At 45.4% G+C, this 57,671-nt stretch carries 52 protein-coding genes, 1 pseudogene and 1 riboswitch (1 of these 54 running past the window's edge); of the genes and pseudogenes, 30 read left to right on the top strand and 23 right to left on the bottom strand.

The window, feature by feature from the left end; genetic code table 11:
• Both pabA and trpE read right to left on the bottom strand, forming a co-directional pair.
• A protein-coding gene (gene pabA / locus VNM22_18465; protein ID HWP49145.1) for an aminodeoxychorismate/anthranilate synthase component II crosses the window boundary here: on the bottom strand, positions 1-105 show its 5' end (the start). It extends 459 nt beyond the left edge of the window; the window shows 105 of its 564 coding nt (coding positions 1-105); the start codon lies at positions 103-105; its stop codon lies beyond the left edge, outside the window.
• A gap of 83 nt (positions 106-188) precedes the next feature.
• Positions 189-1,748, bottom strand: coding sequence for an anthranilate synthase component I (trpE, locus tag VNM22_18460; protein ID HWP49144.1), 1,560 nt, complete (start codon positions 1,746-1,748; stop codon positions 189-191).
• A gap of 426 nt (positions 1,749-2,174) precedes the next feature.
• Here trpE and VNM22_18455 point away from each other — a divergent pair, with 426 nt between their 5' ends.
• From VNM22_18455 to eno, 5 genes are all read left to right on the top strand, one after another.
• Entirely contained in the window at positions 2,175-2,372 is a 198-nt protein-coding gene (locus VNM22_18455; GenBank protein HWP49143.1) for a hypothetical protein, read from the top strand.
• 35 nt (positions 2,373-2,407) lie between these two features.
• A complete protein-coding gene (locus VNM22_18450) occupies positions 2,408-3,364 on the top strand; it encodes an isoaspartyl peptidase/L-asparaginase family protein (protein HWP49142.1) in 957 nt (318 codons plus the stop codon).
• A 197-nt stretch (positions 3,365-3,561) separates the two neighbouring features.
• Positions 3,562-3,780 carry a hypothetical protein gene (locus tag VNM22_18445; protein HWP49141.1) on the top strand — a complete coding sequence of 73 codons (219 nt, stop codon included), beginning with the start codon at positions 3,562-3,564 and terminating at the stop codon, positions 3,778-3,780.
• Positions 3,781-3,787: 7 nt separating this feature from the next.
• Positions 3,788-4,186: a hypothetical protein gene (locus VNM22_18440; GenBank protein ID HWP49140.1), complete on the top strand. Its 399-nt coding sequence runs from the start codon at positions 3,788-3,790 to the stop codon at positions 4,184-4,186.
• A gap of 226 nt (positions 4,187-4,412) precedes the next feature.
• Positions 4,413-5,702 carry a phosphopyruvate hydratase gene (gene eno / locus VNM22_18435; GenBank protein HWP49139.1) on the top strand — a complete coding sequence of 430 codons (1,290 nt, stop codon included), beginning with the start codon at positions 4,413-4,415 and terminating at the stop codon, positions 5,700-5,702.
• Between the two features lie 30 nt (positions 5,703-5,732).
• On the opposite strand, the gene VNM22_18430 is transcribed toward eno, so the two are convergent.
• Both VNM22_18430 and VNM22_18425 read right to left on the bottom strand, forming a co-directional pair.
• Positions 5,733-6,530 carry a zf-HC2 domain-containing protein gene (locus VNM22_18430; GenBank protein HWP49138.1) on the bottom strand — a complete coding sequence of 266 codons (798 nt, stop codon included), beginning with the start codon at positions 6,528-6,530 and terminating at the stop codon, positions 5,733-5,735.
• A 9-nt stretch (positions 6,531-6,539) separates the two neighbouring features.
• Positions 6,540-7,112 carry a sigma-70 family RNA polymerase sigma factor gene (locus VNM22_18425; protein ID HWP49137.1) on the bottom strand — a complete coding sequence of 191 codons (573 nt, stop codon included), beginning with the start codon at positions 7,110-7,112 and terminating at the stop codon, positions 6,540-6,542.
• Positions 7,113-7,376: 264 nt separating this feature from the next.
• On the opposite strand from VNM22_18425, the gene VNM22_18420 reads away from it, so the two are divergent.
• A complete protein-coding gene (locus tag VNM22_18420) occupies positions 7,377-8,762 on the top strand; it encodes a hypothetical protein (GenBank protein ID HWP49136.1) in 1,386 nt (461 codons plus the stop codon).
• A gap of 46 nt (positions 8,763-8,808) precedes the next feature.
• A complete protein-coding gene (locus VNM22_18415; protein ID HWP49135.1) occupies positions 8,809-9,447 on the top strand; it encodes a hypothetical protein in 639 nt (212 codons plus the stop codon).
• Positions 9,448-9,711: 264 nt separating this feature from the next.
• Here the strand turns inward: VNM22_18415 and cobA are convergent, their stop codons facing one another.
• The 18 genes from cobA to hrcA form a co-directional block, all read right to left on the bottom strand.
• Positions 9,712-10,479 (bottom strand): uroporphyrinogen-III C-methyltransferase, encoded by a 768-nt coding sequence (gene cobA, locus VNM22_18410; GenBank protein ID HWP49134.1) that lies wholly within the window; start codon positions 10,477-10,479, stop codon positions 9,712-9,714.
• Positions 10,476-11,285 (bottom strand): precorrin-3B C(17)-methyltransferase, encoded by an 810-nt coding sequence (gene cobJ, locus VNM22_18405; GenBank protein HWP49133.1) that lies wholly within the window; start codon positions 11,283-11,285, stop codon positions 10,476-10,478. Before cobJ ends, cobA begins: the two co-directional genes overlap by 4 nt.
• 25 nt (positions 11,286-11,310) lie before the next feature.
• The gene (cobM, locus tag VNM22_18400; GenBank protein HWP49132.1) at positions 11,311-13,293 is read right to left on the bottom strand and encodes a precorrin-4 C(11)-methyltransferase; all 1,983 of its coding nucleotides are present in this window, start codon (positions 13,291-13,293) and stop codon (positions 11,311-11,313) included.
• 116 nt (positions 13,294-13,409) lie between these two features.
• Positions 13,410-14,159, bottom strand: a complete 750-nt coding sequence (gene cobI / locus VNM22_18395) for a precorrin-2 C(20)-methyltransferase (protein HWP49131.1) — start codon at positions 14,157-14,159, stop codon at positions 13,410-13,412.
• A gap of 41 nt (positions 14,160-14,200) precedes the next feature.
• Positions 14,201-15,517, bottom strand: a complete 1,317-nt coding sequence (cbiE, locus tag VNM22_18390; GenBank protein ID HWP49130.1) for a precorrin-6y C5,15-methyltransferase (decarboxylating) subunit CbiE — start codon at positions 15,515-15,517, stop codon at positions 14,201-14,203.
• A gap of 58 nt (positions 15,518-15,575) precedes the next feature.
• Positions 15,576-16,661, bottom strand: coding sequence for a cobalt-precorrin-5B (C(1))-methyltransferase (locus VNM22_18385; GenBank protein HWP49129.1), 1,086 nt, complete (start codon positions 16,659-16,661; stop codon positions 15,576-15,578).
• A gap of 58 nt (positions 16,662-16,719) precedes the next feature.
• Entirely contained in the window at positions 16,720-17,394 is a 675-nt protein-coding gene (locus VNM22_18380; GenBank protein ID HWP49128.1) for a precorrin-8X methylmutase, read from the bottom strand.
• Positions 17,351-18,313 carry a sirohydrochlorin chelatase gene (locus VNM22_18375; GenBank protein HWP49127.1) on the bottom strand — a complete coding sequence of 321 codons (963 nt, stop codon included), beginning with the start codon at positions 18,311-18,313 and terminating at the stop codon, positions 17,351-17,353. Before VNM22_18375 ends, VNM22_18380 begins: the two co-directional genes overlap by 44 nt.
• A gap of 31 nt (positions 18,314-18,344) precedes the next feature.
• Positions 18,345-20,399 carry a putative cobaltochelatase gene (locus tag VNM22_18370; protein ID HWP49126.1) on the bottom strand — a complete coding sequence of 685 codons (2,055 nt, stop codon included), beginning with the start codon at positions 20,397-20,399 and terminating at the stop codon, positions 18,345-18,347.
• 33 nt (positions 20,400-20,432) lie between these two features.
• Positions 20,433-24,365, bottom strand: coding sequence for a cobaltochelatase subunit CobN (gene cobN, locus VNM22_18365; protein HWP49125.1), 3,933 nt, complete (start codon positions 24,363-24,365; stop codon positions 20,433-20,435).
• Between the two features lie 21 nt (positions 24,366-24,386).
• Positions 24,387-24,935 (bottom strand): cob(I)yrinic acid a,c-diamide adenosyltransferase, encoded by a 549-nt coding sequence (gene cobO, locus VNM22_18360; protein HWP49124.1) that lies wholly within the window; start codon positions 24,933-24,935, stop codon positions 24,387-24,389.
• A gap of 84 nt (positions 24,936-25,019) precedes the next feature.
• Complete coding sequence (locus tag VNM22_18355; GenBank protein ID HWP49123.1) at positions 25,020-26,249, bottom strand: cytochrome D1 domain-containing protein; 1,230 nt, start codon at positions 26,247-26,249, stop codon at positions 25,020-25,022.
• 43 nt (positions 26,250-26,292) lie between these two features.
• On the bottom strand, positions 26,293-27,687 hold the full coding sequence (locus VNM22_18350) for a cobyrinate a,c-diamide synthase (GenBank protein HWP49122.1): 1,395 nt from the start codon (positions 27,685-27,687) through the stop codon (positions 26,293-26,295).
• 138 nt (positions 27,688-27,825) lie between these two features.
• Positions 27,826-29,352: a cobyric acid synthase gene (locus tag VNM22_18345; protein HWP49121.1), complete on the bottom strand. Its 1,527-nt coding sequence runs from the start codon at positions 29,350-29,352 to the stop codon at positions 27,826-27,828.
• A gap of 115 nt (positions 29,353-29,467) precedes the next feature.
• Positions 29,468-29,652: riboswitch (cobalamin riboswitch) on the bottom strand.
• 50 nt (positions 29,653-29,702) lie between these two features.
• Positions 29,703-30,824: a transglycosylase SLT domain-containing protein gene (locus VNM22_18340; protein HWP49120.1), complete on the bottom strand. Its 1,122-nt coding sequence runs from the start codon at positions 30,822-30,824 to the stop codon at positions 29,703-29,705.
• Positions 30,825-30,891: 67 nt separating this feature from the next.
• Positions 30,892-31,992, bottom strand: a complete 1,101-nt coding sequence (gene dnaJ, locus VNM22_18335; protein HWP49119.1) for a molecular chaperone DnaJ — start codon at positions 31,990-31,992, stop codon at positions 30,892-30,894.
• 7 nt (positions 31,993-31,999) lie between these two features.
• Positions 32,000-32,722 (bottom strand): nucleotide exchange factor GrpE, encoded by a 723-nt coding sequence (gene grpE, locus VNM22_18330; protein HWP49118.1) that lies wholly within the window; start codon positions 32,720-32,722, stop codon positions 32,000-32,002.
• Between the two features lie 191 nt (positions 32,723-32,913).
• Entirely contained in the window at positions 32,914-33,960 is a 1,047-nt protein-coding gene (gene hrcA / locus VNM22_18325) for a heat-inducible transcriptional repressor HrcA (GenBank protein HWP49117.1), read from the bottom strand.
• Positions 33,961-34,340: 380 nt separating this feature from the next.
• On the opposite strand from hrcA, the gene ffh reads away from it, so the two are divergent.
• The 12 genes and pseudogenes from ffh (at position 34,341) to VNM22_18265 (ending at position 43,770) form a co-directional block, all read left to right on the top strand.
• Entirely contained in the window at positions 34,341-35,669 is a 1,329-nt protein-coding gene (ffh, locus tag VNM22_18320) for a signal recognition particle protein (GenBank protein ID HWP49116.1), read from the top strand.
• Positions 35,670-35,764: 95 nt separating this feature from the next.
• Positions 35,765-36,070, top strand: a complete 306-nt coding sequence (gene rpsP, locus VNM22_18315) for a 30S ribosomal protein S16 (GenBank protein HWP49115.1) — start codon at positions 35,765-35,767, stop codon at positions 36,068-36,070.
• 75 nt (positions 36,071-36,145) lie between these two features.
• On the top strand, positions 36,146-36,376 hold the full coding sequence (locus VNM22_18310) for a KH domain-containing protein (protein HWP49114.1): 231 nt from the start codon (positions 36,146-36,148) through the stop codon (positions 36,374-36,376).
• Between the two features lie 47 nt (positions 36,377-36,423).
• Positions 36,424-36,954, top strand: coding sequence for a ribosome maturation factor RimM (gene rimM / locus VNM22_18305; GenBank protein ID HWP49113.1), 531 nt, complete (start codon positions 36,424-36,426; stop codon positions 36,952-36,954).
• On the top strand, positions 36,955-37,662 hold the full coding sequence (trmD, locus tag VNM22_18300) for a tRNA (guanosine(37)-N1)-methyltransferase TrmD (protein ID HWP49112.1): 708 nt from the start codon (positions 36,955-36,957) through the stop codon (positions 37,660-37,662).
• 74 nt (positions 37,663-37,736) lie between these two features.
• A complete protein-coding gene (locus tag VNM22_18295; protein ID HWP49111.1) occupies positions 37,737-38,324 on the top strand; it encodes an RNA methyltransferase in 588 nt (195 codons plus the stop codon).
• Between the two features lie 105 nt (positions 38,325-38,429).
• Positions 38,430-38,768, top strand: a pseudogene (gene rplS / locus VNM22_18290) (50S ribosomal protein L19).
• 240 nt (positions 38,769-39,008) lie between these two features.
• Positions 39,009-39,638 carry a ribonuclease HII gene (locus VNM22_18285; protein ID HWP49110.1) on the top strand — a complete coding sequence of 210 codons (630 nt, stop codon included), beginning with the start codon at positions 39,009-39,011 and terminating at the stop codon, positions 39,636-39,638.
• Positions 39,639-39,742: 104 nt separating this feature from the next.
• The gene (gene plsY / locus VNM22_18280; protein HWP49109.1) at positions 39,743-40,378 is read left to right on the top strand and encodes a glycerol-3-phosphate 1-O-acyltransferase PlsY; all 636 of its coding nucleotides are present in this window, start codon (positions 39,743-39,745) and stop codon (positions 40,376-40,378) included.
• Positions 40,379-40,388: 10 nt separating this feature from the next.
• Complete coding sequence (locus tag VNM22_18275; GenBank protein ID HWP49108.1) at positions 40,389-40,676, top strand: hypothetical protein; 288 nt, start codon at positions 40,389-40,391, stop codon at positions 40,674-40,676.
• 9 nt (positions 40,677-40,685) lie between these two features.
• On the top strand, positions 40,686-41,594 hold the full coding sequence (gene era / locus VNM22_18270) for a GTPase Era (protein HWP49107.1): 909 nt from the start codon (positions 40,686-40,688) through the stop codon (positions 41,592-41,594).
• 25 nt (positions 41,595-41,619) lie between these two features.
• Positions 41,620-43,770: an adenylate/guanylate cyclase domain-containing protein gene (locus VNM22_18265; GenBank protein HWP49106.1), complete on the top strand. Its 2,151-nt coding sequence runs from the start codon at positions 41,620-41,622 to the stop codon at positions 43,768-43,770.
• Positions 43,771-43,874: 104 nt separating this feature from the next.
• Here the strand turns inward: VNM22_18265 and glgA are convergent, their stop codons facing one another.
• The gene (gene glgA / locus VNM22_18260) at positions 43,875-45,329 is read right to left on the bottom strand and encodes a glycogen synthase GlgA (protein ID HWP49105.1); all 1,455 of its coding nucleotides are present in this window, start codon (positions 45,327-45,329) and stop codon (positions 43,875-43,877) included.
• A gap of 227 nt (positions 45,330-45,556) precedes the next feature.
• On the opposite strand from glgA, the gene VNM22_18255 reads away from it, so the two are divergent.
• The 11 genes from VNM22_18255 to VNM22_18205 form a co-directional block, all read left to right on the top strand.
• The gene (locus tag VNM22_18255) at positions 45,557-45,904 is read left to right on the top strand and encodes a molybdopterin dinucleotide binding domain-containing protein (protein HWP49104.1); all 348 of its coding nucleotides are present in this window, start codon (positions 45,557-45,559) and stop codon (positions 45,902-45,904) included.
• Positions 45,888-47,174 (top strand): formylmethanofuran dehydrogenase subunit B, encoded by a 1,287-nt coding sequence (locus VNM22_18250; protein ID HWP49103.1) that lies wholly within the window; start codon positions 45,888-45,890, stop codon positions 47,172-47,174. The genes VNM22_18255 and VNM22_18250 overlap by 17 nt, the downstream gene beginning before the upstream one ends.
• Before the next feature lie 68 nt (positions 47,175-47,242).
• Positions 47,243-47,701, top strand: a complete 459-nt coding sequence (locus tag VNM22_18245; GenBank protein HWP49102.1) for a DUF1097 domain-containing protein — start codon at positions 47,243-47,245, stop codon at positions 47,699-47,701.
• Between the two features lie 13 nt (positions 47,702-47,714).
• Complete coding sequence (locus tag VNM22_18240; GenBank protein ID HWP49101.1) at positions 47,715-49,340, top strand: formylmethanofuran dehydrogenase subunit A; 1,626 nt, start codon at positions 47,715-47,717, stop codon at positions 49,338-49,340.
• Positions 49,341-49,484: 144 nt separating this feature from the next.
• Positions 49,485-50,387: a formylmethanofuran--tetrahydromethanopterin N-formyltransferase gene (fhcD, locus tag VNM22_18235; GenBank protein HWP49100.1), complete on the top strand. Its 903-nt coding sequence runs from the start codon at positions 49,485-49,487 to the stop codon at positions 50,385-50,387.
• A gap of 8 nt (positions 50,388-50,395) precedes the next feature.
• A complete protein-coding gene (locus VNM22_18230) occupies positions 50,396-51,202 on the top strand; it encodes a formylmethanofuran dehydrogenase subunit C (GenBank protein ID HWP49099.1) in 807 nt (268 codons plus the stop codon).
• Positions 51,199-52,179 (top strand): methenyltetrahydromethanopterin cyclohydrolase, encoded by a 981-nt coding sequence (gene mch / locus VNM22_18225; protein HWP49098.1) that lies wholly within the window; start codon positions 51,199-51,201, stop codon positions 52,177-52,179. The genes VNM22_18230 and mch overlap by 4 nt, the downstream gene beginning before the upstream one ends.
• 123 nt (positions 52,180-52,302) lie before the next feature.
• Positions 52,303-54,498 carry an ATP-binding protein gene (locus tag VNM22_18220; protein HWP49097.1) on the top strand — a complete coding sequence of 732 codons (2,196 nt, stop codon included), beginning with the start codon at positions 52,303-52,305 and terminating at the stop codon, positions 54,496-54,498.
• Positions 54,495-55,400, top strand: a complete 906-nt coding sequence (locus VNM22_18215) for a RimK family alpha-L-glutamate ligase (protein HWP49096.1) — start codon at positions 54,495-54,497, stop codon at positions 55,398-55,400. The genes VNM22_18220 and VNM22_18215 overlap by 4 nt, the downstream gene beginning before the upstream one ends.
• A 24-nt stretch (positions 55,401-55,424) precedes the next feature.
• Entirely contained in the window at positions 55,425-56,339 is a 915-nt protein-coding gene (locus tag VNM22_18210; protein ID HWP49095.1) for a metal ABC transporter ATP-binding protein, read from the top strand.
• The coding region (locus VNM22_18205) for a metal ABC transporter permease (protein ID HWP49094.1) at positions 56,336-57,671 on the top strand (1,336 nt) is incomplete at its 3' end. The genes VNM22_18210 and VNM22_18205, both read left to right, overlap by 4 nt.

The following is a 57,671-nucleotide window of genomic DNA, read 5'->3' as shown; positions in this document are numbered from 1 at the left end:
GGTTATTTGATCGTTACGATAGGTTTGAACCTCAGCGCCCAATTCGCTGAGATACTGGACTAAATTATAAGTAAACGAATCGTAATTATCAATCATCAGAATCATAGGTTTAATTTACCCCCAGAACCCCAAAGTTTTCTAGACTTTTGGAAGTTCTTTGGGGCCCTTTGGGGAGAATACTTTTCTTTTCAATCCAGTCCTCTCTCCGCCATTTCAATAGCCTTCATCATAGCCCTGGCTTTATTCATGGTTTCTTCATATTCCTTTTCGGGAATAGAGTCGGCCACAATGCCGGCCCCGGCTTGAATGTAGGCCATATGGTCTTTCATTACAATGGTACGGATGGTGATGCAGGTATCCATATTCCCAGAGAAACTAAAATAACCTACAGCTCCGGCATAAGGACCACGGCGGGTATGCTCCAGTTCTTCAATAATCTCCATGGCCCGGATTTTGGGAGCACCGGATACCGTTCCGGCCGGAAAACAAGAACGAAAGACGTCAAAGGCATCACAACCTTTCTTCAAGATGCCCCGGACGTTGGAAACTATATGCATCACATGGGAATATTTCTCGATAACCATCAACTCATTGACTTCTACGGTTCCCGGTTCGGAAACCCTTCCTACATCGTTTCGCCCCAAGTCTACCAACATGACGTGTTCAGCTCGCTCCTTAGGATCGGCCAACAAATCCGCCATGAGTTTTTTATCCTCTTCATCATCACGCCCCCGACGGCGGGTACCGGCTATGGGACGAACCTCGATCCTCTCATTTTCCAAACGGACTAAAACCTCCGGTGAGGAACCCGCAAGCCACAAATCTTTTAATTTTAAGTAAAACATGTAAGGAGAAGGATTGATCGTCCGTAAAGCTCTGTAGACGTCAAACGGGTCTGCCGAAAGGGAGGTCTGCAACCTTTGGGATAAAACAACCTGAATAATGTCTCCGGCTTCTACATACTCAATAGCCTTTTTGACCGCATTCTCGAATTCTTCTTTTCGGAAATTTGAGGAAAGGGTCAAGGAGGTTACAGACCTTAATGGCTTCTTCTGCTGTAAGGGATCCCGGTAATGCCTGGGTAAATACGCTCTGAGAAGTTCTTCTACTTTAGTGGTTCCGTTCTGAAGTTCCTTGAGTTTCAAAAGCAAGATCTGAAAATCCACCATATCTATGGCATGGCGATAAATTTGCTCCAGTTCTGCTTCAGAGGCGTTTTCGTTAACATAGGCATTATAGACCACCTTGATGGTATGGGCCACATTATCGAAAATGAGAAGTTGATCTGTAAAGATGAAAATAGAGTCCGGAAGATTTAGATCGTCTACGTTCAGATCGGGCAGCTTTTCAAAGAACCGAACCATGTCATAGGTAATGTACCCTACGGCCCCTCCAAAAAAACGAGGTAACCCTTCTACCTGTACCGGTTTATATCGTGCCATCAGGTCTTTAAGAATGTCTAAAGGATCCGTTTTAACGGTTACCGTTTCCGATTTACCTTCTTTAATAATTTCAACGGCCTTCCCTTTAGAACGGAAGATCATAGAAGGCCGACTTCCCAGAAAACTATAACGAGCCCATTTTTCTCCCCCCTCCACACTTTCTAAGAGGAACGCGTAATCACCACCATCAATTTTTTTAAAGGCCGATACCGGGGTTTCCATATCTGCCAGAACCTCCCGATATACCGGAATCAAGTTCCCCTCTCGAGCCTTCTTCTTGAACTCTTCCAATGTTGGATGATACATAAGGCAAAAAATAAAAAAGCCATAGATAACTTTTTCAGCTACCTATGGCTTGTTTAACGGGTGATAAGCAGTTAACCGATCTATATGGGAATCCGCAGCGAGCTAGCCCACACCACAGGTAAGCATTGGCGCCACCACCAACGCCAAGCTTGAATTAAAAATTCATTTGGGCTAACCGCTCGTAAAAAATTCATACGTGACCCCATAAGATAAAGGGACCAGGTCTGGATTAGATTGAGAAAAACTTATCTTAAAGTTTAGAAAGATACCTGGTTCCTGTCAAGCTTTTTTTGTTAAGATTTTCTGGCAAGGTTTTTGAAGTAAAAACTGGCAGAGCAAATATATCTTGCTTTCTTTTAAAAAAAGGGATTAGTTTAGCTAAGATAAAGTACTATCACCGATTCTCCAGGTGAAGAGGAGGGAGAGATGAAGAGTTTTATTTCTATCCTGGTTATATTAATGCTTTTAGCAGGGGGTATTTATTTCTTTATGAAAGCAGGTCGTACAACCCAACAAAGTGGACAGGAAGTTCAAAAGGCTATGGAACGGGTTCATGCTACGACCCAAAAGGTTGAGCAGAAGGCCCAGGAACGAGGTAAACAGATGGAGGAAGTTACCAAATAGGGATGGGCATGTCGAAATCTCGCAGGAATAACTCTTTGAACTCGATCAAGGAAAATTCTGTATATTTACCCGCCCTCATTGTGCATGGAGGTGCGGGAAGGATAAATGATGGACGGTTACAGGAGCGGGAGATTGGATGCCGTCAGGCTGTCCTGGAGGGATGGCGAATACTTCAGGCAGGAGGAACGGCCCTGGATGCGGTGGAGAGAGCTGTGGTCGTTCTTGAGGATAACCCTCTATTCAACGCGGGTAAAGGGTCTGTTTTGAATCGAGATGGCGAAATAGAAATGGATGCCGGGATTATGGAAGGGGCCGGACTCAGGGCGGGGGCTGTAGCAGCAGTTAGAAATGTAAAAAATCCCATCCGACTGGCCAGACAGGTCATGGAAAAAAGTGAGCACGTGCTTCTGGTCGGTGAAGGGGCTTTTCGATTTGCCCAGGAAGTAGAGCCCGGTCTGGCTCAACCCTTGTTGTGTCAAAAAGAGGATCTGATAACGGAAAACCGACTGAAAGAGAAGTTGTCATCCCATAACCCCCAACGGCCTATAATAAAAAACCTGGAATCCCAAATCATCCACGGAGAAAAGGATACAGTAGGCGCGGTTGCCATAGACAGGAACGGATGTATTGCAGCCGCCACTTCTACCGGAGGTATTTCGGGTAAATATCCGGGTCGTGTAGGGGATTCTCCCCTGATAGGATGTGGGATCTATGCAGATAATCAATCGGGGGGGATTTCCTGTACGGGTCATGGTGAATTTATTATTCGAGTTGTATGGGCAAAGAGTGTAGCCGATTTTATTCTAACCAGGAATTGCTCTGCACAAGAAGCCGCTAATCTGGCCATTGACCTTCTTTATACCCGAGTTCAAGGCTTTGGAGGACTCGTTTTAATCGATCGATGGGGACAAATCGGCTTTGCCTATAATACCCCGCATATGACCTACGCCTTTATAAAGGAAGGAATGGAAAATATCGTATCCGGAATCTGAAAAGTGAGAATATAACAAAAAATGTTGAATTGGTTCCTTTCCATAGCATAAAATTCGTTTTAATGAAAATAAAAGTCTGTTTAAAATGTAAAAAAGAACTTTCAAAGAATACTTTTTCTCCTTGGGATGCCCGTGCTGGATATAGAACCTTTGATTTTTATTGTGAAAATTGTATGCATCTCCGGGAGATAATCGATGTGAAACTTCCCTGTTCCACCAAAGGATGTGGATATAGTTTATTCTTATCCCACCTGAATCTGGTAGACCTGGATGATAAATTGTCTGCACTGGAAATGGAAATTCTGCTGGAACATTTAAAAATCTCTCAGCCATGTCCCAAGTGTCATCATCCGGGAACCATTGGAGGATATTATATTCCGCTGTTAGAAACATCTGAGGCGGGGGAAGGCAGGTAATAGCTTTATGGACAGAAAACTTCCTGTTATTTTAACCGTCATTTTCCTTTTGCTGCTAGTCACCATGTCCATCAATCCCTATTTTTACCTCGTCGTGTGGGTAATTATCTTCTTTACGGCCATCATCACCCTTTTTTCTGTAGACCTTTATTTTTCTCGAAGATCCCCACGAAAAAGACCCGAAGAAGAACTGAACTGGGACGAGACCCTGTGGGTCAAGGAAGTATGGCCCAAGAAGAGATCCCAGAAAAAAGTTGAGGAATTAGTATGGGATGAAAGTTTCTGGGATAAGAATGTCTGGAAGGAATTAGAAAAGTATGAAAGATCACGAAAGTGGTATAATCGAATTGGACTGGGATTAGTTTGGGAAAAGGTAAAGCGGTTAACGAAGGACGACGAGCCGTAGGTAGTGGACCGTGGACAGTAAAGATCACGAAGAAGGTAAGAGTATGGGCATATGGAAGTAAAGTCTTCCACACGTCCCTACCCCCATACCTTTATGCTCCCATACTTTAAGAAGCAGACGAATCTCTTCCTCCTTTGTCTTGAACTCTTCGACCTGACGTAGGACAGGCCTGGAAGCGAGTGGAAGATTGCCGGGTCCACCACCCACGGCTTAATGGTTTAAATCTATGAGTGAGATCATGGATCTTCATGCCAGAGAAATTTTGGATTCTCGAGGAAACCCTACCATTGAAGTAGACGTTTATCTAGACAGTGGAGCGATGGGACGAGCTGCCGTTCCTTCCGGAGCGTCGACGGGAGAACGAGAGGCTGTAGAGCTCCGAGACGGCGACAAGAACCGTTATATGGGAAAGGGGGTTTTACAGGCGGTTGCCAACGTAAATAATGTTATTGCCGAAGAGATTATCGGCATGGAAGCTCTAGATCAGATTTTGGTAGATCGAAAACTGATCGAAATGGACGGTACCGAGAACAAAAGCCATTTGGGAGCTAATGCCATCTTAGCCGTTTCCCTGGCTGTGGCCAAAGCTGCAGCGGAGGAAGTAGGACTGCCTCTCTATCGCTACCTCGGAGGGGTCAATGCCCATGTGTTACCGGTACCTCTCATGAATGTTATCAATGGAGGGGTCCATGCAGATAACAATCTGGACTTTCAAGAGTTCATGATTGTGCCGGTAGGAGCTTCCAGTTTTAAAGAAGCCCTCCGTATGGGTGCAGAAGTCTTCCATCACCTGAAGAATGTTTTAAAAAGCAAACAATATAGTACAGCGGTAGGGGATGAAGGGGGATTTGCTCCAAATCTCAGATCCCATGAGGAAGCCATGGAAATACTCCTGGAAGCCATCCAGAAAGCGGGTTATGAACCCGGCAAGCATATCTATTTAGCCTTAGATGCGGCCGCCAGTGAACTTTATGTAAAAGAAGAAAGTAAGTATCTATTTAAAAAGTCGGGGGGACCTACCCGAACCTCTGAAGAAATGGTCCAATTATACAGCGAATGGGTCGAAAGATACCCCCTTATCTCCATCGAGGATGGAATGAGTGAGTCTGATTGGCGGGGATGGGAGCTTTTGACAAAGACGCTATCTAAAAGGGTTCAATTGGTGGGGGACGATCTCTTTGTAACCAATCCCCAAATTTTACAGGAAGGAATTCAAAAAGGAATTGCAAACTCCCTACTGGCTAAACTCAATCAAATCGGTACACTTTCAGAATGTCTCTCGGCGATTTCCATGGCTCAACGGGCTAAGTATTCGGTCATCATATCCCATCGGTCCGGAGAAACCGCCGACACAACCATTGCAGATCTTGCCGTGGCAACCAATTGTGGGCAGATTAAAACGGGTTCTTTAAGCCGAACCGACCGGGTAGAGAAATATAATCGTCTTTTACGGATCGAGCAGGAATTGGATCGTGCAGCCGTCTATCTGGGATTAGAAGCCTTTTCAAATATCTAAAATGCAAAATGTAAAACAAAAATCGGTAGCTTAAGAAGCGGACCAATCCAGAAGTTGATGGATGTTTACATTCTCCGGTAGATCTGAAACCAGACAGTAAACTAATCCCCGATAGTTCCAGTAGATCCCTGTGTATCCATCCACCTGATAGAAATCAAAATCGATATCCTCAGGAGTATTCCGGGCAGTTTCCTCTATCTTAGGTCTCCATGCCTTGGTCACAGCCAGAGAAATAGGATTACCATTTAACTCATATATAATTAAAGCCACCCGTTCTCCTTGAAAGCCGGTTAATCGTCCCCCCAGCAGCTTGATATTTTTATCTCGAAAGGAAGGGAGGAGAAGGTTAAAGTTGATTTTATTTTTAAACCACCGAATTACCTCTTCGCGGTCACTGCTTTGGATTTCAAGGGGAAGTTCTTGTCTCAAATAATCTTCATAATCCCGGGTAACAGCTCTCAGAAAATCAGTATTTTCTCCGGAACCAGACGGGAATTTTTGTAGGAAATAAAGCCCTATGCCGATTATCCCGGCAAGAAGCAGAACCCCTGCCAGGATGGATCTGGCCTTAAGGATAGAAGGTTTCTTCTGTTGTGGTAGTTCAGCCTTTCGCAGTTTACTTCGAATACTCAACTCCAATCCCGGAGGAACTTCTTCTCGAATCTCACTTTCCTTAATTAAGTTTAAAAACTGTTGCCGCTTTTCAAAGATTTCAGAACAGCTTGGACAGGTGGACAGATGGTTCTGGATTCGTCGAGTATCCTCTTCGCTAAACTCCCCATCCAGGTAAATATCTAGTAAGACCTTGACCTCTTCACACTCCTTCATAGGGTTTCCTCACTCCTCAGGGGGTAAGTTTTTCAATATCTTCTCCTTCAGAAGTCTTCGCCCTCTGGATAACCTTGACATGACTGTTCCAACAGGCAATTCCGTGATCTCGGCTATCTCTCGATAACTAAATCCATGAAAATCCCTTAATATCATAACAGTTTTATAGGGTTCTGGTAAATGGTTTAAGGCATTTTTAATATCTTCCAGCTTAACTCTGGTTAAAAATTTTTGCAAGTCTTCTTCTGTCGAGTCTAAACAAAGGAAAGAATTTCTAAAATGGGTTGGGTCTTCATTAATATATCTGGCCTTTTCCATCTCCACGAAGGTGTAGCGGTTCTCTGCTTTTTTACGGGAATCTATAAATAGATGATACATGATGGCAAAAAGCCAGCCCTTGGCATTTGTCCCAGGTTTAAACTGGTCAAACTTCTCAAAAGCACGAAGGTAAGTCTCTTGGGTTAGATCCTCTGCGTCATTTTCATTTTTGGTGAGTTTCCTGGCAAAGTTATAAAGGTCTTTCAAATAGGGGAGGGTTATTTGTTCGAAAGTTTTAAGTCGTATATTTTTACCGCCAAACATACCTGCCTATTCTTCCTCGGTTAACTCAAACCTCGGTAACTGTGGCACCTAATTTCTATTAATCAAAACTTAACTTATAAGGTTTTGACCATTTCATCAATGAAAATTTTTCCTTAATTCGGGAATAAAAGTCAGAAACTTCGTTTATTTAGATAGAAAATCATTCTCCCACCGGTTAACTGATGAGTTAACCAGTATCTGGTTTACTTAATTTTGAAAAGACTATTCTGTCGAAACCTTAGTTTGAAGAGGGAGGAAACCTTGATGAAGGGATTACAGAAATACCAAATAGCCTTTATAGTTGGAATGGGGATTCTTATCTGTATGGTTCAGGAAGCTCAGGCCATTCCTGCTTTTGCACGTAAATATAACACCTCCTGTGCAACCTGCCATGAAGCCTTTCCACGGCTCAATGCTTTTGGGGAGGCTTTTCGACTCAATGGATACAAATTCCCCAATAACGATGCGGCTTATATCAAGCAAGAACCTGTTACTCTGGGACAGGAAGCCTATAAGAAACTCTGGCCCAAAGCCATCTGGCCTTCCGATATACCTGGGTTTCCCCCAGTGGCCCTGAGGATTATCTCGGATTACAACGTAGATACAGGTGGAACTAAGGAGGCCCGGAGCCAATTTGAGATGCCTCAAGAAATAGAACTCCTTGCCGCTGGAGCTATGGGAACCAGTCTCTCCTTCTTTACAGAAGTTGAATTCGAAAGTGAAGAAGAAGAAATTGAAACCGAGTTGACGGGTTCGCTTCAGTTTGAGAACCTTTTAGGACCTAAACATTTACTTAACCTTCGCGTAGGTAAACTGGGAAGACATGAACTGGAGCTCTTCACAGCCCGAGACAAGAATAGGCTGACGTTCAATCCCTATCTTTACAGTAATTGGACCTTACCTTACCCAGAGGGGTTCTCTACAAGAAATTTGTTCCAACAAAGTAATCTACAACCCGGCATAGAACTTAATGGTTTTGGAACCCGCTGGCGCTACGCCATCGGTGTTGTAAACGGTAATAATGGGAGTATCGAGGACAATAACTCCCAGAAGGATGTCTATGCCCAGTTAGCTTTGAAGTTTAAGGGTCTTGGATTTGATGGCTCAAGCAGTAAACAGAAGGAGGAAGGGGGTACCTCAGGAACAGGCGGCTGGCAAGATGATTCTATCATTGCCAGTTTATTAGGCTATCGTGGAACAGCTTTAGTCAACCTGACAGGCGATGAAGTCGATAACCGAAATGATGATTTTTGGCGATTTGGTATCGGCATTCAGGGGAAATACCGGGACTTTAAGATCGGAACCGGCTATATCTGGGGAAGCAATGGCAATCCCTATGGAACCCTGAGCGACAAATCTGTCGACTCCAGGTCCTGGTTTATTGAGGGGGAATATTTCATCTATCCCTGGGTGATACCTTCTCTGCGCTATGAAGCCCTGAGCCTGGATTTACCCGATGTTCCGGGCTTGCAAAGGGATCAAGACCGGGCAAGGTTTATAACCAGCCTCACCTTCCTTGTGAGGGCAAACGTGAAAGTCTTAGTGGAAGGGCGCTTTGCAACCAAAGATGAACGTTTCACAAAGGCAACTCCGGCAAGCAGCAAACATAGTGATGATGCAGTTGACCTGAGTTTGGATTTTGCTTTTTAGGAATCTTGGTGCCTAAAATTACCCTTAAACTCATATGAGAGGGATTATGAAAACTTTGACAGGGCTCAAAGTAATATCACTTTTTGGGTTAGGAGTCTTGATGGTTCTGCTCCAGGTACTTCAGAGTTCTAGATTACCGGCCCAAGGGGAAGAAAAAACGGGAACCCTAGTGGGCGGGGTTCAACACCCTTCGATGAAAAAGTACCCCGGCGTGGTTTATATCGAAGAGATACCGGGTAAAGAATTTAAACCGCCGGAGAGACCTGTTGTGATGAATCAGAAGGAGAAAACCTTCATTCCACGCGTTCTACCCATCTTGGTGGGAACCCAGGTCGACTTTCTCAATAGTGATAGCTTCAAGCACAGCGTTTTATCTCCCGATGGTGAGAAATACAATCTTGGCTTCTTGAATAAGGGTGAAAAGCGGAGCTATACGTTTAAACGACCTGGGGTTTATACACAACTTTGTTCGCTTCATCCCGAAATGGTGGCCTACATAGTAGTGGTCAAAACTCCTTACTTTGCAGTAACGGATTCAGACGGCAAGTTCAAGATTGCCGATGTCCCCATCGGAATCTGGAAACTTAAGGTGTGGAACGAGCTCCTCACACCGAAACAGATAGATAAAACCTATGAGGTGAAGATCGAAGAGGGTAAAGAAACCTCTGTAGCGCTTGAACCTTGAAACAGTAAAATTGAGATACTGAATTTCTTAATAAGGAAAAGTCCATTTGTTAAGGTTATAGAAAGATAAATACTATGTGATTCCCCCTCACCCCCAATCTCTCTCCCGAAGCTTCGGGAGAGGAGGCACCTGGGGAATCGGCCCGGAAATCCATCGGCTCCTTTCTTCTGCAGCGTGGGAGAGGGACCGAAGGTAAGGGTCGCTTAAAAGTCAAACAAAATTAAGTAAACGGTGTAATACCTTAAAAATTTTTAAAGGAGTTTCCTACGTTTTACCGAACCAATTCAATTTCTTGTGTAATTGGACGACCTCGCCGATAATGATCGTCGTAGGAGGTTTGAAGTTCTGCTCGACGGCTTTTTCGACGATATTTTGTAAGTTCCCTATGGCCACTTTCTGTTCGGCTACTGTACCCCATTCAATGAGGGCCACCGGAGTCTGAGGGGGCTTACCGTATTCCAGGAGCTGCTTAACGATGTAAGGGAGATTTCTAAGCCCCATTAAAATGACTAAAGTTTGTCCTTCCCGAGCCAGCAAGCTCCAGTCGATTTGAAATTCGCTCTTATGGGAGCTTTCATGGCCCGTTAAAATGGTAACCATGGAACTATAAGATCGATGGGTAACGGGAATTCCGGCATAGGCAGGAACGGCAATGGCTGAAGTCACCCCGGGAACTATTTCAAAGGGGATTCCGGCCTCGGCCAGAACTTCTGCTTCCTCCCCACCCCGACCAAAAACAAAGGGATCCCCTCCCTTCAATCGGGTTACGATCTTCCCGGATCTTGCCCCCTCAATCATCTTCTGGTTAATTATTTTTTGATCGGTCTGGAAGTTACTGGCCTGCTTACCTACATAGATGATTTCGGCCCCCGGTGCAGCATACCTTAATAACTCTTCAGAAGCCAGGTAATCATACAAGATTACATCGGCCTGTTGAATACATTGGATCCCCTTCAAAGTAATAAGTCCCGGGTCTCCAGGGCCTGCTCCAACCAGATAAACTTTACCCATGGGTTTTGCTTCTTCATTCATTTTTTGAAATTACCTGAACCCTCGAAACCATCTCCGCAGGAGGAGCCGGAAAACCTCCTGGGAGTCACCAGCCACTCATCCAGAACCCACGTCGAGCGATTTCCAATAATAAGAACCGTTGACATATGAATCGGATGGTGGATCATCTTTTCCAGAGTTGTTATCACTACCTCTTGTCCCTCTCGATAGGCATTACTTACAATCCCCACCGGGGTCTCCGGTGATCTATAACGAAGCAAAATACGTCGAGCTTCTTGAATTTGCCAGGTTCTCTGGCGGCTTTGAGGATTATAAAGACAGATTACAAAATCAGCCTGGGCTGCAGCCTGAAGTCGCAGGGCAATTTGATCCCAGGGAGTTAAAAGATCACTCAGGCTGATACAGGCAAAATCGTTCATGAGTGGTGCACCCAGCAGAGAAGCCGCTGCCTGCGCGGCTGTAATTCCGGGTATGACCTCAAGGGGAGGTAACCGGGTTTTACTCTCCTTCCACTCGGATAAGATCTCAAAGACCAATCCTGCCATGGCATAAATTCCTGCATCTCCACCGGAAATCAGTGCAACGATATTCCCCTCGCAAGCCTTTTCAATTGATAAACGAGCCCGTACCCTTTCCTCTGTAATTTCCTTACGGATGATCTGCTTACCCTCCAGTAACGAAGACCCGGCAGGATCCTTAGCAATCCAATCGATATAAACACGATAGCCAATAAGAATCTGACTTTCTTCAATGGCTCTCCGGGCCGCATAGGTCATATGTTCCAGGCTACCAGGGCCTATTCCTACCAGATAAAGTTTACCGTTCATAAAAATAAACCGATCTTCCAGACAACTACCCAAAATCAATTTCTGCAATGGCCAGGGTTATCCGATCATAGATAGATTTCTCTACTAAAAGCCTGGCCTTCTGACAGGGTGATTGACGTTGGGCGCTTAGCAGGGCGGCAGGTTCACAAACTCCCCATACTCCTATCTGTTTAAAAACGACTTCAGAGGGATGGGGAAGATCTTTAACGGTGTTAATTTGATCCTTACTAAATATATCGAGGGATAAACGATATTTCTCACTGAAAACTCTCAATCCCGTTTCCTCTTTTTTTAAGTCTATAGTAGCCAGATTTCGGATACTCTCAAAGGCCAGTTGATGGCGTTTTAATAAAGAAAATAAGGCCTCTTCTACCTCCTCCGCAGAGATACCCCGGGTACATCCGATTCCGACCACAAGACTTTTAGGTCGATAGATTACCACAGGACACAAAGGGAGAAGGGAGGAGGTCCCGGGTACCGTTTTATTTTCCCAGTGTGTGATCAGGATCAGCGCTTTGCAATCTGATTTTCTCAACTCTTCCAGTTCCGTATAAAGACGAATATTCCCCGGAAGGGGTTGATGAGAAGACCACCAATTTCGCTCTCCGGAATCCTGATAAATCCCTACAGGTTCCCGATTAATCACCGCAGCACTCACCGGAGTTATCTGGTCCGGGTTAACCAGATGCCATCCCCATGGTTTACCCAGTAAATCTACGGCCAGGGTATCATGAACTTCCGATGCCGTGGTAATTACGGCCTGACCACCCAGTAAATCGGCAATTTGTCGGGCGAGTTGATTGGCCCCACCTAAATGGCCTGAAAGGACACTGATGGCAAATCTCCCCGCTTCATCCACAACGACTACGGCTGGATCTGACCGCTTATCTCCGGCTAACTTCCCTAGAGCTCGAACTACAATGCCTAGAGGCATACAAAGTACCAACCCCCGATGGGATGTGAAAATATCTTGAAGCAGAGAAATAACCGAACCGTTATAAAATACAACACCCTGCAGTTCTTTGGACAAAATAACCCTTTGCCTTACATCTTCAGGTAAATAAAGCTGGCTATCTGGTAACAGATGATGAAGCTTCCGGGCTAATTCGGCACCGGGATAACTTCGGGCAATAATTCCCAACTCTCCGAAAGGAAGTTCAGAGGATTTTAGTCCTGCCTCTTCCCCTTTCACCTCTTTACTTTCCCATTCTTTTCTTAAATCGGTTTTACGAAAAAGGTGGTTAAAGGTACGATCATAAAGGCGGGAGGTTTTAAGGTCTTCCCCTCGATCCCTGTCAAGGTCGATTAACGATTTCAGGGCAGGTCCTACCAAAATAAGGGCTTGTTTGGTAATTCTGCTCCGGATAACTTCTTCGGCAACCCGATCCAGAGTGGTTAGAATAACCTGTTCATCGGGCCAGGTAATCCGGTACAGGACCGCTACCGGAGTAGTTGGACTATAACCTCCTTCTCTCAATTCTTCTACAACTTTTCGGATATGAGAGGCACTGAGAAAAATAGCCAGGGTGGTTTGATGGACCGCCAATTTTCTTAATTCCTCCTGGGGAGGCATCGGTGTACGACCCCCTATCCGGGTTAAAATAAGGGTTTGAGCCACTTCTGGAACCGTCAATTCGATTCCTAATCTTGCAGCAGCGGCAAATATCGAGCTAACCCCCGGGATCACTTCATAGGGAATCCCGGCTTCATTTAAACGGACGATTTGCTCCTGAATGGCCCCGTACAGGCTCGGATCTCCACTATGGACCCGGGCCACTATCTGACCTTCCCGGGCAGCCTGGATGATTTTGGCCATAATTTCATCCAGATGAAGGTGAGAACTCCCTTCTATCCTGGCATCGGATTTTGCAAATCGACGGATCTCAGGGCTAACCAAAGAATCTGCGTACAAAATAAAATCGGCCTTTTCCAAAATCTGTTTTCCCTTTACCGTCAGATATTCCGGATCACCCGGTCCAGCTCCAATAAAATAGACTTTTCCTTTCACAAACCCAAACTGTCAGGACCCCACCCCTACCCTCCCTGTACACGGGGAGGGAGAAGGAGGGGCTATGCCCGTACTCCGGTCGAAAGTTAAAATTGTAACTTCCGGCCTTTCGACCTCTATTTCTTGATGATGAGTAAAGAAAGGTAAGGAAGCTCCCTACCCCGTAAGGTTCTAAGGTCTCGTACCATACGTTCTTCTGGAAATCCTACTTTCTCCACATAGATGGTATTTTCTAGCAGACCTAACTCCTCCAGAAGGTTCAAGACTTTGTCAAAAACCCGGTGAATCTTCATTAACACCACGGTATCGAATTGTTCCAGGGTCTGGCGCAGAAAAGGAGAGATCGGGCCCGCACGACCCGCGTAATCCCCGAATTCCCCTTCCTCATAGGTAGCCGGTAGAATAGCTACCCGTTCCTCGGCTACGGCCAGAGGCCACTGGACCCAGGCAGAAGCCGCTTGAATAGAAGAGATCCCCGGGATCACTTCAATGGGAATAGAGGGGCTTCGACTTTTTAAAAGCTTGAAAAGATAAATAAAGGTTCCATAGAAAAAGGGATCTCCTACCAGGATATAAACCATATCTTGTCCCGCTTCCAGAACCGGGATAACCTTCTTAAGGATCTCCTCCCAGGCCGAATTGAGTCGCTTTAAATCTTTCGTCATGGGTAGCGGAAGAAAAATAATTTTCTGGCGCTCCGGATTGATATAGGTCTTAGCAATTCGATAAGCCTGGCTTTCCGTTGAAGAATCTTTTTGAGGAACTAAAATGACCGAAGCGGACTGAAGTCGGCGTAATCCTTTAAGAGTAATCAACTCAGGATCTCCAGGTCCTACTCCAACTGCATAGAGAGTGCCATAAGCCATGATAACGCACCGGGGAGCTTTTTGAAGCGCAAGACCAGGAACTAATTTCCGGGTCCCCGCGCCTCGATGTCTCCGGGTCTTTCATTTCGTGCGGACACAATAAAAACCGGATCTAGAGGGACTAATCGCGTCATATCCAGGATTTCTTTACTCCGGGCGATGGAAACCTGGGTAATTTCTGGAATCCAACCCTGAGCTCGAAGACGTTCCATCACTTCATAAAGCCGCTCTAAAGAGATCAGGTTGAGAACCAGGTGACCGTTTGGACGAAGCCGGGAAAAAATCATATCCAGAATTTCTTTCATTTTTCCCCCACTTCCACCTATAAATACGGCATCGGGTGACGGCCAGTCTCGACAGGCTTCCGGCGCCCAACCTTCGGTCAGGTTAATTCGGGTTATTCCAAACTTAGCACAATTGTTCCGGATATGCCGGATACACTCTTCGTCTTTCTCCACCGCAAAGATCTTCCCTTCACGGGCAATCCGGCTTGCTTCGATGGATAGAGAACCACTCCCTGCACCGATATCCCAGACTATGCTATCCTCCCTTAACTGCAATTTAGCCAGACTGATGACCCGAATCTCTTGTCGGGTCATCAATCCCTTTTTTGCAGTAAATTCCGTATCGGGAATTCCCAAAACGGAAAAAGCAGGGGAAGAGAAGGATATGGGATAGATAGATGCGGACGATTCCCTTCTTTTCTCCTCCTCTTCCCTTCCCCTCTCATCTAAAAGGATGAGAATATTCAGGGGATCGAACGATTGATCCGGAAGAGCTTCCAGAGTTGTTTCTACAATTCGTTCCTGAACCCCATCCAAATGTTCACAAACCACTGCCCGCCGTTTAGAAATACCGGCTGCCAGAAGAGCTTTGGCGACTACCCCTGGGGTATGATCAGGATCTGTAAAAATGGCTACTTTAGGATGTCGTCGAACAACTTCAATGATGGGATCAATGGGTCGACCGTGCACACTAACTACCACGGCATCCTGCCAGGATTCTTTGATACGTGCAAAGGCCAACTGCACGGTGGTAACATTGGGAAAGATTTCTATCCAATCCTTGGGTAAATGCCGACTAAGATAACTACCAATCCCATAGAAATTAGGGTCTCCAGAGGCCAGGACAACAATCTGTTTCCGGGTAGCTTCTTGCTTCAAATATTGAGTCAACTCGGCTAAATTGTTTTTGATCAGCCACCGTTCAAATCCGATCGAATGCTTCGGCTTTACCTCTGAAAAAAGGGCCAGGTGTCGCTCTCCACCGCATAAAACCTCGGCAGATTGTATACGATCTAACACTTTAACCGGCAGACCAGCCGGCCCTGCATCGGTGATACCGATAATACTGATCACATCCAGTAGTCCTGAGTGCGGAGTGCGGAGTTTTTACTCAATCCCCAGAACTCAACACTTAGGACTCGGTGCTGGCATGTCCTAATACTTTTCCGTCGAAATCAAAGAGAATAACTTCAACGGTTATCTGACCTTGGATATAATCAAAACATTGTTGACAGACCCGCCGACAGATGAGGGGGAAGACCTCTTTAAGGCCGTGTGCCAGAGCGATTTCCATGAAATGACGGGCCGTATTACCCGTTCGAATTTCCATCAGAACAGACTCGGGAGCCCCACACTGTTCGGCTATATTCGCTAAAAAACCAAGGTCCACCTGATTTCCGGCAACGTGGGTTTGAAAATGTCCCTGGGCAATCTTTGAGAGTTTTCCAATCATTCCACAAAGCGTTACCCGGGCCAATTTATTCCGAACACTGGCTTTTAGAGCATCTCCTGTAAAGATGCCCATATCTACAAAGGCCATTTCGGGCAGATCAGGTCGAAGCTGTTGGGCAAATTTTTCGCTACTACTCCCTGTACTCAACACAATTTCCTGACAGCCATTGGCAGCGGCCACATTAATAGCCTGAATCACACTGGCCCTCCACGAGGCCGTAGAGTAAGGCTTAACAATTCCTGTGGTACCCAAAATCGAAATCCCTCCCAAAATGCCTAATCGGGGATTGGTGGTTTTTTTCGCCAACTCCTCTCCCTTCGGAACAGAAATGGTAACGCAGACCCCACGGGAAAGAGAGGAAGAAGTAAGGGCCTCTTCCACAGAGTAGGTAATCATCCGACGCGGAACCCGATTGATGGCAGGCCCTCCCACCTCTAGTCCCAATCCCGGTTTCGTAACCGTACCGACCCCAATCCCGCCTCGAATTTCGATACCCGGTTCCCCCCGCCAGGTTACCGTGGCACAAATTTCCGCGCCGTGGGTTACATCGGGATCATCGCCAGCATCCTTGATAATACCACAATGAGCCTCCTCAGGCGTTATGCGCCAGTTTATCGGCTGAAACGTCGCAGTCCGATGAATTGGGAGCCAAATCGTTACCGTTTCTACCGGCTTTTGCTGTTGTAAGGCCAAAGTGGCCGCCTTTGCCGCTGCCGCAGCACAGGATCCGGTCGTATAGCCGGTACGTAAACCCCTCTTTTTCATACTCCTGGAAAAAGAAAAGAGGAAGCGTTTTATCCCTCTTTCCTCTCCTTCTTCCCCTTCACTTTTTCGTTCTTTCTCCTTCTACGGCCAGTTTAAGAAGCGCATTGACAATGGCTACCGCAACGGAACTACCCCCTTTGAACCCGGACGTAGTAATCCATGGAATGGAAGTTAACTTCTTCAGAGCTTCCTTAGATTCCACCGTTGAAACAAAACCGACGGGTACCCCGATAATCAACCTGGGATACACTTTTCCCTGCTGAACTAAAGCGATTAATTCCCACAAAGCGGTCGGTGCAGTACCGATGACAAAAATTCCTCCCGAGTTGATCCACGTAGCCGCCTTGCGTATGGCCATCATAGATCGGGTAATCCCTTCTGATTCGGCCATTTTTTGAACCTCAGGGTCGGTAATAAAGCAACGGACTTTTCCACCCAAAGTTTGAAAAAGGATTTGATTGATCCCAACTTCGACCATCCGGACATCCACCACAATATCTTGCCCGGCCCGGATGGTAGTTATTCCGGCATCTATGGCCTGGGGATGGAACTGGAGACTATCCGCAAATTCGAAGTCGGCCGTAGCATGAATAACCTGACGGATAATGGGCCAGGTTGCGGAAGAAAAATCTCTCCCCTTTAATTTCTCTTCTATAATTTTAAAACTCTGGGCCGTAATTTCCTTTGGATCAAGAATCATGGGAATGGTGGGGGTGATGATGGGTATGTCCATGGTCTCCAGGGCCTGTCCGTAAACCATGGGCCAGATCAGAGATCTGAGGTAGACCATAATCTTCTTCAAAGCCGGGCCAGCGTACGCGGTATTTGCAAAGGTCACAATTCATCCGCACTTCCCCGTTTAAAGCTTCCTGGATCCTTTGAAGGAGAACTTCCAGAATGTTGGGGTGCCCACCCAAATGCTTTCCCCACAGGATCTCCACCGCCGGAAATCGCTTCCTTTCCGCTTCGGCCTGCCGGTAAATACGCTGGACCAGTATCCCCGTAAAGAGAAAATAAGGAAGTACAATGATACGACGGGCTCCCAAACGAACACACCGCTGTATACCTTCCGGAACCCGGGGAGAGGTAATGCCTACAAAACAGGTTTCTACCCAACCAAAACCGCGACCTTCCCACAATAAGCGGGCTACTTTGTAAACATCTCCATTGGCATCAGGATCCCGACTACCTCTCCCTACCAATAATACGGCAGTTTCTTTTCGACTCCTGGGAGGTACTGAAGCTTCTACTTCATCTAACCGTTCATCTAAAATCGAAAGAATTCTTGGATCGATACCCAGATGCGGTCCGTAAATAAATTCCACCTGGGGATAACGAACTCGCGATAGATTAATCGAGCTGGGAACATCGGTTTTCATATGACCTGCCGGAACCAGAAACAACGGCATTATAAGGATTCTTCTGACACCTTCGGCCACGCAGTGATCGATGGTATCGAGGATAGGAGGATCGGCCAGTTCCAGAAAGCAAGGTTTGACGACTTGTTCTCCAGAATGGAAATGGATCGCCTCCAGAAAATCAGGTTTTTGATCCCTTATAACTGCCTGAACCTTTGCGGCAAACTCCCTAAACTCATCGGCTCCTTCATCATCACGACTGCCATGTCCAACGAGCAAGATGATATCTTTCATGGATCTCCGGGCCATAAGCCCTACTCAGCATTCAGTACTTAGTAGGGTTTAGGGTCCCTCGAACGGCCTTTACCAGACGGTTAGCAACCAGATCCTCCAGATGGAGATACTGACCGCCTAAAGCTGTCGCAATTTCCCGTAGAATACTTAAACGGATATAACCTTGTTCCGTATCGATAATCAAAGATCGGATACCCTGCTTTCGGATTTGCTTTGCAAGAATTTTAGCTTCGGCTAAGGGATCTCCTCCGTATAATGAGACGTTGGCGCGTCCATCTGAAATAAGGACCAATAAGGGAACTAGCTGTTTATCCCGCATTTTCTGCTGTTGAAATGTTATAAAAGCCCGGTAAAGCCCTTGAGCTAATGGAGTTCTTCCCCCTGTAGGCAACTGACGTAAGTACTGTTCTGCCAGCTCCACACTGTGAGTCGGAGGAAGGACTAAGGAAGCTGTATCTCCCCGGAATGTAATCAAACCTACCCGGTCCCTTCGCTGATAAGCATCCAACAATAGAGACAGGATAGCTCCTTTGGTAGCCACCATTCGGCGATGGGATCCCATGGAACCACTGGCATCTACCACAAACAGAATCAAATTTCCTATTCGGGTTTCCCGGACCTTCTCCCGAAAATCCATGGAATGAATGAGCCATTTGGGACGTGGAGACACCGAGACGCCGAGATGCGGAGAATTCTTTTCTGTGTCTATCTGTCCGTGCTTCCACACTTCCAGATCCCTGCGTCTTTTCTGATAGGGAGCAGCCGCTCGAAGGGTCGCATCCAGGGCCAGATCCTGGATTCGCTCCTTAGGTATAGCTGAACCGATGTAATGTCCTGTTCCTGAGCTTCCATAGGTTGTGCTCCGTCGTCCATATCCACTCCGTGGAATTTTATCTTTCACCTCAGTGGAAAAAGGTTTAATCGGGAAGGGTGTACCAATCTCAAATATTTTCTCCTCCACATGATTCGTCGTTGGTTGCCTGTCAGTTGTTGTCTGTGGAGGATCGGCCATCTGGGGTTCTTGAGCTATTACAGAGGATGATGAATGGCTAACTCCAGACAGCGGATTACGGACGGCGGATAAAAGCTGATCCCGATTAAATTGGGACTGTTGAAAAGGTTGACGCCGTTGTCTATGGAGTAAGACCAATTCTGCCGCCTCCTGAATATCTTCTTCAATGACCTCTGTACGACCCCTATAAGCCGCCAGGGTACAGGCCGTTTTGTACAGTACAATATCGGCCCTTAATCCATCTACTTTATATTCAATACAGATCCGGGTAAGCAAACTTAGATTTGCTTCACTTAAGCGGACCTGAGGAAGTAATTGCCGGGCTTTTTGCAGGCGGATACGTTCCTGCTCTTCCGATGAAGCCCATTGTTTTCCAAATTCAACAGGGTCGGTTTCAAAAGCTATTCGCCGTTTGACCACTTCCATCCTTTGGGATGGATCTTGAAGACCTTCTACCTCCACAGCCAATGCGAATCGGTCCAGGAGCTGAGGGCGTAACTCTCCTTCTTCAGGATTCATGGTCCCTACTAAAAGGAAATGTGCTGGATGTGCAAAGGAAATTCCTTCCCGTTCCACAAAATTAGTTCCCATGGCTGCGGCGTCCAACAAGACGTCTACCAAATGATCACTGAGCAAATTGACCTCATCGATATAAAGAATTCCCCGGTTAGCCGCTGCAAGTAATCCCGGTTCAAAATGTCGTTGTCCTTCCTGGATCGCTTTTTCCAGATCTAACATCCCTATCAAACGATCTTCGGTAGCTCCAACGGGTAATTCTACTATCCGTACAGGACGACGAGTTCGAGGTAAAACCTCTCCTTTAGCCATCCGTTCTGCACAGTCCAGACAAAAACGATCGGGACGATCTGGATCACAGGAATAAGGACAATCGGCGACAACGGTAATCTCCGGTAGTAGATTAACCAAAGCCCTTACGGCGGTTGATTTTGCAGTACCTTTCTCACCGCGAATTAAAACCCCTCCAATTTGCGGATTAATGGCATTCAACAGCAAGGCCCGCTTCATCCGGTCTTGACCGACCAGTGCGGTAAAAGGAAAAATCGGTCTGTTCATCCACTGATAGTTCTGAGTCCTGAGTCTCTGTTTTTACTCAGGATTCAGGACTGTTCTCTGTTCTATCTCCCCTTCAAATTTCAAATAAACCTGCCGAAGTTGTGAAATCATTATATCCTTAGGCTTTTCCCAAAGTCCTCTTTCGATGGCTTCTAAGAGTCTACCTGTCATATCCCGGAGGGCCCAGGGATTTTTCTCTTGAAAGAATTGTTGCATGGACTCATCCAAGATATAGGTCTCGGCCAGACGCTCATACATCCAGTCCTCCAGAATCTCAGCCGTTGCATCATAACCGAATAAATAATCAACCGTTGCAGCCAGCTCAGAAGCTCCCTTATATCCATGGCGTTGAATGGACGCGATCCATTTTGGATTAATAACCCGGGTCCGAAAGACCCGAAGGGCTTCTTCTTTGAGATCCCGGACTTTAATCCGCTGAGGATCTGAAGTGTCTCCGAAAAACTGCCGGGGATTTTTACCCGTCAAAGCCCGAACCGTGGCAATCATCCCCCCATGATACTGCATATAATCATCGCTATCAAAGATATCATGCTCTCGATTATCCTGATTTTTGGCAGCTATGGTAATCTGTCGAAAACGAATTTTAAAGGCTTCTGGAGCGGCCACTCCATCTTGAGTTCGGGTATAGGCATAGCTCCCCCAGGCTATATAAATATCCGCAAGATCTTGATCGGTCTTCCAATTGCGCTCTTCCAGAGCCGGAAGGATCCCGGCCCCATAACTCCCCGGCTTACTTCCAAAGATCCGATATAGAGCCTGCTGGCGAAGAAAAGGGGAGTGTGGAAGTGTGGGGGTATGGGAGTGTGAGGGGCGGGCTAAATCTTCCTGAACATGTTTGATCACATAATTAACCTCTGGGGATTCATCGAGGCCGGCTACGATTTCGATGGCTTCATCCAGCAGGTGGATCAAGTTAGGAAATGCATCCCGGAAAAAGCCACTAATCCGAATGGTTACATCGATTCTGGGACGCTTGAGTTCCTCTAGGGGGATAACTTCCAGGCGGCTTACCCTTCGACTTTCAGGTTGCCAGACCGGGCGAACCCCAAGTAAGTAGAGGATTTCTGCGATGTCATCTCCATGGGTTCGCATCGCCGAAGTACCCCAAACAACCAATCCAACCGTCTCGGGATATTTTCCCTCTTCGGCCAGATATTTGGCCAGGAGGGCTTCGGCAACCTGCTTTCCTACTTCCCAGGCCGCCGGAGAAGGAATAGTCCTGGGATCAAGGGAATAAAAATTTCGTCCCGTCGGTAGGACGCTGGCCATACCGCGGGTTGGGGAACCACTGGGACCTGCTGGAACGTACTCTCCTCGAAGCCCTCGAAGAATATGGGTAATTTCATCGGTGACCCGTTCCAGATTGGGATAAATAAATCCGGTGACATAATTCAAAACCTGACAAATCTTCGACTCTGACCTTCCAAAAAATTCTTTGACTACTTCCTCCACCGCCTCAGGACTGAAGTGCCGGGCTTGAAGTTGTTGAAGAAGAAGGGAAGCTACCGCATCCAGGCGCTCCAGAATGTCTCCACAGGTTCGAATTGGCGCCAAAGGATTAAGAGTAACCAGCTTCTCCGGTATCGGTAGGGTAAAAGGCTCTCCACGATGCTCCAGAAGCCCTGCATAGTCCATTGGTCGCCGACCACCAACCGCTGTTCCCCCTGAATCATCTGCAGCAATGGGTAATAAGGCTTCAGCGATAACCCGTCGGAGGCTTGGAATGTTGGCATTATCCAGACGGGTCATGGCAAGTAAAAGCCCTATAAGTTCCTCTCCCTGGGGAAGCTGCCCTAAAATATGGAGACCACTTCGGATTTGCGCGTCTTTCAATTCACAAATATATCCGTCTACATCTTTTAAGAATTGATCAAAATCCTCAGGTCGCTCTTCGGTATTTAGATCCCGATGTAGCTTTGCATCCAGAACCACCTGCCAGATCTGTTGCTGGAGAATCGGTAGTTTTTTGGGATCTAAAGCCTGGGTTCGATAGTACTCGTCCAGGAGTTGCTCCAGCCGGGCTATATCCCCATACGCATCGGCATGGGTCATGGCAGGGATGAGATGATCGATAATCGTAGCATGGCTACGTCGTTTAGCCTGGGTTCCTTCCCCAGGATTATTGATAATATAGGGATAAAAATTCGGGAGATCTGAAAGCACCACCTCTGGATAACAAGATTCCGATAGTCCGATTCCCTTTCCCGGTAACCATTCTAAAGTTCCATGTTTACCCACATGAAGGATGGCATCGGCCTGAAAAACATCCCGAAGCCATCGATAATAAGCCAGATAGTGATGGGTAGGAACCAGATCCGGACTGTGATAGATCGCCAGGGGATTATCTCCATATCCCCGGGGAGGTTGAAGACCTATAAAAATATTTTCCAATTGAATCCCCGGAATAACCAGATTGTGGTTATAGTAAAATACTTCCCCGGGAGGCTCTCCCCAGTTTCTGCGAAGCTCCTCTTGAACTTTAACCGGAAGGCCTTCATAGATCTTCCGGTACTTTGTTTCTTCCAGGTGACCCACGGCATTCCTCATCTGTTCTTCTGTAAGAAACTCCCTGTCGTTGCTACACCGTGCAATAATCTGATGGATGAGGGTATCCCCATCGGGGGGGATCTCTCCGATTTTATACCCTTCCTCTTTCATTTTACGAAGTAAGCTAACAACCGATGCCGGTGTATCCAGTCCAACGGCATTCCCAATACGGGCATTTTTAGAAGGATAGTTGGTGAGTAGGATGGCCACACGTTTCTCTGAATTGGGTTTATGGCGCAGCCTGGCCCAATTCAAGGCAAGCCTGGCAAGATAATCAACCCGATCCGGACGATGAACATACTTCAAAAGGCGGGTGCCTAAGACCTCATCTTGAACAGTCTCTTCTTTAAAAGAAATGGGAACCGAAATAATCCGTCCATCAAATTCCGGTAGGGCTACGTTCATGGCCACATCCAGAGGACTGAGACCCATGGCACTTTCAGACCATTCTTTAAAGGAAGTTGTACAGACAATGGCCTGAAGGATGGGAACATTAAGCCGGGTCCAGGGCCCCTGGTCTACGGTCTGCTGTAAAGGATGGCTGAGGGTGGAAAAACTTAAAGTACTGATAAGACAATCCACCCGGCTCTGACCTTTTTCGTCTAGAAGATACCGGTGAAAGATCTTGGGAATTCCATCTGCGTCTTCATCTTTAAGACTATAACAGAAAACAGGAAGGACATTAGCTTCGGGTTCCAGGCGATGAATAAGGGCATCTATAAAATCCAGATTGCGACTCATCCAATGAACTCGATAGAACAAAATTCCAACGGTGGGGCGGCCCGGTTGATGGTATTTGAGACGAAAAGATTCTATATCCTCGAAAAACGAGGGAGCAAAGGGGGCAAGAGAATCCCTTCCTTTACCTTTCCCCTCCCCCCTGTCATCTTTTTGCGGATAATAAAGCCCATCCCAGGGGACAAATTGGGGATTTTGATACCCGTAGGTGGTATGTAGAATTTCGTCACTGAGGAAAAGAAGCCAGTTTTTTAAATTATCCACTCCTCCCTGAAGCAAGTATTGAAAGGTTTGATAGACGAGATTTTTGGGAACTGTAGAGAAGGCTGTCAACTCCGGATCGAGTTGTTGATCCCCCGAGCAGGCAATTAAAGGAATGTTGTTTTCTTTACAAACCCGGACGATTTTCTCGAATCCCTCCTCAAAACTGCGCTTACCACCTAATAGCCGGAGGATCACCAATTGGGCCTGAGGGAAATGGATAGAGAGATATCGATCCACCGCCTCCGTAGTTTTAAGCTCTTTAGGGTTTAAAGCCTGAATACGTGGGAAGCCATCGGGTAATTGACGAACAACATGGCTAAGCGTCAGAAGATCAGTATCTGCATGGGTCAGGTAGATAATCATGGGTCCTAAAAAATCTTGAGTTCTGAGGGCCAAGTTAAGACTCAGCACTCAGCACTAATATTCTATTCCCAGTTGTGCCCGGATTCCTTGATCGTAGGGATGTTTAACCTTCCTCATCTCGGTAACAAGGTCTGCAAAGTCTATCAGTTCCTGGGGAGCATCCCGTCCGGTAATAATAATATGAAGTCCTTCCGGCCTATTTTTTAGAACCTGGAGGACTTCATCCAGGGGAAGCCATCCATACTTAAGGGTGTAGGTTAACTCATCCAGGATAACCAGATCATAGTGACCTGATTGGATTTTCTCCTTGCAGATCTCCCAGCCCTGGCGGGCCAGGGCTTTATCCTTTTCAAGATCTTTGGATTTCCAGGTAAATCCGCTTCCCAAGGGGATCATTTCGATCCCCATCTTTTCAGCGGCTTTAATTTCACCCCATCTGGCCGTGGTATGCTTGATGAATTGAAGCATCACTACACGCATTCCATTTCCCCAGGCACGAAGCAAAACCCCAAGGGCCGCCGTTGTCTTTCCTTTTCCATTGCCTGTATTGACAATAACAAGACCTTTACGCAATTTTGTTGCCTCTATGGTTTTTTCCTTCAAGGATAGCTTCTACAAGTACGGGTGATCTTTCTTCGCACCCCGTACTTGTGGATCCAGAAGGTATAACCAACAACGGATTAAAGATTAATGACAGTAATTATAGCCCCCCAACATCATGGCGCCCCAAGGTTCTTTCCCCACCTCTTTGATTTCGGTAAGAACCTTATGGGTTTCGGTGTCGATGACCACGACACTGTTCGTTCCGCGAACGGCGACATACAGACGTTTTCCATCTGGAGTGGTTACGGCAGTTTCCGGGCTCTCCCCAACGGGAATTTCATCGATCTTCTTTAAATTAATCAGATCCAGTACAATCAGCTTGTTTTCTCCCCTGGAGATAACATAAGCAACCCTGTCACCATAGGCCGGATTCACCCCGGTCATATCCTTACCCCCGGGTAAGGTGGCTATAACTTCCTGGGTTGCCGTATTCAAGATGGAGACCGTTTCATCTCCGTTATTCGGTATCAGCATTTTGGTTCCATCTACTGTTGCATAAGCCCTCCAAGGCTCCTTCCCTACCTTCACATATTTAATCGGTTTTTGGGTGTGGGTATCCAGAATGGCTACTTCACCTGTATCTCCATGGGCTACATAACCATATTTACCGTCTGGAGTCAGTGTTACGTTAACCGGTCCTTTTATTTCCGGCATACCTGTCGGGGACAGGGTTGAAGGGGAGGATAAAGCAGCCAGGAGAGTGGGACTCCCTACGGAAGGTTGGGCCACAACTTTCATTTCTTTATTATCAATAACACTGATGGTGTGAGCCCCTAAATTGGCCACGAAGGTCTTTTGACCATCCGGAGTAAAGCTAATATTGTGAGGTTTTAAGAAACCTGCCAGACGAACTATTTCTTTATCGGTGGCAATATCTACAACGGAAACGGTTCCTCCATCAAAATTCCCCACAAATAGATACCGGTTATCTGGTGAAACCTCCATGTGTTCAGGACCCTCTCCCAGGGCCAGGGTCGAGAGGACGTGGTAATTAACCGGATCGAAGACGGTCAAGGTATTATCTCCGGTATTGGTCGCATAACCCTTTTTACCATCCAGGGAGAATGCAACCTGATGGGGGGTGGTCCCAACGGGAATCCGGGCGATAACCCTATCTGTGCGCGTATCGATAACCGCTATATCGTTTGAAGCCCGATTGGTAATATAAACCCGGGTTTTGACCACATCTACCGAAGCCTGGAGCGCGGTTGCTTGCCGAAAAGCACACCCCTCCCCTCCCCCGTAAACGATCTGATAAGAAAAACCGGTGAACAACGAACCGATAACCAGAAAACTTAGTAATCTTTTGTACATAGAGAGCCTCCTTTGAAAGAATGAAGGAGCAGGCAGTAAGCCCTTAAGACCTACTTACCACCCCCCGGATAAACCTCCTGGCTATCTCGATATTTGAAGCAAAGTGAACATGAAGGTAAGAAGCCAGAACCTTTTTGAACAGAATTCCATCATACTTTTTAGGTCCCCCTATTCTTTTGAAGGTTTCATAGGCATAGGTTACTTCTCTACTTTCAGATAAGGTGGACCAGTGAAATTCATGGCCGATGATTTCACCTCCTTTCGGACAGAGAAAAGTATCCCGAAGAACTTTTGCCCGGGTATAGCCCAGGGCCATTCGTTTATTCATCATGGTGGTTCGGATGGGCAGAACCCCAACCATATCGAAAACAGCCCCATCAAAGGTCTGAATACTCTCACCCAAATACATTAACCCCCCACATTCAGCATAAACCGGGTTCATGCCATTGACAAAGTCTCGAATCTCCTGGATTAAGGTTTTATTGGCGGCCAATGCTTCGGCAAAAACCTCAGGAAACCCACCCCCAAAATACAGCACATCTACCTCCTTCGGCAGATGGGCGTCATGGATAGGAGAGAATCTAACCAGCCTCGCACCCAGATATTCCAGGATATCCAGATTATCGGCATAATAAAAATTAAACGCCTCATCCATGGCTATCCCAATTGTCAGCCCAGTTTTATGGGTTACGGGCTGCTGTCTGTCCCTTTCTGTCGTAAAGATCGTCCTTTGAAACGAGGGAAGAGGATATCCTTCCATCCAACGCAAAATTTGCTCACAGTCTACATGGGCAAGCACATAATCCCGTAATTTATCATACCGCTCCGTTTCGACTCTGCCCTCTGCATAGGGGACTAAACCCAAATGACGCTCTTGAATGGATATGGCCGGATCTCGAGGAACATATCCCACCACGGGAACAGAAGTATAAGTCTCTATAGCGGTCCGAACATATTCGAAATGACCCGGGCCGGCGATATTATTTGCAATAACGCCACAGAGTTTTATATCAGGATCAAATTTCTGAAAGCCCATGACCAGAGCGGCGGCGGATCTGGCCAGGGCCTTGGCGTCAATCACCAAAAGGACCGGAGCATTTAAAATCTTAGCCAGATGAGCACTACTTCCCTGTTCACTATCCCCGCCCAATCCATCATATAAACCCATAACCCCTTCGATAATCGAAACATCGGCCCGGGCTGCACTTCGTTCAAAGAGCTCTAAGATGACGTCCTTAGACATCAACCAGGTATCCAGGTTACGGGATGGTATACCTGTCACATAGGTATGATGGCTCGGATCGATATAATCCGGACCCGCTTTGAACCCCTGGACTTTATAGCCCTTATGTTTCAAAGCAGCCATAAGTCCTGCAGTGATCGTGGTTTTGCCAACTCCACTATGGGTTCCGGCAATGAGAAGTCGAGGATAATCCACCGGAATACAGAGATACAGGACATGGGGACGCGGCGACAGAATCTCTGGGTCTGTTTCCGCATTTCAAATCCCCGCGTCACCGCGTCCGTCTGTCGCCGTGTCCCAAAACCCCGCGTCCTTATGTCCTCATATCATACTTTAAAGTTTTAGGAGTCGATAAATTTGGGTCATATCCAAATTTTTTTTCACCAGTTCTGCCAGCCTATCCAGTTCCTGATCCAGGTCAAAAACATATTGTACCTCTTTCAAGGGTTTTAACCCTTTTTTTTCCCTTAATTGATCCAGGAAGGTTCTTCGGAAAAGATCATTATCGAACAGGCCATGGATATAAGTTCCCCAGACGGTTTGTTCTGAATTCTGTAGACCATCTCCCCAGGTCTGTCTGGGATGGGATGACAAAGGGGCTGAGGGTTCCGTGGGTTCGTATACCTCAAAGACCGGCTCATAGGGTTCTAAGACCTCTGTTCTTCCCATGTGAATTTCATAACCCGATATTTGAATCCCGGTCTTCCGATGGACGGCATTAACTTGTCGGGTAATTTTCGGAGAAAGAAGGGTCGTAACCGTATTTAAAAATCCGAGTCCATCGGCCTGGGTTTCAGATCCTTCCACATGTTCAGGATCATAGATCCTTTTTCCCAACATTTGATAACCTCCGCAGATCCCCAGGATCATCCCCCCTCGCCGGAGGCAGGCCTGAAGGGCCTCTACAAAACCGTGGGATTTTAAATAAAGTAAATCGGCGATGGTATTTTTCGTACCGGGAAGAATTAACAGATCAGGCTTGAGACTTTCAGATCCACGTTGGATATAGCGTAACTGAACATCGGGTTCGCTTTTCAAGGGATCAAAATCGGTAAAGTTAGAAATTCTGGGAAATTGAACAACTTCTATCTGCAAGTCCGGGTTCTTTTGAGTTTGGGGCTTAGTTTCGTAAAGGGAGACGGAATCCTCATCGGGGATTTTAAAATCTTTGAAAAAAGGGACGACTCCGAGGACAGGTCTTCCTGTTTTCGATTCCAGAAAATCCAGACCCGGTTTTAAGATTTCCTTGCGGCCTCTAAATTTGTTGATGATAAACCCACGGATACGCTCCCGATCTTCAGGGGCAAGCAATTCCAGGGTACCTACCAGCCAGGCAAAAACGCCTCCCCGGTCGATATCCCCGACCAACAGGACAGGAGCATCTGCCAGATGGGCGACTGACATATTTACAATGTCGTGGCTTCTCAAATTGATTTCGGCGGGGCTTCCAGCTCCTTCTATCAGGATGAGATCATACTGAGATCTAAGCCGTTCCAGAGAAGACCGGACCACTTCTCGAAGCGTTTCCTTATATCGCCAATATCCTTCCACAGGCAGGGTGCCCACAGGTTTTCCCAGGACAATGACCTGAGAGCCATAATCGGTAGTTGGTTTTAGGAGAATTGGATTCATATCGACCTCAGGTTCGATACCACAGGCCTGGGCCTGGACAACCTGGGCTCGCCCCATCTCCCCCCCGTCCTTTGTAACAAAGGAATTCAAGGCCATATTCTGGGCTTTGAAAGGAGCAACCCTATACCCTTCTTGCTTAAAGATTCTGCAGAGGGCCGTTACCAGGATACTTTTCCCTACATGGGATCCGGTTCCCTGGAGCATTAAAACCTTGGCGCGTGCACTCATACCCTAAAAAGGTGATGGGAAAAGGATAGGGAAGGGATCAAAAGAAAAAATCCCTAACCTTTGTAAGGATTAGGGATTCCAGATAAACCTTTCACTCCCTCTCTCACCGAAGGTTATAACGTGAAATTACTTTAAAAGGTATCCTGACTTACGGTTCATCCTACTTGCCAAACCTTCCCAGGAAAGTTTTCCCAGTGGTTATCTATCTGGCTTTCGTCCCCGAATACAGTGGCGTGCCCGTGATGGATTCTCACCATCTTCCCTTTTTTAAATTTTTTATGTAAATGTAGGCAACTTACCCATTGCCGTATGGAAAAAGTAGTAATACGTTTGGTTAAATATGTCAAGAATTATTTTTCTTTCTCTTCCTTGACGATCTTCCATCGGTCATTTTTTCCATTTCCGTTGGGTTCTGGAGAAGACGCCGGAGTCTGGCTAAGGATTTTATAATTTTCAATGACCTTATCGACGTATTCTTGTGGGACTTCTTCGCCTTTCTCCAACAGGCGTTTCACGGCGGTGGGACCCATATTATAGGCGGCCAGAGCCAGTTTAATATCCTGGAAGTGAAGAATTAATTGAGCTAAGTAATGAAGGCCTATTCGAATATTCTTATCCGGTTCATAGAGTCCATCCTTTCCCTTCCATTCTACGTTTGCATCTTCTGCGATGGATTTACCTGTAGGGGGGTGGATTTGCATCAGCCCCATGGCTCCCTGTTTAGATTTAGCCCAATTATTGAAGGTACTTTCGGTTTGAATTAAGGCCAGGATAAGATTGGGGTCCAGCCCATATCGCTTACTTTCACTGAGGATAATATCTCGTAAAGATTCCTCTTCGGATTTGCTCAACCCGGTTTTAAACTTTTCCAGGATTTGGGCAACCCGTTCTTTTTCTTTAAAATTATTGATGGCCGTTTCCTGGGCCAGCAGAGAAACCTGCTGCAGGTAATATTTTTCTCGTAACTCATTAAGCTGCTGCTCCTTTTCAGCCAGCATATCTTGAAGTTCTCGTTCCAGGGCGAATTTTTCACTTAAAATTCGAGTTTCCACTATCTGGTCACGATATTTATTTTGGAGCTCCTCCAGTTTTTGATCCTTTTCAGCTAATAAACTACCCAATCGGTTTTCGGCTTCTTTGGCTTTTAAAGCCTCTGCCTGAGCCATAAGAGCTGAACGCTGTTCGGAATATTGTTGTTGAAGCGCACTGAGCTGAGAATCCTTAGATTTCAACATGGACTGGATGACGTCCACTTTTTCTAGATGTTTTATATAGCGATCTTGGGCCTGCAGCTTTAATTGCTGGTTATTTATCTTTTCTTTTAACTTTTCAACTTCTCGGGTCCGATCCACCAGAAGATAAACCGTCAGGGAAGTTTGAAGGAGATACAGTAAAAGAATAGAAAACAAGGAGTACCTACCCACTCTGAATCCTTTGGTTTGCAGGACCTTAGACTGAACAGGTACGTTCATACTCACCTCCTATATTAAAAAGAGGCCAGTACAACTCGTTGTGCTGGCCTCTTGTTAAGGGGATGGATCAGGCAAAAAACTCTTTAATCCTTTGTAACCATCCTTTTTTAGAATGATAGGTTGTTGCCTTTTCAGCTCGGGCAAATTCTTCTAAAAGTTTCTTTTGGCGCCGGGAAAGATGAGTGGGAATAGAGATTTTAACTTTTACATGGAGGTCTCCGCGGGTTTGGTTTGGGGTAGGAACTCCTTTACCTTTGAGTCGAAAAACACTTCCGGGTTGAGTTCCAGGGGGAATTTTGATACGTGATCTCCCCTCCAGGGTTGGGATCTCGATCTCGGTGCCCAGGGCTGCCTGGGTCATTGTCAGGGGAACTTCACACCAGAGATCGAAATGGTCTCTTTCGAAGAAAGGATGTTTTCGAACGGTGAGGAAAATATAAAGGTCTCCCGGAATACCTCCTATACGGCCAGATTCCCCTTCTCCCGCCAGTCTTAATTGGGTTCCCGTTTCAACTCCCGGAGGAATAGACACCAACAAAGTTTTTTCTTTAAAGATTCGCCCGTCCCCTTTACAAAAATAACAAGGCTTTTGATGGGTGGTTCCAACCCCATGGCAATAAAAGCAGGGTTGGGTATAGGTAAAGAAACTACGTTGTTGGCGAATTTCACCTCGTCCATGGCAGGTAGGACATGTCAACGGACCATGACTGGTTTCTAATCCCGAACCCTGACAGCGGTCACAACGATCCCATTTTGGAACCCGAAGGGTTACTCGGGTGCCTAAGATAGCTTCTTCAAAGGAGAGGGTAAGATGATATCGAAGATCAGAGCCACGGCTTACACGGGATTGCTTACGGTAAGAAGAGGTAAAAAAGCTATCGAAGATATCAAAAAAATCCTCTACCCGACCTGTGAAAGGCGATTCAGAGTCTCGAGGCGAGGATTTTTTTCTTTGAGCTGTGGAACGATCATAGTCAGCCCGTTTCTGGGAATCGCTTAGGACTTCATACGCCTCGTTGATTTCTTTGAATTTACTTTCCGCCTCCTTATTACCGGGATTTCGATCTGGATGATGCTGCAGGGCCAAACGGCGGTAGGCCCGTTTAATCTCTTCCTCACTGGCATCTCTACGAACCCCGAGGATTTGGTAATAGTCGGATTTGACCATGATCCCCTTAGCTGGACTGAACGGCTACTTTGACCAGAGCTGGTCTCAGTACTCTATCATGGAAATAATAGCCCTTTTGAAGCACTTCAACGACCGTATTATTTTCTACGTCTGAAGATTCGACCCGAGCTACAGCCTGATGAACAACCGGATCAAAACGCTGATTTAGGGCCTCGATTTCGGTTAAACCGGCCTTCTTGAGAGCCTCCGAAAATTGCTTATAGATCATTTCCACACCCTTCGAGAGGCCTTCGAAATCCTTTGTTTGTTCCGCTGAGGTGAGCGCTCTTTCCAGGTTGTCTAAAACCGGAAGCAGATTTTTGATAAGTTCCTCATTGGCATACTTTGTAAATTCTGCTTTTTCTTTGATCGTCCGTTTCCGGAAATTCTCAAACTCCGCCTGCAATCGGATGAGTCGATCATAGTAGGATTCTACCTCCTTTTCTTTAAGAAGGAGCTGATCTTTCAACTGCTCTAATTCCGAACGTTCCAGAGCTTTTTCCCCTTCGGAGGAGATTTCAGAAGTTTCTACGGTGGTACTTTCTAAGGCCGGCGAGGCCTCTCCCGCTCCCCCTTTGGCTTCTTCTCCGGGTTGGGGAGGCTCTTTTAGAGTATGATTCTCTTCCTGTATCTGGCTTTCTCGAGAGTTTTCCTGAACTAAAGTATTTCCAGGGTTTAATTGCTGATCTCCCTCAGAGGATGGTCGTCGATCTGAAGATTCCAATACCACTTTTACCTTTCTGTAATACGAATCGTTGATTCATCTTTAGAAAACAACGTTTCGCACTACAGGCCCAAGATCAGAATCGTTTATCCCGATCCCTACCCTATCGATCTTAACAGAACCCTTATCTACCCGTACGCGTCATACATCCAGGTTTTCATCTCAAAAAAAACAACTAGATTTAAAGTTAAAACGTTTTAAGAATTTGTCAACAAATTTGATATCAATTTGGCCATATAACCCACAACTGGGATCACTCTCGAGTAATCCATTCGTTTAGGGCCTATAATTCCAAGAACTCCTACCGACACGTTTCCATATTTATAGGTAGAAGTCACCAGACTGCAATCTTCCATCTCTTCTATGCAATTTTCAGAGCCGATGGTCACTTTCACACTCTGGTCTTCCTCCAGGCACTTGTCCAGAATTTGGATCAAAATACTTTTCTCTTCAAAGGCCTTAAAAAGTGCTTTCATCCGTTCGATACTGGCAAATTCCGGCTGATTAAGAATATTCAGCGTTCCCCTTACATAGACATCACTTTCTCCTTCTTCATTCTCAAAGGCCTTCTGACTAAGCTTTACAGCCTGGTTTAACAGCTCATCAAATTGGGTTTTTTCTTCCTCCATCATTTTAACCAACTTTTTTCTAATCTCATGGAGGGTCAAACCGGCCATTTGTTCGGTTACCAGATTGGAAATCTTTTCCAGAGTATTCTGGGAGATAGGTCGATCCAGTTCAATGGTTTTTTTATGAACCAGGCCGGATTCAGCCACAAAAATAACCAGAACACGAGAGCCCGTTAGGTGGATGAACTCAATTCGTTTAAAAACGGTTTTTTTCAAATTAGGGATGAGAACAATACCGGCCTGATTGGACAATTGAGATAAAAAAACCGAGGTTTCCTTCATCAACTCGTTGAACTCATGAATCGATTGGAGGGTTGCCTCAACGACAGGATTTTTAACCTTGGGAAAGTGATGAGATTCCAGCAAATGGTTGACATAAAAACGATAGGCCCTATCCGTCGGAACTCTTCCGGCAGAGGTGTGAGGTTGAGACAAATAGCCCATTTCCTCCAGATCCGCCATAATATTGCGAATGGTCGCCGGACTCAGACCGAATTTATATTTTTTAGCAATAGTTCTAGAACCCACAGGCTCCGCCGTTGCAATATGATCATGGACCACCGCTTCTAAAATACTGGATGACCTGGGATTCAGTTCCATTTTTGGTTCCGTCATAGGCCATCGCCTCTCCTATCTCCCGCTTCAAATTTACAGCCATCTCCAGAAACTCTGAATGAAGGCCATAAACCTTCCTGGGAAAATAGGTCTAAAATTTTAGCACTAAGCTTCGTAGAGTGCTAATCTATTAGTAATGTATCTTAGAGAGGTCCCCCTGTCAAGTAGCATTTCATCTATACCTTTTGTCGTGTATTGTCAAGGTTTTTATGTCTGTAAAGCCCGGAAATATTCTTCATCAATTAATCTGAAGCAGGTTAAAGTTTCCTCTTGACAATTCACCCTGGCTTGCGTAATCTTGATAAAGACATCAACATGGTAGAATTTTCTTATTTCTTGCCCCAATCTCAGAATTCAGAAGCGTTTTACGCGTTTAATCTATGTTTGATAACCTATCTAACAAATTACAAATTACCCTTAAAAAGCTTAAAGGGCATGGAAAGCTGAGTGAGCAAAATATTAAAGAGGCCCTAAGGGAGGTTCGTCTGGCTTTACTGGAGGCCGATGTTAATTTTAAAGTCGTTAAAGAATTCGTGGACAGGGTTCGGGAGCGGGCCATTGGCCAGGAAGTGATGAAAAGTCTAACCCCCGGTCAGCAACTGGTTAAAATTGTCCATGAAGAACTTACCGGGCTGATGGGACAGGACCGGGCCAGATTAGCCTCCGCATCCACACCTCCGACGGTGATTTTACTGGTAGGACTTCAGGGTTCCGGAAAAACGACTACGGCAGCCAAGCTAGCCAACCTTTTGATGAAAGAGGGTTTCAAACCTTTGTTGGTCGCTGCGGATGTGTATAGACCTGCCGCCATAAAACAGTTGGAGGTATTAGGGACTCAGATCCATGCACCGGTTTATTTAAACTTAGAAGAGAAAGATCCTCGCGTCATCTGTAAAGAGGCTTTGCAAAAAGCTAAATCCCAGGGATTGACTCATCTGTTGGTTGATACGGCGGGTCGACTTCACATCGATCAGGCTTTGATGGAGGAGTTAAAAGATCTCAAAAAAATTCTGGCTCCTTCTGAAATACTTCTGGTGGTCGATGCCATGACAGGTCAGGATGCTGTAACGGTGGCCGAACGGTTTAATGAAGACCTGGCCATCACCGGAGTTATTTTAACCAAACTGGACGGTGATGCCCGGGGGGGGGCTGCCCTATCTATTAAGGCGGTCACCCAGAAACCTATTAAATTTATCGGAACGGGAGAAAAGCTGGAGGGGTTGGAACCTTTTCATCCTGAACGCATGGCCTCCCGAATCTTAGGAATGGGAGATGTGCTCTCCTTGATTGAAAAGGCAGAGCAGTCCCTGGATGAAGAAAAGGCTCGAGAATTAGAGAAAAAAATTAAAGAACGTTCTTTTACCTTAGAGGATTTTCGAGATCAGTTGAGGCAAATCCGGAACATGGGTCCTTTGGACCAGCTTCTGGAAATGATTCCAGGATTCAGTACTCTAAAGGCCAGCAAGAATATCCAGGTAGATGAAAAGGAATTGGTTAAAATTGAAGCTATGATTAATTCCATGACCCCTAAGGAACGGAATAATTATAAAATTATTAACGGGAGCCGAAGAAAGCGAATTGCTCTGGGGAGTGGGACCACAGTTCAGGATGTCAATAAGTTGCTTAAGCAGTTCGACCAGACCCGGAAAATGATGACCAAATTGGTAGATCAGGAAAAAAAGTTTGGAAAAATAAGATTTCCCTTCTAAATTTAGCCGTTGCAAATTGTAAATCTAAGTTTTATCTTCTCAATTGGAATTATCTTTGTAACTTTCCTTTTATTTCATAACAAGGAGGTGAGGGGGTGGCTGTAAAAATAAGACTTAGACGCATGGGGGCAAAAAAACAACCTTTTTACCGTATCGTAGTGGCCAATTCAACCAGCCCAAGAAATGGAAAATATATCGAAGCCATTGGAACTTATGATCCTAAAAAAGATGTCGATGGGATCCATATCAATATAGAACGTGCTCAATATTGGCTGTCTAAAGGAGCTCAGCCTACGGATACGGTAAGTCGGTTTTTTAAACAAAGAAAAATTAAGCCGGCTCCTTTAGGAGAAACTTCTAAACCTCAGGAGAATAGCGAAGTTAAAACAGCCGAAACTTAAGTATAAGTTTTTTGGCCTTTGAAATCTTTATTTTTAAAGATTCTAAGGGTAGTTCTTAACCCGGAGGTCGCGTTCATGAAAGAGCTGATCGAGTATATTGCTAAATCATTGGTTGATAATCCAGATGAAGTGGAGGTGGCAGAGGTTGAAGGAGAAAAAACCACTGTTATAGAACTCAAGGTTGCCAGGGAAGATTTAGGTAAAGTAATCGGAAAGCAGGGACGTACAGCTAGAGCGATGCGAACCATATTAAACGCTGCCGGAACCAAAATGAAAAAACGTGCCGTTCTGGAAATCCTGGAATAAAAGTTTTATCCCTAGCTAAAGCTAGGGATTATTGTCCACTAAAGCCGATGACGAAAGATGAACGGGGGGGTGAAGAACTCCTTTCTATAGGAAAAATCTTAAAACCCCATGGTGTTCGCGGTGAAGTTAAAGTTCTTCCATTAACAGATTTTCCTCAAAGGTTTGATCTGCTTTCTCATATTCAAGTTCTTACCCGGGATCATCGGATCTTAAATCTCACGATCCAAAAGGTAAGGTATGACAAAAATTTTGTTTACCTTAAGTTTAAGGAGTATACTTCCCCGGATCAGGTGAAGGATCTCAGAGGAGGCCTTCTAAAGATCAAACGCTCAGAGGCTGTGGATTTACCAGAAGGGCAGTATTTATACTTCGACATTATTGGACTATCTGTACGTACGGAAGCTGGACAAGAGCTAGGAGTCGTCGAAGATATATTCTCGACGGGAAGCAACGATGTCTATGTAGTTAAATCCCAACATAAAGAACATCTCATTCCAGCCACAACGGAAATCATCAAAAAGATCGATCTGGCTGAGAAGGTCTTGATCATCCATCCTTTAGAAGGCTTATTGTCCTGAATGACATTTCATGTTATCACTTTATTCCCAGGTATTATACGAGGCGCTTTACAGGATAGTATACTTAAAAAGGCTCAGGATAAAGGACTTATTCGGGTAGAAGTCTATAACCTGAGAGATTTTGCCCAGGGTAAACATCGTATCACCGATGATTATCCCTATGGTGGCGGTGAAGGGATGGTCCTAAAACCGGAACCCCTTTTTGCTGCCGTACACCATATCTGGGAACGAACTTCTGATAAGCCTAAGGTGATTTATCTGACCCCGCAGGGGACTCTTTTGTCTCAAGCCCTTGCCAAGGACCTGGCCCAACATAAGAGCCTGATCCTAATCTGTGGGCGATATGAAGGGATCGATGAAAGGGTGCGACTTCATCTTGTGGATCAAGAAATCTCTATCGGAGACTATGTTTTAACCGGTGGTGAGCTGGCAGCTTTGGTACTCATAGATGTTACCTCCAGACTTATCCCAGGGGTTGTGGGTAATGAAAACTCGGTTAAGCGGGAATCCTTTTACGATAACCTGCTGGATTATCCCCATTACACAAGACCTAGAGAATTTAAAGGAATGAGAGTTCCAGAAGTTCTCCTGTCGGGAGATCATAAAAAGATTGAACAATGGAGAAAACAACAGGCTCTTCAACGGACCTTGGAACGTAGACCGGATCTGATCAAAGATAAAGACAAACCTATGAAGGAGGAAGGCTAGTGAAAACGTGGGAACCCAGGACGCGGTGACCTCCGAAAATCTCCGCATCCGTGTCCCCGCGCCGCTACGTCTCTGTGTACCAGCACGTCTATCTGGCTCTTATCCATTATCCGGTCTATGATAAACATCGGGCTATTGTAGCTACTTCGATAACCAATTTTGATATCCACGATATATCCCGAACAGCCAAAACCTATGAGGTCGGTCATTACTATCTGGTAACGCCCCTCAAATCCCAACAGGAATTGGGTAAACGGATTATCCGACACTGGCATGAAGGCCTGGGAGGCCGATATAATCCTTCCAGACAGATAGCCATGCTTAAGACTTCTATTATAGATTCCCTTGAAACGGCTAAACGAGAAATCCTGGAAAAATGGCTTACACCTCCGATCCTTATCGCAACCCATGCCAAAGTCCCGGAAGGATTCGAGGAAAAATTAATAACCTTTCGGCAATTAAGAACCGACCTTCAAAAAAATTTAAATCAACCTTATTTGATCTTATTCGGTACAGGATATGGGTTGACAGAATCCACCTATAAGGAAGTAGATTTTATCCTGGAACCTATTCGAGGTGTAGCGGACTATAACCATTTATCTGTTCGAAGTGCGGTGGCGATTATCTTAGATCGTTTACTGGGCCATCGTGAGGAATCCTGATAGGGCCACAAAAGACCTTTAAATTAAAGCTCAGAACCAGGGGCCAGCAGAGTGAACCCGTAGGTTCCAGATTCTGACTCCTGAATTCTGATTCTGAAAAAGAAGATGGATTTCATCAGAATGATTGAAGAAGAGCAGCTCAGAAAAGATATCCCTGATTTTGGTCCCGGGGATACGGTTAGAGTGTATGCAAAGGTAAAGGAAAAAGGAAAGGAACGGATACAAGTTTTTGAAGGGATTGTCATCCGAAAGACAAAAGCCCGAAATCGATCCACTTTTACAGTCCGAAAAGTTTCCTTTGGGGTGGGTATTGAAAGGATTTTTCCACTGCATTCTCCCAACATTGAAAAAATTGAAGTGGTACGTACGGGTAAAGTAAGACGGGCAAGGCTTTATTATCTAAGGAAGAAGAAAGGCAAGGCCGCCCGGATAAAAGAGCAAAGAACCACTTTGCGCATCAACGAACGGGAAGCTTTAACCACTGAGCAGACGGTAACAACACCGGATCAAGAACCTTTCGCTCCACAGGACACCGAACAATCTGAAACCGGGGCCAATACCTGATACAACGAGTTTTAATCCTGCTTATGGAAATTGGCCTGGGAGGTCTGTTGTATCCTGGGGTGGAAACAAGGAAAGAGAAAAACCGGAGTTTATAACACCCCCCACCGTAGATGATGGGCCATGGACCACGGACACGACATGCTGTACTACGAGCGATTGGCCTATGCCCAAGGGGCCAGATACGTAGCCGGAATTGATGAAGTTGGCCGGGGATGCCTGGCAGGCCCTGTGGTGGCCTGTGCCATTATTTTCCCTCCCCATACCTTTATCGAAGGGGTTAAGGATTCTAAAAAGCTCTCCCCTGAAAAGCGAGAATACTTATTCGATCTTATTCAAAAACAGGCCCTCGGAATCGGAATCGGAATCGTCGAAGAGAGTGTTATCGATGAGATTAATATTCTACGGGCTACCATCAAAGCCATGGAGAAAGCTGTCCAGGCCCTTCAACCTTGTCCCGATCATCTTTTAATCGATGCCCTCTTTTTGGAGAATTTTTCCATTCCCCAGTTTGCCATTAAAGAAGGAGATAACATAAGCTTTTCCATCGCAGCGGCTTCTATTGTTGCCAAGGTTACCCGAGATCGAATGATGATCGCCTATTCGGAACAATACCCCCAGTATCAGTTTTCAAAACATAAAGGTTACGGAACCCCGGAGCATCTTGAAGCCATTGCCAGATATGGACCCTGCCCCCTCCATCGGAAAAGCTTCCGCGGGGTCAAGGAATACTGTAAAGAATTAAATTCCTGATGGGTTCCAGAACCACTCTCCTACTTACCTCTTCCAAAGTATTTTAATACAACTTTTTGATTGACTTCGTGACTCCCCGCAGATATCTTACAGGTAGAAAAGGCTTGTTTCATTTTAGGGGAAATATCTTTTCTTACTTTCTAATGAGCGGGTTCATTTTAATTGTGATTATTGCCTATTTACTCGGATCCATTCCTTTTGGAATGATTGCGGCTACCCAAAGAGGGATAGATATTCGAAAGTACGGGAGTGGCAATATCGGAACGACCAACGTACTTCGCACGTTGGGGGCCAAAGCGGCTGTCATAACCCTCATAGGAGATATTCTAAAAGGAACCCTGGCAGTTCTTATCATGAAGGGGTTTCGGGGAACGGAAATATGGATAGCCCTGGCCGGGCTGGCAGCCATTATCGGCCATAACTGGCCTGTATTTCTTAAGTTTAAAGGAGGTAAGGGGGTAGCTACCAGTTTTGGAGTATTCTTGGGGATATGGCCGCTAGCCGCCCTGGTAGGCGCCGGGATCTGGCTAACGGTAGTAAGCATCTGGCGATACTCCTCACTGGGGGCTCTGGTTTCTTTCCTTTGCCTACCTTTTTTAATCTATAAATTTAACGGCCCAAATACTTATATCGGTCTTTCAGTACTCGTGGCTATTCTTATCGTCTATCGCCACCGCGACAATATCAAACGCCTGTGGCAAGGTACCGAAAGCAAGATAGGTCAAAAGGTTAAAGTTTAACGGAGTTATTATGCACGTAACCAGTTTTGAAGAAGTCATCAGGCAGATGCCGAAAGATTTAAAGGCCACAGAGGCTATTGCAGAAATTAACAGCGTCTTTTCTCTGGCTACCCATAAAATGGAGGAATTCAAATCACAATATAACTTGAATACCCCCCAGGGAGCCAAGGCCTTTTGGGACTTGGTAGAAGAAATTATGGATACCATCACCAAGATTTGTGATATTTATCAAGTGGCTAAAGAAGCTAGAAAGCAAAGGGTACAACCTTCACTGGATGATCGAGATACCCTGGCATAACCAAAAGAAATGTTAGAGGAAACAGGAAAATCTTTTAAATCCGGATTTATTTCCATCATCGGAAGAACTAATGTCGGGAAATCGACTCTACTTAATCAATTGGTAAAGCAAAAGATTTCCATTATTTCTGATAAACCCCAGACGACCCGAAATAGAATCGTCGGGATCTATACCACCGAACGGGCTCAACTCATTTTTGTAGATACCCCTGGGTTTCATAAGCCTCAATTTAAGTTAAATGAAATGATGATGGAAATTGCCCGAAAATCCCTGGAAGGTGTAGATATCATCCTGTATGTTGTGGAACCCGAGGAAAAAGTAGGTGCTGGGGATCAATACATCCTGGCTCAACTGCAAAAAATAACCACTCCGGTGATTTTAGTAATCAATAAAATCGATACCATCCAGAAGAACCGGATTCTACCCGTCATTGAGGTCTACCGCCATCTTTATCCTTTCCGGGAAATTGTACCTGTGTCTGCTCTAACCGGTGAAAATATTGAAACCCTCCTCGATTGCTTAATCGCCTACCTTCCAGAAGGACCTAAATATTATCCGGAGGATATGATTACAGATCAACCCGAACGGGTGATCATGGCAGAGCTCATTCGGGAGAAAATCCTCCAAAAAACTCAAGAAGAAATTCCCTATTCTGTTGCCGTTGTGGTAGAGAAAATGGATTATAACCAGGAACGAAATTTATACACCATCCAGGCCACCATCTATGTAGAAAAAGAGTCCCAAAAAGCTATCGTGATCGGAAAAGGCGGTCACCTGCTGAAACAAATAGGAACGTTAGCCCGTCAGGAGATGGAAGCCATATTGGGAAGTCAGGTATATTTAGAACTCTGGGTAAAGGTAAAGAAAAATTGGCGAATGGATGAAAGATCTCTGAGGGCTATGATTTATCAGGCTTAAGTGAAGCAAAGCCTTCCCATAGGCTATGAATAAATTTGTTCGTTTTGATCCCAGGTTTCATATAGAACGACTTCCCATGCGATATTCTATGGGAAACCTCTCGACTATCCGGGATCTTTTTTGCTCTCAGAAGGACTCCTCGGGCTCCCAACTCCCGATCCTCCCCCCCAAAATAGAGATTATCGATGATAAAAATACAGAAGGCTATCTGGTAGAAATTCCGGCCAATCTCAGTATTACCCTAAAAGACTTTGTAAATCAGAGTATCCAGCAGATTCAAGGACGTTACAAACCCAATTACGATCCCAACAATCCCGTTTTAGTCTCTTATATTCAGAAGCGCCAAAACTGCATCACCCAACTTCAAAATATCTTGATCGAAGTCCTCGAGCAAGAAAGGCGATTGGGTATCTATAATCTCTTTTGGTTAACCATTTCTAAAGCCATCCTGCGAGCCATTCACGAAGTTCTGGCGGTAAGTAAAATAGAAGATCTATCCGATGGTTTTTCCTTTCCTGTTACCTCCCAGGCCCAAAAAATAGTGAATACTTACAAAATCCATCTTCATCATATTTTTAATGATGTACTTTTGGAAACCCTCAAGCAGGTAGATGCCCATTTTCAAAAGGAAGATGAACAAAGACGTAAGTCTCTGCCGTACTTTACAGGAACTAAAAAGTTAAAATTAGGCGCCAGCTTCAATTATCAATTCTCTATGGCCATTATCCAGGCCCAGGCCCACATGATTTTCCCGGATCTAAAGAATACTTCCACAAACACGTTACTTCAACACTTATTGGTGGAAGAAAACGAACGATATCACACCAATTATACCGATTTTAACAAAGTTTATACAATGTTTAAAACCCGGATTGAACAGGGGATTCGAGAGAATGATCGAACTCTCCTGAGGGCTATCTCGACCTTTTTGCGGGTTCCTATCCATGCGGTGAGTGAAATCCCCCTGGACGTTATTCTGTTTGAGCCGGTGGTCATATCCTACCTGTCCGACGAGATCAAAGAGATGCCCTACGATCCCCCCGCAGAAACTCGAAAAAGATTCTTCCGAAGGCGTCTGAAACGACTCATAGATTTGTTTGGAGAAGATGTCTGGGAAATGATTTTATACGATTATATCAGTCTGGCCGACGACCTGAGAAAATCCGAAATCATTGCCTTCTTTAGGGATCGTATATCCATCGTTCTATCCGGTAAAAGTTTTGGAACTCCAAGACTTCGTCGGGTAGGCGTATCCGAGAAATCGGAGACTACAGAAAAGATTACCTACAATTTTAATCCCGGACAAAAAATTATCAGTGATTTAAGAAATGTCACACTCCTGTTCCTAGACCTGCGAGGTTATACCGAGGTTTCGGGAGATATTACCTCAGAGGCGCTAAAGCAGAACCTGTATAGATTCTTTGATCCAACCATGGATATCATCGACCATTTCCATGGAAGTATTAAATACTATGCAGGAGACGGTATTCTGGCAGCTTTTAGTTCTGGTCCCTGGAAAGATTATCATGGGCTTAATGCAGTCCGGGCCGCTGTTGAGATTCAAAAGGTCTTTAAAGCCCTCAAAGATGAAGGAAATATGATATTCCAGGGTATGGGGATTGGAATCCACAGTGGTCCCATTGAAGATGCTTACTTTTTCTTGAATCCCATCGATAAAAGCACAACGGTCATCGGTTTTACGGCCAACCTGACCAGTAGACTTTCATCGGGTAAGACGGAACGTAGAAAACAAAAGTGGGATATTCAATCCATATTTACCCTCAATGAATATTTAATGAATCGTGCCCAGTCGAGTCGACGGGATTCTACAACCCTGGCCATTTTTGAAGAACAGCTTTTACAAATCTTAGACAACATTCAAGAAGAAAAATTAAAAGAAGAAAAGTCCCAGGCCCCTCAGAAGGAATTCGAGGTTAGCGTGGTAAAAGGGGTTCTTAATAACAATGGCATTGCCCTCAGTGATACTACCTTTCAGTTTATTCGAGAAACAAGTCCTTTAAAAGAAATTCCTTCCCAAACCACTATAAATTACCTATATGAGGATAAGGCGATCGGGGAGGAGATCCTTTTCAAAAAGGCCGGGGACGCAAGTTTCAAGGGAGTAGAGGGAAAGTTTCCCATCTGGGGGGTTTACCTGAACCGCTGGATAAAGTAACAGCTAGAAGGTATGGGGGTGTGGGAGTGTGGGGGTATAAATGTCTTCCACACTTCCACACTCCCACACTTCCATACTTCCACACTCCCACACCCCCATACCTTCTATCTCTCAAGCGCCCGTTCGTAGAGCTTGATATACTCTCCGGCCGATACATCCCATGAGAAATTCTTCAACATTCCATTTCGCATAAGCTTGATCCAGCCGGTCTTATTGGTATAAAAGTTTAAGATCGCCGGGTAAATAGCATTGAGAAGCTCTTCAGGAGTAGGTCGGAGAAATTTAAAGCCTGTCCCCTGACCTGTGGTAGGATTGAAATTTTCAACGGTATCATCCAATCCTCCGGTAGCCCGCACGATAGGAACCGTTCCATACGCCAGGCTATACATCTGATTTAACCCACAGGGTTCGTACCGGGAGGGCATCAGGAACATATCGGCTCCTGCCTCGATTTTATGGGCCAGAACGTTATCATACTTTAGGGCCACGCCGATTTTTTGAGGATATCGAGCCTGGGCCGCCTGAAAAAATTCATGGGCCCATTTATCTCCGGTACCTAAAAGAACCAATTGAATGTCCAGTTCCATGATTTTATCCAGAACATCTGCAACCAGGTCAATCCCCTTTTGTTCGGCCAGTCGCGTAATCATACCGATCAGAGCAACCTCACTTCGCACGGGAAGTTTATATTCTCTTTGCAAATCACTTTTACAAATAGCCTTCCCACTCAGGTCATCCACATGATAATTGGCTGCAATAAACTTATCGATGGAAGGATGCCATTCTTCGTAATCGATTCCATTAAGGACCCCGTATAAATCCTTTTTTCGAGTTCTCAAAAGACCGTCCAGACGGTGTCCAAACTCCGGAGTTTGAATCTCCTCTGCGTATTTTCGACTCACGGTGGTAAGAATATCGGCGTAGATAATTCCTCCTTTCAATAAGTTTAAATCTCCGTAAAACTCGAGTTTTTCATGGTGAAAGAACTCCCAACCCAGTCCAAGCTTTACAATTTCGTATTTATTGAAAATCCCCTGATAACCCAAATTATGGATGGTAAAAACCGTTTTGGTCCTATCAAACCAGGGATCCTGCTTATAAAGGGATTTGAGATAGACCGGGATCAAAGCCGTTTGCCAATCGTGGGCATGGGCGATATCCGGCTTAAAACCTGAGATCTTGCACGCTTCCAAAACGGCTCTGGAAAAAAAACCGAATCGTTCTGCATTGTCTGGATAATCCTGATTGTTAGAGTCTACATATAAACCATCCCGATCAAAATAATGATCCTGCTGAATAAAATAAACGGTTACGCCCTCTTCCAATTCGGTCCTCCAGAGACCTCCCTGGACCATTCTAGAAGCCATGGGAATCGATATATTCCCCTCCATTTTCTCGAGCTGAAATCGGCCCACATCCACCTGGCGATATTTAGGCAACATCACGGCGACTTCACAACCCCGTCGGGCTAAAGCCTTAGGAAGAGCCCCGGCTACATCTGCAAGCCCTCCTGTTTTTGCAAAAGGTACAACTTCTGAAGCGGTAAAGAGTATCTTCATTGCTTTAAAGGAATAAATATTCAGGGATAGGTCGTAAAGGAATGGAGTTCCTACAACCTACAACCTAAATTTTTCTTGAAATCCTTGAAAACTCAGTTATTCCTAAGATGTGAAATTCGGAAGAGAATGTCAACCCCAATTTTTTGGTTATTTGCCTGGTAAGTTGCCACTTGACAGATCGAAATATTAAAAGTAAGTTGAAAACATCGATAGGGGGGTTAAAAGGGATGTCTCAGTCAAAATTTATACTCATTACAGGGCGTACTACCAAGCAGGGTACTACGATCCATGTGGGTAAAGAATCTCCGGAATTTGTTGAAGAGACCTCCACAGTAGAGATGAATGAGGCGGATATGAAGCGAAAAAACCTTCAGGATGGAGATCTTATCCTTGTGAAGTCTGAGTATGGAAGGGCTATTTTAAAATGTAAAAAATCCGATATTCCGGAGGGGCTTATTTTTTTAGCTTACGGTTTACCGGTCAGTTCCCTTATAGGAACCGATACCCAAAGTATTGGCATGCCGGATTCTAAAGGTATGGAGGTCGAGATAGAAAAATATGGAGAAAATAAGTGATGTAACGTGTTTATTTTGTGGGGTTACCTGCGATGACCTGGAAGTCTTCGTAGAAGGAGATACGATTAAGGAAGTAAAGAATGCCTGTATCTTAGGTAAGGCGACTTTTATGAATCATAAAGTAGATGTAGCAACCCCACGTATTAAAGGTAAGGAAGCTTCTATAGAAGCGTGTATTGAAGCATCTGCGGAAATTCTCTCCCAATCCCATTTTCCCCTTATTTACGGTCTGGCTTCTACGGAGTGTAATGCCCAGCGAAAAGCTATTGAGCTAGCAGATCTGATCGGTGCGAGCATCGATACCACTTCATCGGTATGCCATAGTCCTTCCCTTCAGGCTATTCAGATTGTGGGAGACTCTACGTGTACCTTAGGTGAGATAAAAAACCGGGCAGATTTGCTGGTTTTTTGGGGATGTAATCCGGCTGAAGCACACCCGCGACATTTTACGCGATATTCGGTAACCCCTAAAGGGTATTTCGTGCCGAAAGGGAAAAAGGACCGGCAGGTCATTCTGGTAGACGTACGAAAAACCCCCAGTGCCAAGGCAGCGGATCAGTTTATCCAGATCCGACCCGGATCGGACTACGAGGTTCTAACGGCAATGCGGGCTCTTTTGAAAGGGGAAGAACTGGAGGTGGAAGAGGTAGGAGGGGTACCGATCCCGATCTTAAAATCTCTCCTTGAGAAGCTTAAGACCTGCAAATTCGGTTCAATTCACTGGGGGATGGGCCTTACCATGAGCCGGGGGAAACATATGAACGTTATGGCTCTCTTACTCCTGGCCAGAGATCTTAACCGATTTACCAAGGTAGTAGCCTCTCCCATGAGAGGTCATGGAAATGTAGTAGGAATTGCCACCGTTTTAACCTGGCAGACGGGCTATCCCTTTGCGGTAAACCTCAGTAGAGGGTTTCCCCAATATAATCCTGGAGAGTTCAGTTCCGTCGATCTTCTGGCTCGAAGAGAAGCCGACGCTGCCCTCATCATTGCTGCGGATGCCTTCGCCAACTTTCCTAGAGCCGCTGCCGAACATTTATCGCGTATCCCAACCATTGCCATAGATGCTAAAGAAAGTATGACCACTAAAATAGCTACCGTGGTTATCCCTACTGCTCAGGCTGGAATTAGTGCCCCAGGATTGGCATATCGGATGGATCATATCCCTATTCCCGTCAAAAAAGTCGTCGATTCCCCCTATCCTTCCGATCGAGAAGTTCTGGAACGAATCATTGAAAAGGTCCGGTCAAAACTACAAAACCGAGCATAGAAGATGGAGGACTGAAGAGTCCGGTCTGGAGTTCTCTATTTTCTATCCTCGCTGTTTACTCTACTCCCATGTCACGGATCATATCTGGCATTATCCTGGGACTCTTGTTGGGTATTTGGACTTTCATCGCCATACGTCACGCCTATCCGATATGGCAGGTAATGATCGCTACGGGGTGTTTTTTCGCAACAGCCGGAAAACTGGACGGGCTTTGGAAAGTTCTTGTAACCCTGCTATCCGGCATTCTTTGGATCTTCTTGACCATGTGGATTTTTACAGAACTGGGGTTGGGTCGGTATAATCTTCCTGTGGCTGTAGGGGTAACAACTCTTATTATCTACGCTCAAACGGCTCTATGGTTTCTGTCTCTCATTACGGCTGCCCTGTGTGGAGCGGCTATTCATTTTGGAACAGTTCTTAGGGGAGATCCATGGTGGCATAGTATAATGGCTGTAATTATCGGACCGATCCTGGGTTACCTCGCCGAACTCATAGGATCCTTTATCATTAAGAGAGATCAAACTTAAAAGAAGTCGACCTATGCTTAAAATTATTAACGGGGAAGTTTATGACCCCCTAAATGGAATTAACGGGGTCATCAAGGAGATTTGTATCCGAGATGGTAAAATCGTTGACGAAGTACCGAACACGGCTGAAATCATAGACGCTTCAAATCTGGTCGTGATGCCGGGAGGTATAGATATCCACAGCCATATCTCCGGGCTTAAAGTTAATGCCGGACGGGGACTGAGACCAGAAGATCATCGAAGAATGGTAATTCCAAAAACCAGGATCACCCGATCCGGAACCGGGTATACTATTCCTTCTACCTTTGCAACGGGTTACCTTTATACAAAATTGGGCTATACCACAGTTATGGAAGCGGCTGTTCCTCCCATTGGAGCCCGACATACCCATGAAGAACTCAACGATACCCCCATGATCGATAAGGGCTGTTATATCGTTCTGGGGAACAATGAGTTTATTCTGAGATACCTGCAGAAAGGGGAATATGAAAAGGCCAGGGATTACACCGCCTGGCTTCTCAATGCAACAAAGGGTTATGCCATTAAGATAGTAAATCCGGGTGGCGTTGAGAATTGGAAATATGGTCAAGATGTATCGGGACTGGATGATAAGGTCAACCATTTTGACGTCACACCCCGACAGATTCTTACCGCTTTAGCTCAGATTAATGAAGATCTCCATTTACCCCATGGCGTGCATATCCATTGTAACAACTTAGGGGTGCCGGGTAATTATCGAACAACCTTAGAAACCTTACATGCCCTGGAAGGGAAACGGGTTCATTTAACCCATGTTCAATTCCATAGCTACGGCGGGGAAAACTGGGGTGGATTTGCCTCCAAAGCTCCTGAAATTGCCGAATATCTTAATCAACACTCCCACGCCACCATTGATGTCGGCCAGATCATCTTTGGAGATACTACGACCATGACTGCCGATGGGCCCTGGCAGTATCGCCTCCATAAAATTTCTGAAAAAAAGTGGTACAACAGTGACGTAGAACTGGAATCGGGCTGTGGAATCGTTCCTTACGTATATAAGGAAAAGAATTTTGTTAATGCCATTCAATGGGCTATCGGCCTGGAACTCTTTTTGCTCATCAAAAATCCCTGGCAGGTTTTTATGTCCACAGACCATCCCAACGGAGGACCTTTTATTTTTTACCCTTATATCATCCGTCTGCTGATGGATAAAAACTTTCGAGATGAAATGATCAAGCGGGTTCATAGGAGAGTTTTAAAGGACACCGTCTTGCCTCACATTACCCGGGAATATTCCCTTTACGAAATTGCTATCATTACCCGAGCAGGTCCCGCAAAGGCCCTGGGCCTCACCCATAAAGGCCATCTCGGAGTTGGAGCCGATGCAGATATTGTCCTTTACCCAAAATTGGAGAACAAAGAGGAAATGTTTGAAAGGCCGGTCTATGTCCTCAAGGAAGGAGAGGTTATTTTACAGGAAGGACAGATTTTAAAGGACTGGACAGGAAAAACAATTTTCGTGGAATTGCCTGAAAATAAAGCTTTTCAGAATGAAATCCGAGACGATTTTGAAAAATACTATACGGTCGAGTTTTCGAATTACCCTACCGGATTGGAAACTTTTACCAGGTATGAGAGTGTAAAAGTATCTAGTTAACTCCCTGCGTTTGCAGTTTTTAAAAATCCACGAAGAGTATAGAGGTATAGGAGTATGGAAGTGTGGAAGTATGGGAGTAAATGCTTCCACACTTCCATACTCCCATACTTCCACACTCCCATACTTTCTCGGTCCTTTCTTTAAATGGAAATCAACGGCGTATTTATCGAAGATACCTATGCCGAAGCTTTTGCCATGCAGGTCAGCCGGGTTTTGATTACGGCTTTGAATGAAAAGTGGGCCTTTGAGGCAGCCCGAAGTATGACTGGGTTTGCCACTTCTGTTATCGGTTGTGGTGGTGAAGCCGGGATTGAGGGGATTGAAACCCAGGAAACTCCAGATGGTCGTCCGGGAGTTAATGTTCTCTTCTTTGGAACTTCCAAAAAGAATCTTCAAGGCCAGCTCATCCAACGGATTGGCCAATCTGTTATGACCTCTCCGACATCGGCTTGCTTTAATAATCTGGAAGGAGAGGAGTGGGTTTCGGTGGGAGGTAAACTTCGGTTTTTCGGGGATGGTTTTCAAATCAGTAAAGTCATTGATGCTGCCATTAACGGTAATCGGGAACGGCGATTCTGGCGGATTCCGGTCATGGACGGGGAATTTCTGGTTGAGGATAAATTTGGGATAAAATCTGCCGTGGGGGGTGGTAATTTTTTTATCATGGGAGAACAGGTAGAAATTACCCTGGAAGCCGCCGAAAGAGCCGTTGACGCCATGAAAAAAATACCCGGCGTCATTATGCCTTTTCCCGGAGGGATAGTACGAAGTGGAAGTAAAGTAGGCTCCAGGTATAAGTTTTTGGTCGCCTCTTCCAACACGGCCTTTTGCCCAACCATTCGTAGGCAGACCCCTTCCCAGGTCCCAGATGACGTAAACTCGGTTTTAGAAATCGTTATCGACGGTACGACTCCGGAAGCCATCGGGGCTGCTATGAAAGCCGGAATTCAAGCCGCCTGCATCCCGGGGATCAAAAAAATATCGGCCGGAAATTACGGCGGAAAACTGGGAAAGTATCACTTTTACCTGCGCAAAATCCTCGAATAAAATCGGTTATGATTTTACTCAAACTCAAGGAGAAATACGATATTCCCATAGAAGCTGAGATTATCTCACCGGATATCTTCTTTGATAAAACCCACGCCGAGCTTTGTGGTTTACCCCTTTATTATGGGAATAAAGAAAAAAAGTTGGGGGAAGTCTTCGAGGTAGAGGGGGAAAAATCCGATCAGATTTACCTGGAAGGGGACTTATCCAAGATTAAGAAAATCGGCTTTGGAATGAGCCGAGGTAAGATCTCCATCAAAGGGAATGTAGGGTTACACCTGGGAGCCTTCATGAAAGGTGGGGAAATCTTTGTGGAAGGGGACGTCGATAGTTGGGTAGGGGCAGAGATGACAGGTGGACTTATCCGTATCAAAGGAAATGCCGGAAACCGGGTGGGAGGGGTTTATCGAGGAACGACAGTCGGAATGAACCGGGGAACGATTATTGTTGAAGGAAATGCAGGCTATGAGGTCGGAAGCTTTATGCGGCGAGGCCTTATCGTAATTCTGGGAAATGCAGGAGACTTTACCGGAAGTTATATGATTGCCGGAACGATTTTTGTCTTTGGAACTCTAGGTGCCAGAACGGGAGCCGGTATGCGGCGAGGAACCATCGTGACCTTTAATCCGGTCTCGTTACTCCCTACTTTTAAGTATGATACGACTTATACTCCAGACTTTCTAAAGGTTTATTTCCACTTTTTGAAAAAACAGGGGATTTCGATTAAAGAAGAATACCTTAAAGGACCCTATAGACGTTACCATGGGGATATCAGTGAATTGGGTAAAGGGGAAATATTGGAGTTTGCTGCATGAAGTTAAACCTAAACCTGAACCAGAACGCCCGTAAACTTTTTGATTACGTCGTCGCCAATGCAGAGTTCCTCAAAGTGAGGGTTATAACGTTGTCTAATGGAACTACAGTTATCGATGCCGGGGTTGAAAGCGTGGGAAGTTGGACGGTGGGAAAGTATTTTGCGGAGATTTGCCTGGGAGGTCTGGGGAATGTTCAGTTTACCCAAATCCATCTAAAGGAACTTTCCCTTCCAGGAGTTCAGGTCGTCGTCGACTGGCCGGTTCTTGGATGTATGGCTTCTCAATACGCCGGGTGGAAGATAGAAATCGATAACTATCTGGCTATGGGTTCCGGTCCGGCCAGGCTCCTTGCCCGGGTAGAAAAATTGTTTTCTCAGATCGATTATCAAGAAGAATCTTCCACCGCCGTGATCGCCCTGGAAAGTTCCGGTTTACCCGGCGTCGAAGTAGCCCGATTTATTGCAGAAAAATGCCACATTAAACCGGAAAATCTCTCCATCATCGTTGCTTCCACCGACAGTTTGGTTGGATCTATTCAGATCGCGGCTCGGGTTGTGGAGACCGGTTTGCATAAAATGCTCGAATTAGGATTTGATCTCAATAAAATCCTGACCGGGTCCGGCACATGTCCTATAGCCCCTGTCATAAAGAACCCTTTAAAGGCTATCGGTCGAACCAATGATTGTATTTTATACGGTGGAGAAGCCTATTACACCCTGGAGGGTAGCGATTCAGAAATTACCCAAATCCTAACCCAGATACCCGCTTCAAGTTCCAAAGATTACGGCATTCCCTTCTACGAACTCTTTCGCCGTTATCAAGATTTTTACAAAATAGATCCGCTCCTATTTAGCCCTGCCCGAATAACGTTGAATAACATCTCCAGTGGAAAAGTTTTTCAAGCCGGTCAGATCAACGAAAGACTCCTGGCCATCTCCTTATTCCAAGAATCTGAGTGTTCTGTTACTACCATGTGAAATTTTCTTATTGACATTCTACCTAAAAAATTTTAACCATACCCCTTGAGGGATTCATGGCTAAAAATGCTTTATTTATCAGTCTCCCACAGGGAAATATTTCTTTTATTTTAAAAACTTTCCATGGAAGAAGAAAATAAAACAAAGGAACAATTGTTAGAGGAATTGGCGGCCCTTCGTAAGGAAATAACCGAGTTGAAAAAGAAGCATGCAGGGGTAGAGGAAAAGCTCCGCAAACAGCATTCTTATCTGGCTGCTTTACATGAAACTACCCTTGCTTTGATGAATCGGTTGGAGTTGAACGATTTGCTTGAAGCGATTATCACACGTGCCGGTGTGTTATTAGGAACCCCCCATGGATATATTCATCTGGTTGAACCCGGAGAAGCAGAAACGGTTATGAAGATAGGCACGGGAATTTATAGCCATCATATTGGCTTTCGGCATAAACCTGGGGAAGGCTTAATCGGAAAAGTCTGGCTAACCGGTCAACCCCTGGTAGTAGAGGACTATCATACCTGGTCCGGTCGTTTGCCAAATTCCCCTATTGACGACTTTCGAGCTGTGGTCGGGGTACCGCTTAAATCCGGATCCAAAGTAGTAGGCGTATTGGGTTTAGCCTATCTTGAGAGAGGTCGGGCTTTTAAAGACGAGGAGATTGAATTACTGAATCGATTTGCCCAATTGGCTTCCATCGCCCTGGACAATGCGCTACTTTACACCTCGGCACAGCGAGAATTAGCCGAGCGTAAACAGGCTGAAGAGGCCCTGGCTGCCGAAAAAGAGCAGTTGGTCGTGACTTTATGTTCCATTGGAGATGGGGTTATTACCACCGATATAGAAGGAAAAGTCGTTTTACTCAACCCTGTTGCAGAAAAACTGACCGGTTGGACTCAACAAGAAGCTGCAGGTAAGCCTTTGCAAGAGGTCTTTCATGTTGTTCAGGATAAAACCCAGGAACCTTATGAAAATCCCGTAGAAAAAGTAATAAAAACCGGGATCCCTACCGATCTTGCCTACCCTGCCGTTCTTATAGCCAGAGATGGAACCCGGCGAATTATTTCAGATAGCGGAGCTCCCATTCGAAATAGAAAAGGTCAGATTATCGGGGTAGTTTTGGTTTTTCGGGACATCACGGAAAAGCAAAAAATAGAAGAAGAGCGCCTGAAAGCCAGTAAGCTGGAATCTATAGGTGTCCTGGCCGGTGGCCTCGCCCATGATTTTAATAATATTCTGACCGCTATTTTGATGAATATCTCTTTGGCCAAGAAATGCGCTTATCCTCAAGAAGAGGTATTCAAAAGACTTACCGAAGCGGAAAAAGCTTCTCTGCGGGCAAAAGATTTAACCCAACAATTGCTTACCTTCTCTAAAGGAGGGTTACCGGTAAAGAAAACGATTTCCATAGCCCAATTAATCAAAGATTCGGTAAATTTTGTCCTCAGAGGTTCCCCCGTGCGATGTGAATTTTTCCTTTCAGAGGACCTCTGGCCGGTAGAAGTGGATGAAGGACAAATGACCCAGGTAATCCATAATCTTGTTATCAATGCCCAACAAGCCATGCCCCAGGGAGGAGTTATTCAAATATACGGTGAGAACGTGGTGATCGGTGTAGAAGAAGCCGGCTCAGGGTTGCCTCTGCCCGCCGGAAATTATATAAAAATATCCTTAAAAGATCCAGGCGTGGGTATACCCGAAGAGCACCTGACTAAGATCTTTGATCCTTATTTTACAACCAAAGAGAAGGGGAGTGGTCTTGGGCTTACGACAGTATATTCAATTATCCAGAAACATGACGGGTATATTACCGCACAGTCTAAATTAGGAGCAGGAACAACTTTCCATCTTTATCTTCCTGCTTCGCAGAAGCATATCCCGACAGAGAAAAGAGTAGAAGAAAATCCTCCTTCAGGTAAGGGGAAGATCTTGATTATGGATGATGAAGACATTGTTACCGAAGCAGTTAGCCAGATGTTGAGTTATATGGGATACCAGGTAGAAGTTGCTAAAGATGGTTCTGAAGCGATCCAACTCTATCAGAGAGCTAAAGAACTCGGACAACCCTTTCAGGTAACGATTATGGATTTAACCGTCCCGGGTGGGATGGGAGGTAAAGAAGCCATCGCCCGATTGAGGGAAATAGATCCCCACGTCAAAGCCATTGTATCCAGTGGTTACTCCAATGACCCGGTCATGGCTAACTTCCAACAATACGGATTTAGTGGCGTTATTGCTAAACCCTACCGATGGGAAGAGTTAAGTAAGTTATTACATAATCTGGCTATTTATCAAGATAAACCTCCTGCCATAACCCCATGATCAAAGTCGGTATCCTCACTTCTGAAATTGGCTGGCACATTGAATCCCTTCAAAAAGCCCTTACTCAAAGAGGTATTTTATCCCATTGTTTTCCCATTACAAGGTTAATGGCCAGGGTTTCTGATAAACCCAGGGTTACTGTTGAAGATCAGCAACTCGAAGACTACCAGGCCCTCCTAGTTCGAATTATTCCCGGTGGCTCTCTGGAGCAGATCATCTTCCGAATGGACGTACTGCACCGACTGGAAGACCTGGGTGTCATGGTAATGAACGCACCTGCCGCCATTGAGAAAACGGTGGACAAATACTATACCTCTGCTATATTAGAAGATAATAAAATATTAACTCCTAAAACCATTGTAGCCGAGAATTTTGATGATGCCATGAAGGCCTTCCGAGAGTTGGGAGATGTGGTTGTAAAACCTTTATTTGGGTCGGGAGGCAAAGGAATGGTTAGAATTTGCGATGAAGATATCGCATATCGGACCTTCCGGGCTTTGGAACTCGGGGGTTATGTATTCTACCTGCAGGAATATATCCCCCATGATAATTACGATATTCGGGCCTTTGTGGTAGGAAACCAGGTTGTGGCGGCTATGATTCGACGTTCAAATACCTGGAAAACAAATATCGCCCGAGGCGCTACGGCTGAGCCTTATGTTTTGGAGGATCAACTGGTTGAAATGAGTTTAAAGGCCTGTCACCTCCTACAGGTAGACTATGCCGGTGTAGATATACTCAGATCCACCGGCGGTCAATATTATCTCATTGAAGTCAACAGCATCCCAGGCTGGGCCGGGTTACAACAAACAACTCCGATAAATATTGCAGAGAAAATCGTAGAGCACCTGATAGATAAATACCATACGTGGAGGCATGGAGACATGGGAATATACAGATAAGGCCAGGAATCAACTCCAGATAATATGTTGGCTGCTTTAATTTTGAGTTCCCATGTCCCTGTGTTTTCCCTATATTCTGATATTTTGAAACCTCTCATCGAATTTAAGGATGTAACCCTGGGTTATGGTCGTCGGATCGTACTGGAAAATATAAACCTCAAGATTCATTCGGGAGATTTTTTTGGAGTTGTAGGACCTAATGGATCCGGTAAGACCACGCTTCTCAAGGCCATTTTGGGAATTCTAAAACCTCTGAAGGGAAAGATTTTTACCGCCCAAACCAGGCCGAAGGAGAATAAAAATTTAACCCCTGCTTCCGGAGAAGTCCAGGGAATAGAAATCCCGAAATCAAGGTCTGGCTTTCTCTCTTCGATTTTTTTCCCTCAATCCTCCATTCCAATTTCTTTAGGATATGTTCCCCAGCACAGCGAACTGGATCCAATTTTCCCTCTTTCTGTTTTGGATATTGTTCTCATGGGTCGATTTAAAAAATTAGGCCCCTGGAAAAAACCCGGACAATTAGATCAAGAAATATCTTTACAAAGCTTAGAGCATGTAGGTATCGTAGATCTGGCCTCGAAACCCTTTCAAGAGCTCTCGGGTGGTCAGAAGCAACGTACGCTCATCGCCCGAGCTCTGGCAACCGAACCTCAAATATTGGTTCTGGATGAACCTACCAGCGGAATGGACTTAAGCTCAGAAAAGAGTATGATGGAATTGATTCAAGCCCTTCATGAGCAAGACGGTTTGAATATTATCATGGCCTCGCATAACCTTAACTTAGTTGCCAATTACGCCGAAAAAATAGCCCTTATTCATCAAGGTATTGTAACCGGACGTACCGATGAAATTCTCTCGGATGAGATCTTGAGTAAAGTTTATCAAATCAAGGTATCGGTTCGGGAGGTAGATGGAACCAAAGTCATATTAACAAAATGATCATACTAGAATATCTCCAACAACCTTTTTTTAGAAATGCTATTATTGCAGGTCTCCTTGTCGCAGGACTTTGCTCCTATCTAGGGGTTTATGTGGTTCTTAAACGTATTGTGTTTGTCGGGGCTGCCCTGGCCCAGATTTCTTCGGCAGGAGTAGCCTTGGCCCTTTTACTCGGTTTTAGCCCAATCCTTTTTTCTCTTTTGTTTAGTATCCTGGGGATAACTCTCTTTTCGCTTATTCCTTTTCGAAAAAAGATTCCAATGGAAGGAATCATTGGGGTAAGCTATGTCTGTGCCTCTGCTTTAGGAGTTTTATTTGTAGCCAAAAATCCCGTCGGAGAGGCTCGTGCCCTAAGTTTCCTTTTTGGAAATATACTGACGGTTCCAAAGGCAGAAATTGTACTTTTAATATTCATAACCTTTGGAATAGGTTTAATCCACTATCTCTTTTATAAAGAGTTTATCCTGGTCTCCTTTGATTATGAAATGGCCCGGGCCCAGAAGATTCCGGCAGGTTTTTGGGATCTGTTACTATATATAACCCTGGGTATAACTATTGCGTTTTCTATTAAATCTGCGGGAATCCTCATCGTGTCTGCTTTTTTGGTTATTCCCGCTATTACGGCCCGACTTACCACCAACAAGATTAAGTGGATCTTTGCATTGGCCATCCTTTTCGGTGCCCTGGCCACTATCCTGGGTTTGTATCTGTCTGTTATTTTCGATCTCCCGTCAGGTTCCGCTATTGTTGCCACCTCGGTGGGTATTCTTATCTTAATAACCGGTTTTAATCTTTTCAAAGATTTGCCGGGACGCTTGAGAATGTCCCTGGTTCTCGTTTCCCTTGGACTCAGTTTGCTTTTACCTTTACGCAGAGCTATCGCAGAAACCCCTTCACCCCAAACTCCAGAATCGCAATCGGTTCCTTTACTACAACAACCGCTTCCTCAGCAACCCTCCCGGTCATCCGAGGGTGGGCTACAAATCCCCAATACCGGACCACTTCAACCACCTCCTCCGCAACCTTCCCAGCAGCGAATGGGATTTCTTCAATCCCTCAACCCGGATATACGGGTAGAGGTTAATTTCGTCGGAAATAGAACTTTTAACGGAGAAGGGCCGGGAGCAGAGTCAGACATACTTCGAAATCGATTCACCGTGAAAGAGGTCGAACTTGGATTTCAAGCCTCGATAGATCCTTATGCTCGAGCCGATGTGTTCTTCTCCGGAGAAAACCTTTTAGGAGATGAAAGTGAAGTCGGCCTGGAAGAAGCCTGGTTGACCTTGATTCGACTCCCCCTGGGCGCCCAGGCCAGACTTGGTAAGTTCCGAT

It is taken from the genome of Candidatus Limnocylindrales bacterium (genome assembly GCA_035559535.1).
Taxonomy (GTDB): Bacteria; Moduliflexota; Moduliflexia; order Moduliflexales; family JAUQPW01; genus JAUQPW01.
This window is presented reverse-complemented; position numbering and strand designations above follow the sequence as displayed.

Coding starts and splice junctions, on each gene's coding strand:
- VNM22_18455 (HWP49143.1), top strand. CDS start 2,175: ATGAAGAGTTTTATTTCTATCCTGGTTATATTAATGCTTTTAGCAGGG.
- VNM22_18370 (HWP49126.1), bottom strand. CDS start 20,399: ATGAACAGACCGATTTTTCCTTTTACCGCACTGGTCGGTCAAGACCGG.
- VNM22_18310 (HWP49114.1), top strand. CDS start 36,146: ATGAAAGAGCTGATCGAGTATATTGCTAAATCATTGGTTGATAATCCA.
- VNM22_18240 (HWP49101.1), top strand. CDS start 47,715: ATGCTTAAAATTATTAACGGGGAAGTTTATGACCCCCTAAATGGAATT.
- VNM22_18430 (HWP49138.1), bottom strand. CDS start 6,530: ATGAAGGAGTGTGAAGAGGTCAAGGTCTTACTAGATATTTACCTGGAT.
- ffh (HWP49116.1), top strand. CDS start 34,341: ATGTTTGATAACCTATCTAACAAATTACAAATTACCCTTAAAAAGCTT.
- VNM22_18385 (HWP49129.1), bottom strand. CDS start 16,661: ATGAAAAAGAGGGGTTTACGTACCGGCTATACGACCGGATCCTGTGCT.
- dnaJ (HWP49119.1), bottom strand. CDS start 31,992: ATGGTCAAATCCGACTATTACCAAATCCTCGGGGTTCGTAGAGATGCC.
- eno (HWP49139.1), top strand. CDS start 4,413: ATGAGTGAGATCATGGATCTTCATGCCAGAGAAATTTTGGATTCTCGA.
- VNM22_18220 (HWP49097.1), top strand. CDS start 52,303: ATGGAAGAAGAAAATAAAACAAAGGAACAATTGTTAGAGGAATTGGCG.
- rimM (HWP49113.1), top strand. CDS start 36,424: ATGACGAAAGATGAACGGGGGGGTGAAGAACTCCTTTCTATAGGAAAA.
- cobA (HWP49134.1), bottom strand. CDS start 10,479: ATGAATGAAGAAGCAAAACCCATGGGTAAAGTTTATCTGGTTGGAGCA.
- VNM22_18355 (HWP49123.1), bottom strand. CDS start 26,249: ATGTACAAAAGATTACTAAGTTTTCTGGTTATCGGTTCGTTGTTCACC.
- mch (HWP49098.1), top strand. CDS start 51,199: ATGAAGTTAAACCTAAACCTGAACCAGAACGCCCGTAAACTTTTTGAT.
- VNM22_18380 (HWP49128.1), bottom strand. CDS start 17,394: ATGGACATACCCATCATCACCCCCACCATTCCCATGATTCTTGATCCA.
- VNM22_18265 (HWP49106.1), top strand. CDS start 41,620: ATGAATAAATTTGTTCGTTTTGATCCCAGGTTTCATATAGAACGACTT.
- VNM22_18215 (HWP49096.1), top strand. CDS start 54,495: ATGATCAAAGTCGGTATCCTCACTTCTGAAATTGGCTGGCACATTGAA.
- VNM22_18285 (HWP49110.1), top strand. CDS start 39,009: ATGGACCACGGACACGACATGCTGTACTACGAGCGATTGGCCTATGCC.
- VNM22_18415 (HWP49135.1), top strand. CDS start 8,809: ATGAAAACTTTGACAGGGCTCAAAGTAATATCACTTTTTGGGTTAGGA.
- glgA (HWP49105.1), bottom strand. CDS start 45,329: ATGAAGATACTCTTTACCGCTTCAGAAGTTGTACCTTTTGCAAAAACA.
- VNM22_18255 (HWP49104.1), top strand. CDS start 45,557: ATGTCTCAGTCAAAATTTATACTCATTACAGGGCGTACTACCAAGCAG.
- VNM22_18250 (HWP49103.1), top strand. CDS start 45,888: ATGGAGAAAATAAGTGATGTAACGTGTTTATTTTGTGGGGTTACCTGC.
- VNM22_18345 (HWP49121.1), bottom strand. CDS start 29,352: ATGAGTGCACGCGCCAAGGTTTTAATGCTCCAGGGAACCGGATCCCAT.
- era (HWP49107.1), top strand. CDS start 40,686: ATGTTAGAGGAAACAGGAAAATCTTTTAAATCCGGATTTATTTCCATC.
- VNM22_18425 (HWP49137.1), bottom strand. CDS start 7,112: ATGTTTGGCGGTAAAAATATACGACTTAAAACTTTCGAACAAATAACC.
- cobJ (HWP49133.1), bottom strand. CDS start 11,285: ATGAACGGTAAACTTTATCTGGTAGGAATAGGCCCTGGTAGCCTGGAA.
- trmD (HWP49112.1), top strand. CDS start 36,955: ATGACATTTCATGTTATCACTTTATTCCCAGGTATTATACGAGGCGCT.
- hrcA (HWP49117.1), bottom strand. CDS start 33,960: ATGACGGAACCAAAAATGGAACTGAATCCCAGGTCATCCAGTATTTTA.
- VNM22_18245 (HWP49102.1), top strand. CDS start 47,243: ATGTCACGGATCATATCTGGCATTATCCTGGGACTCTTGTTGGGTATT.
- VNM22_18275 (HWP49108.1), top strand. CDS start 40,389: ATGCACGTAACCAGTTTTGAAGAAGTCATCAGGCAGATGCCGAAAGAT.
- fhcD (HWP49100.1), top strand. CDS start 49,485: ATGGAAATCAACGGCGTATTTATCGAAGATACCTATGCCGAAGCTTTT.
- VNM22_18230 (HWP49099.1), top strand. CDS start 50,396: ATGATTTTACTCAAACTCAAGGAGAAATACGATATTCCCATAGAAGCT.
- cobI (HWP49131.1), bottom strand. CDS start 14,159: ATGGCTTATGGCACTCTCTATGCAGTTGGAGTAGGACCTGGAGATCCT.
- VNM22_18420 (HWP49136.1), top strand. CDS start 7,377: ATGAAGGGATTACAGAAATACCAAATAGCCTTTATAGTTGGAATGGGG.
- VNM22_18340 (HWP49120.1), bottom strand. CDS start 30,824: ATGAACGTACCTGTTCAGTCTAAGGTCCTGCAAACCAAAGGATTCAGA.
- trpE (HWP49144.1), bottom strand. CDS start 1,748: ATGTATCATCCAACATTGGAAGAGTTCAAGAAGAAGGCTCGAGAGGGG.
- VNM22_18210 (HWP49095.1), top strand. CDS start 55,425: ATGTTGGCTGCTTTAATTTTGAGTTCCCATGTCCCTGTGTTTTCCCTA.
- VNM22_18440 (HWP49140.1), top strand. CDS start 3,788: ATGGACAGAAAACTTCCTGTTATTTTAACCGTCATTTTCCTTTTGCTG.
- VNM22_18375 (HWP49127.1), bottom strand. CDS start 18,313: ATGAAAGATATCATCTTGCTCGTTGGACATGGCAGTCGTGATGATGAA.